The organism is Planktothrix prolifica NIVA-CYA 540 (assembly GCF_963864145.1).
GTDB lineage: Bacteria > Cyanobacteriota > Cyanobacteriia > Cyanobacteriales > Microcoleaceae > Planktothrix > Planktothrix agardhii.
This window is the reverse complement of the sequence record NZ_CAWLTW010000001.1, coordinates 3,563,445-3,621,115: the sequence shown is the minus strand read 5'-3', so window position 1 is coordinate 3,621,115 and position 57,671 is coordinate 3,563,445. Positions and strand designations below refer to the sequence as shown.

Sequence of the window (57,671 nt, the reverse complement as noted above, 5' to 3'; positions counted from 1 at the left end):
TTTTTTCATTAAATTGACGACGAAACCAATTAAATACCATACTTTTTTTTTAATATTAAGGATTGAAAAGTGGAGGAGCAGGGAGGCAGGGGGATCAGAAGCAGTGCCAGCGTCCTCGCTCACTGAATATCACCCAAAACCCATTCGTAATTCATAATTCGTAATTCGTAATTCGTAATTCGTAATTACCCATTACCCATTACCCATTACCCATTACCTGTTCCCTATTCCCTGTTCCCTGTTCCCCAGCTTTTAATTTATCGACAAATCGACGCAGAACGCCGTTAATAAAGCGAAAACTTTCTTCATCACTGTAGCGTTTTGCCAGTTCAATAGCTTCATTAATTGCAACTTGTTCTTGTAAATCTAAATACATTAATTCGGCAACGGCAATGCGGAGAATATCTCGATCAATTCGAGGGAGTCGGTTTAATTGCCAATCGACCAAGACATCTGTTAATAACTGATCGATTTCAGCTTTATGGGTATTAACTTGAATCAGAATATCAAGGGCATAATTACAGACTTCTTGTTGATTGGCTAATTGTACCAATTCCGGTAATTCAATAGCGGTACTTAAACGATTAATTGCTCCTTGAACTAACTCAATGGCTTCATAAACCATTGTTCTAGCACTTTGTAAATCATTTGCCCGAATTTGGCTACCTAAAAGGCGATCGCTACTGCGTTGTAGTTCAGAAACCGCCGTTTCTAAGGACTCCTGACCTTCAGCCGTCAACGTCCGAACTGCGGCAATTAAAACATCATGTAATTCTTGAGTTTCCAGGCGCTCGGAAGTCGCAGGAAGTTGACTAATTCCAAGTAAAGCGAGTTCACGGGCAGTACGACGGGCTTGCATAGGTTATAAGAATTTAAGAATAAAGATTGTCCCTTTAATTTTCGCTGACCCCAATGCCCTCATCTTCTAGGACAATAGCCGGAATTCTGTTTTCGGTTTTGAGCAGAGATTCTAATGGAGGTTCAGTTTTGGGGTTAAGGGCTTTCACCGTTGATGAAGACGTCGTATTAACAATTCCACCGGATACGATAATTTTAAACGCATCTTCTACCGAGATGGTCAGGTTAATGACCTCCTGCTGTGGAACAATAGCATACCATCCACTGGTGGGGTTCGGGGTCGTGGGAATAAACACACTAACCATTTCCTCAGATAATTTGGACTGCATATCACCACCGACTGACCCAGTAACAAAAGCCAGTGACCAAAGACCTCGACGGGGATATTCCACTAAGACTACACGACTGAATTTATCGTTTGAATCTCGTAAAAGGGTTTCTAAAAGTTGTTTCAGGGTTTTGTAAACCGAACCCGCTAAGGGAATAGCTTGTAAGATTTTTTCACCAAAGCCCAAAAGCCATTGTCCCGCAATATTACGGGCCATTAAACCAATAAATAATATTCCTGACAGGGGTACAGCTAACCCAACCAAAACATTCAGTAGGTTAACTAAAATGGGGTGCAAACCATCAAAGGGATTAATTTGCTTAGGAATACGGGTCAGAAACTCAATCACAGAACTGGAGATAGTGATGGTCAACCAGATTGTGGTTGCTAGGGGAATCACGACCAACAGACCTGCAATTAAGTCATTTTTTAAGTCCTGCTTCAAGCGTTGGAACACAGAGCGTCCAGTCTCCTCTTTTTTTTGGTGTTTCTCTTTCCTATTATTAACGATGATTTGTCTTTGCAGCGATCTATTTACCCAGATAGGAAGAAAAAATGAGGACGGGCTTGAGCAGATGCTAGGAATGCCACTACTCTCAAGGTAGCCGAGGTAGTGTTTGAGAAACTAACTGTACAGAGAGTAGACAATTACTCCCCTATTGCTAGAATAGATTGGGTTAGTTCACACCAACCTCGCGACATATAGCAATCCTAAATCAATCGTGGTAGGGGTAATTCATGAATTACCCCTACCGTCGGGGTTAAATTTGAAAAAATATGACAACTCAAATAGGATTGCTATAGTACAGAATTTGACAATCGCAAAGACTTTCTACCCATTTTTCAATCCTCAGCAAAACACTGTGAATCCAAGCATTGAAGACTTAATCCAATCAGCGATCACTGATTTAGATGTGGGAAATCTGCGAGAAGCTGATCAGACAATCTCACGAATTTTAGCACGAGATCCCGATCATGCTCAAACCTATAAAGTTTTAGGGGATTGGTATGAAGTTCAAGGACTATTCCCAGAAGCCATTTCTGCCTATAAACAGGCAATTAAGTTACAACCAGATTTTGTAGAAGCCTATGCCTATTTAGCTCAAGTTTTACGAAATACAGGAGAGTTTGAGCCAGCCTTTTTCTGTTATAAAAAAGCCCTAAATTTGCGTCCAACTTGGACAGAATTATATTTTCAATGGGGTCAGGCTTATTACTGGAGTGGGGATATTCCCAAGGCGATTCGATGCTATCAAAAAACCTTAGAACAAAACCCCAATCATGTTAATTCCTATTTTACCTTAGCAATGGCTTATGGGCAGTTGGGAGATACAAAACGAGCTATTGCACTCTATCAAAGAGTGATTCATCTGCAACCAGATTTTGCTAATGCCTATAATAATTTAGGTTGTTTATTATTTGCAATAAATGATTATGACGGGGCTTTAGAAGCCTGGAATAAATCCCTAATTTATAATGAAACTGAAATAGAAAATTCTTTAATTTATAATAATATTGGTCAAGTTTTTAATGCTCAAGGAAAAATCCAAGATGCGATTAAATCCTATCATCAAGCCCTAAACATTAAAGATGATTTTCCTCTGGCTTATACCAATTTAGGCAAAATTTTCCAGCAACAAAATCAACATAAAAATGCAGTTTCCTACTTTGAAAAAGTTATTGAGTTAGAACCGGAAAATATATTTGCCTATACCGACTGTGGAGCTTCTTTACTCAATTTAGGAAGAATTGATGCGGCTTTCAGTTGTTTTAAAAAAGTTATTGAGCTAGAACCTAAATTTGTAGACGGTTACTGTCAAGGAGTCAATAAATCTTCAGCATCGGATGAATTATCTTTAGCCAGAAAGTCCTGTGCTGATTTTCTCACGGCATTACAACAGGATGATACCCCCCCCAACCCCCCCTTGCCAAAGGGGGGCAGATACTTCCAATTCTGATGAACAAGGGGGTACATCTGTCCCCATCCCAGACCAAGGGGGGGCTAGGGGGGGTAAAACAGTCTATGAACATCTCTATCAAACCTATCTGCATCTGGGAAATACTTTAACGATTTACGGCAAGTTTGATCAAGCAGTGAGCTACTACCAAAAAGCAGCACAAATTCAACCCTATTCAGTAGAAATTTATCTAAAATTAGGCAATTGTTTATTCAAAAATAAACAACTCAATGCCGCTTTAACGGTTTATCAAATTGCTTTAAATTTACTCAAAAATGAGTCTAGTTTTTCCCCTATTCAGTTACTTGAAGTGAATTTGCAATTGGGGAGAATATTGGAAAAACAAGGATATTGGGAATTTGCTGCGGACTACTATAGTAAAGTTTTACAGACTCAGCAGGAAAAGGAGTTTAATTCTTGGGTCAATGATCATCCCTCAATCTTAACTTTATGGCAAGAATGGGCAAATGCTCCCTATATTCAACAGACGGATATTCCTGAAGGAGTGTGTGATTCAACCCTAACCTGGCTGAAAAATAATAATTTACAGGATAGCCATTATTGTAATCTATCAGGATTATGCGGTTCCCAAAACTTGGAGAACTGGAAACAGACACCCTCTAAACCCAATCAATGCGGGGGGTTAGATTGTGAAATCTGTCTGAAAGGTGTGTTCAAATTGTTTCAGTGGCAGAATTTGGGACAGGGAATTCAAAAAGGTTTGACATCCAAAAATAATCCAGTTTCAACGCCTTTGTTTGTGGCGATAATTCCTAATGGACGAGCCTGGATTGTTCCCCAGGAGAATTATTGGCTGGTTTGTAGAGCGATCGCTATTATTACACCTGATAATCAACTATTAGCCGATGTCTCAAGGGAATATCCTGCCCCCCTTCCGGGTTGTCCCAGTTATGACCCACAACAGCATCAAGTTTTTCAACAGTCAGAATTACCGCCCCTAGAGACCATTGAAGGTCGGGTCGTAGTATTATCGGGGCTGTCGGGGAATGTCTATTTTCATTGGATGGTTGATATTTTACCGAGACTGGAACTCCTGCGCCAAAGTGGGATAAATTTTGATCAAATAGATTGGTTTTTAGTCAATAGTTACCAAGCACCCTTTCAACGGGAAACCCTAACTCGCTTAGGAATTCCAGAGTTTAAAATCCTTGAAAGTGATCAATTTCCCCATATTCAGGCACAACAGCTAATTGTTCCCTCCTTTGCTGGACATACAGGATGGTTGCAACCCTGGGCAATTGATACTTTGCGCCGTTGGTTTCTCCCTAAAAGCTCAAATTCGGGTAAGAATTATCCCGAACGAATTTATATTAGTCGGGGAGATGCCAGCTATCGTCGGGTTTTAAATGAAGATGAAGTAATTCAATTCTTACGTCCTTGGGGCTTTGTGACCGTGCAATTAGAAACGCTATCCTTTACGGAACAGGTGGCTTTGTTTGCTCAAGCTAAGGTAATTATGGGGGCCCATGGTAGCGGTTTAACTAATATTTTGTTTTGTCAACCGGGAACCAAAATTATTGAGTGGATGTCCCCCCACTATAATCGTCATTATTATTGGGTAATTAGTCAATATCTGGGATTAGAACATTATTGTTTGACTGGAGATGGGTTTGCTTGCTATCCGCTACGGGGGTTAATGTATCAAAATCCCCTGACCGAAGATATTTGGCTGAATCTGGTTTCTTTGAAAAGGCTATTAGAAATACTATTTGTCCGATCGCCGTGGAAATAAATATCTTAATCCCAAAAATCTGATATGTGAAACCCAAAACCCGATAGAATTGATTGGGGAAGATCCCCATTGAGTGTCAGCAACAGCAAACCAACTATGTTACCTAACGAAATTCGCGCCCGTAGTGTACAGTTTCTCCATCAACAAACAGAAATCTATATTAATCAAGGGCAATTTGAGGATGCGATCAAGGCTTGCAACCAGTTGTTGCAAATTCAGTCTGATTATGCCCCCGGTTATAAACTGATGGCGGATATATTCCAAAGACAGGGGAAATTACAAGACGCCCAAGAATGGTATACCCGGACATTGGAACTTCAACCTAATTGGCCAGAAGTTCATGCTAACTTGGGCAGTCTGTATGCTAAATCACAACAATGGCAACAGGCGATCGCTTGTTATCAAAAAGCTGTCACCCTGAAACCGGATTTCACTGGGGCTTATCGGAATTTAGCCAAAGTTTGGACACAACTGGGCGACTCCCAAAAATCGGCACAGACCCTATATCAAGCTGTTAAATTAGAACCAAATCAAGCCACCGCAGAAGAACATTTTAACCTTGGCCAGCAGTTGGCACAACAGGGAGCCACCACCGAAGCGCAGATCTGTTATCGGAATGCGATTGCACTCGATCCCAATTTAACCCCAGCCCATCAATCTTTGGCCAATCTGCTCAAAGACCAAGGAAAAGCCCAGGAAGCAACCCAGGTCTACCGGAAAGCGATCGAATTTAATACTCCGACCCTGGGAGCTCCAGCCCCTTCCGATACCCTAGCCGCCGCCACAGCCAGGGATTTATCACCCCAAGAAACTTTAGCCGGGGCAACTCGTCAGCAAACGGTGAGTCATAACACAAAAACCCCGATGAATCATCCTGGTAATCCCCAAACCTACTTAAAACAAGCCCAAGCCTATTGTGCCTTGAAAGAATGGGATCAAGCGATCGCTACTTGTCAAAAAGCATTAAAATTACAACCGGATTTAGCAGAAGCCTATAAAATTCAAGGCAATGCTTTACAAATTTTAGGGGAAATGTCGGCGGCGATTCGTTGTTATTCAAAAGCTTTAGAAATTCAACCCCAATATCCAGAAGTTTATGCAAATTTGGGCAGTTTATATGCTCAGGAAGAACGATTAGAAAAAGCTGCCTCTTATTATCAACAAGCGGTCAGTTTAAAACCTGATTTTGCTGGGGTTTATCGCAATTATGCTAAGGTTTTAACCCAAATGGGGCAGTTAGAATCAGCCTCCCAATGTTTGGAAAAAGCCTATAGTTTGGAACCGAAAAAAGCCACGGCAGAGGAACATTTTAATTTAGGTAATACCAGATTTAAACAAGGTCGATTTGATGAGGCGATCGCTTCTTATCAAAAAGCTTTACAACTTAATCCTCAGTTAGCAGGAGTCTATTATCAATTAGGGCAATTATATCAAGCCCAAGGAGAAATTGAATCAGCTATTTCTGCCTATCAAAAAGCCTTAGAATTAGAACCTTCTCGGTTAGAATTTTATTATGGCTTTGCCGATTTATTCGGCCATCAGGAACGTTGGGATGATGCAATCCGAGTTTATAACAAAATTTTAGAATTAGACCCAAATCAAGCCGTTGCTTATTATAAACTCGGAGAAATTTTTAACCGTCAGTGGCGCTTAGAAGAAGCAATTAATATTTATAAAAACTCAATTTCCTTGAATCCCAAATTGGTTTCTTCCTATTATGGATTAGGGAAAGTTTTAGTTAAACAGGAAAGTTGGCAAGAAGCAGTGCAGGTCTTGCGTCAAGCAGTACAAATGAACCCCAGTGGAGATGCGGAATCCTATAAAGGTTTCGGGGATGCACTGGCGAAAGTTGGGGAAACGGAAGCAGCGATTAAAGCCTATCAAAAATCAACCGAACTTGATCATAGTCAAGCCGAAGTTTATCAGAAATTAGGGGATTTACTACGAGATCAAGAACAGTTTGAATCTGCTATTAGTGCTTATCAACGTTCAATTGAACTGAATTTTAGTGTATTCTGGACACAGAATAATTTAGCGGATATTTTCTTTAAACAAGAACGTTGGGAAGCAGCGATTTCTGCCTATCAAAATGCCATTAAATTAGATGCAACCTACTCTTGGTCATATAATAGTTTAGCGGATGCCTTGGTTAATTTAGAACGGTTGGAAGAAGCAATTCCTGCTTATCAAAATGCGATTAAACTTAATCCTGAATTTCCTTGGTCTCATTATAATTTAGGGAAAGTTTTAACGGAATTAGAGAATTGGGAAGAAGCGGTTGTCGCCTATCGAGGTGCAATTAAAGTTCAATCAGATTTACCGAATATTCAAGAAAAACTTGCCGATGCGTTGAGAAATCGAGCTAAATTAGATTTACAGGAATCCTTGGATTATTATTATCAAGTAATTCAAGAACAGCCTGATCATGTTGCGGTTTATCATAAAGCCATTGAGATTAAACCTGATGATCCCCAATTGTATATTCAGTTAGCGAATACGTTGGTTAATCATGATCATTTAGATGGTGCGATCGTATTCTATCAAATGGCATTGCAATTAGAACCGGAGCATTTAGAAGCGAGTGGCAAATTACAACAAATTATAGAAAAAAAAAATCCCTTAAGCCAGCCTGAACCAACTCCATCAGTAATTGCGGCCGTAAAAAAGCAGTATCGTGAGGTTGAAGGATATGACAACTGGTTAAGCAAAAATACCCTTCAACCTCACGATTTACAAGGAAGGATTACCCATTTAAAAACGCTGCGCTATCAGCCCAAAATTAGCGTCCTTTTGTCTTTAAAAGGTACACCCGAATTGTTTGTCAGTGAAGCCATCAAATCTGTTATTGATCAAATTTATCCCCATTGGGAATTGTGTATTATAGGTGAGGTTGGGGATGAACGTCATGTTAACTCATTGATTGAGGAATATAACATTCCAGAACACAAAATCAAAGGCGATTATCATCAAGAAAATAAATCAATTTGTGCAAATTTAAACTCTGGTTTGGAACTAGCAACGGGAGACTTCATTACTTTATTGAAAGCAGAAGATGTATTAACTGTAGAAGCTCTCTATGAAGTTGTAGTGTTCTTAAATCAATATCCAGAAGCGGATATGATTTATTCCGATGAAGATCGATTCAATCCTACAGGAAAACGCACTCAACCTTTCTTTAAACCCGATTGGTGTCCAGATACATTCCTATCTCGAATGTATACAGGTCATTTGGGGGTATATCGACGTCAGTTAGTCAATAAAATAGGAGGATTTCGAGACGGGTATGAAGGAAGCTATGACTATGATTTAGTCTTGAGATTAACAGAAAAAACCAATGCAATTTTTCATATTCCTAAAGTTCTTTATAGCAGCCGAACTGCTTTACCCTTTGCCCATGATGTTGTTGGTAAACGGCAAACAGAATTAGAGAAAGCGAATACAAAAGCCTTAGAAAATGCGTTACAACGTCGTGGAGAGGAGGGAAAAGTTGAATGTGCTGAACATCCTGGGATTTATCGAATTCGCTATCAAATACAAGAGTACAAACCTGTTAGTATTATTATTCCTACTCGAAATTTAGGAACAATTCTCAATCGCTGTCTTGAGTCAATTTTTCAGAAAAGTACCTATCCTAACTATGAAGTGATTGTCATTGATAATGGTAGCAATGAGGCAGAAACCTTATCTTTACTGAAATCTTGGCAACAAAAAGAACCGAATCGATTTAAGTGTTATCGCTTAGATATTCCCTTCAATTTTTCTCAACTGAATAATTATGCCGTAGCCCAAGCCAAAGGAGATTATCTACTCTTTTTAAATAATGATACAGAGGTAATTAATTCCGACTGGATTGAGGCTATGGTAGAGCAAGCACAACGTCCTAGTATTGGGGCGGTAGGAGCTTTACTGCTGTATCCTGATCAAACTATTCAACATTCAGGGGTGATTATCGGACTGCGGAGTGTTGCGGATCACGCTCATCGCCATTTTGCACCGAATGATCCGGGCTATTATGGTCAAATTCAGTCTATTAATAATTATTCATCGGTGACAGCTGCTTGTTTAATGTGTCGGCGTGAGGTTTTTGAAAAAATTGGTGGTTTTGATGAACAATTAGCCGTTGCGTTTAATGATGTGGATTTATGTCTGGAAATGCAACGACGAGGCTATCACAATATTTATCTTCCCCATGTCATGTTATATCACCATGAATCAAAAAGTCGGGGGGTAGAAGATACAGCCGAAAAACAAGGTCGTTTCATGCAGGAATTAACCACCATGCGACAACGATGGGCTAAAGTTATTGATTACGATCCCTGTTATAACCCCAACTTAAATCGGGAACGAGATGACTATAGTTTGCGGATATTGACCGATATAGAAATTATATCAATTACCCGTATTGAAGAAGATGCACACGCTTTTTGGGGAGTGGCTATTGATGCACCTGTACCTGGACTTCACAAAGGGATTAATACAGTTCGGTTTGCAGGTTGGATCATTGGTCAGCCCATTCCCATGATGGGGGTGCAAATTTTGGGGTATGAGGGACAGGTGATTGAAAATATTCCTGCCCGTTTACCTCGCGCTGATGTGGCTGAAATTTACCCGGATACTCCCAATGCGGATAGCAGTGGTTTTTGGGCAGAAATTGAAGTTACTCGCATTCTCAACGAACCCGAACTGTTATTGAGAGGAGTTTTTGAAGATGGCAGTTATGCAGGAATTGCGAAAGTTCAACTTCGCCGTCCCTCCTAAACCATAAACCGTTAGTAGAGACGTTGTATGCAGCGTCTCTACATCGCTATACAAGATTGAATTGAAACCACTTTTCTGAAAGGAAATTGATCATAAGGTACATTGCCACGCCACAAGTAATGACCTGTTGGAGATAGATAATAAGTTTCTACATCTTCTTTCAATTGATTGCTCAAAACTGCATAATCGCTATTAATTTTTTCCAGAGGATAGTCAGGATTTTGTAGTTTTAATTGACAAAGAAGAATGCGTTTTAAATTTTCTTCATGGGCTTCAGTCCCCCAACCTTGAGCAACATGATCAATACAATGAATCGACTTACCTCGAGGACGGAGAAACTTACGAATTCCTTCATAAATAAAGCGATGGGCATCTCCATGAATATGTTCTAAAACTGAAATGGAGAAAATACAATCAACAGAAGCCGGGCTAATTTGTGATAAATTAGGATAGATAGGTTGTAACGATGATTGATTCATGGGTGATTTCTCCAATACTTCTAAACTTTAGAATAACCTGGAAGTTGTTATAATAACCAGATAACCAAAAAACATTAACTTTTTGTTACTAAGGGTTTTAAAATGTTGGCTTCACCTTGAGTAATCTCTTGGTAAAATAATTTTAAAAGTTCACTATTTTTTCTCCAGTTGAGTCGAGTTTGAGCAAAGTGAACAGCACCTTGGCTTAATTGATGATAAAGTTCTGGGTCTTTAGTAATTAATTCTACAGCTTGAATGATATTCAAAGCATCCACAAGAGGCAAAATCCAAGCGTGTTTTTGATGTTCCATTTCTAGGGCAATATTGGTATTTGGTAAAATCACAGGTTTCCCCATAGCGAAGAATTCAGGTAGTTTTGAGGGAAAACGATAGTTATTAAATTTGTCCACCCTTCCCGGTTGAATTAACACATCCGCTAAGGCTAAAATATCAGGCAATAAACTACGATCTACATATCCTAATTCTCGACAATATTGTCTTGCCCAATGATCATCTTCTCCTAAAAATTGACAAAAATCTCGACCTGTTCTAATTAAAATTGCAGGTTTTCCTTCTCGATTTAATAATGCGATCGCTAAATATAAACTCCGCACTTCAGCAATATTAACTGCATGAACATTTCCGGTGTAACAAAACACTAAACTGTCAGGTGGAATATCAAACCGTTGGAGTAATTCTAAATTCTTTTCTCTCGGATAAAAATCCTCAGAATTTACTCCTGGCCATAGAGTTAAACTCGGTGTATTGGTAGGAACAAATTGCTTTAAAGGTTCCATAATTACCGTTACCCCATCCGCAGTCCCCATAAATTGCCGATATTTTAAGGGATGGGATAAATTGTTAGGCAATTCCAGAGTATGAGCTAAAGCTAATAATTCTTGAAAGGATTTATTTAAACAACGTTCTAAAATATATTCTTCATTATCTTCTAGGTGAATAACTAATTTAAAATCGTAATTTTGACGCAGTTCTTCACAATATTGTCGAATCACTTCCCGGGGAGTCCAGACATGAACAATATCCGGTGGTTTTCGATTATCAAAAAAGTAGTTTAATCGGCTAATTTCACTATATTCAGTGACTTTATACAAGGGTTCAAAGTTTTTCCCAACCGCCGATACTGTTTGCTTATTATAAGGAACAGAAACAACACAATCTAATCCCAGTTCAATTAAATTATTAGCAAAATAATGAACGTGAACTGCACTATTAGAGTGAAAGTCCTCATAGAGAACAAATAAAACATTTTGCATAACTTATCCTAAGATAGTGTAATCAAAGTTGTCAGGATTAAAATTACAATTGTAATAAGGATCTCCCGATTCTAAATCAATATGCCATTGATCCAGAAACAGCATTTTATCCGTCGGATCATTTCCTTTCATCGGTTGATGATTAATTAAAACAGCACGGGGGGTAAAAATAATTCTTTGGTGATTTTGTCTCAAGCGAAGGCACAAATCACTATCATAGTTTTGATTAAAAAAGTATTCGTTAAACCCTCCTATTTTTTCAAATATACTGGCTTTTACCATCATACAATCACAACTGACTGCTGCTACTTCCCTCGCACAAATTAGAGAACCCGCATATCCATCAGCATTAGGTTGAAAATCCGGCATAAATGTATGAATTTCCCCTGCTTTTCCTAAGATGAAACCCGCTTGTTCTACAGTACGTTCTGGAGACAAAAGTAAACCCCCTACTGCACCCACATCAGATTGTTCCGCATAATAAAGTAAATGCCGTAACCAATCTTCTGTAATCGCTTCTGTATTAGGATTGAGAAAAACTAAATATTCTCCTTTAGCCTGTTTTGCTCCTAAATTATAGGCTTTAGACCGTTTAAAGGGATCGGAAACTGCTATTTTTTTAACTGGGAATTCTTGCAAATTTTGCTGCAATTCAGGATAAGAGCTTTCCGATTCAACCCAGATCATTTCCCAATTAGGATAGCTGGAATGAGCAACAAAATTATGCAAACTTTTTTCCAGTGAATCCTTAGAAGTTGCAACAATCAGACTAATTAAAGGATAGTCGGTTTTCGGGTGGGGATTAATATTAACTCGATGGCGTCCCAAACCCGCTTCTGCTTGAGCTAGTAATCCTAGCCGATGTAGATGAGAATTAACAGCCGCCTGTTGCAAAGTATCAATTCCGGCTTTAGCATCCACATCTCCAGAAATGCTCCCTCTAACTTTTCGCCAGTGATATAAAATTTTAGGGAGATGACCAATATTTTGAGTTACTTCCGATAACCTGAGTAGGAATTCATAATCTTGAACCCCATCAAATTCGCTCTTGAATCCTCCAACGGCTAACGCTAATTCTCGACGTACAGATAACAAATGTCCTCCATACATAACCCCTCGAAAATATTCAGGTGACCAGTCGGGTTTATGGAAGCGTTCTAAATAGTTTAAGCCGGAAAAATCAATTTTATCTTCATCAGAATAAACAACATCAAAACCTTTTGCAAGTTGATTCAAACTATCTTGTAACGCCGTCGGAATTAAAGTGTCATCATGATCGAGAAAACAGACATAATCTCCGGTTGCCATTTTCAAAGCTCGATTGGTTGCAGAACTAATCCCACCAGACTCTTGAAAAGCAACTTTAATATGGGGATGTTTCTCTGCTAGTCCTTGTAAAATTGCCTTAATTTCTGGCTGTTGAGAACCATCATCCACCAGGCACCATTCCCAATCAAACCGCGATTGCATCAGGACACTTAAAACCGTTTCTAAGAACCAATCTAATGAGGAATTCCAAGTAGGAGTTAAGATACTAATTGTTGGGGAGGTATGGGATAAATAGGGTCGTTGAGTCTCGATAATTGGGTCAATAATTTTCCAGAATTGTTCACAGGTGACTCCAGATAAACCCAATAAATATTCATCTCTAACAGGGTTCAAATGATGAGGAAATTGTTGTTTTAGAGTTTTGAATATTGTCTTGAGATTCCGTTGATATTGGCGTTGCTCAAGTTCCCGTTGCGATCGCTCTAAATCCTGTTGAATTTGCTGATTTTGGAGTAGCGATCGCTCTAAATTCGCTTTAATTGTTTTTAATAAAGATTGAGAATGACTAATTTCTGATGGAATGCTTTCAATTGCCAATAATGAGGAGGCTTGTTGCTGAGGAACAGATATAATATTAGTCTCTTGATCTTCTAACTCTTCATTTTCATAAATAAGAGCTTGGGAACTTTTTCCTTCAAGAATTAATTTTTCTAACTGTTGTGGAGTCAAAAGTGGTTTAGCTCCTAAACCCTGGGAGGATGGTGTTTGATTTAAAGATTGCCCTTCACATGGAGTAGGTGTTTTCTGACTCTTGGGCTGGTTGCTCTCCAATGAAGCCTCAACCTTTTTCTGCAAAATTACTATATCTTGATGATTTCGCATACCCCCAGGAATATAGTCAACAATATCAAATTCTGTAGACCAGCTTTGGCGAATATATGCTTCTGTATGATAGGTATTTTTATACCATTCTGGTAAAGGACTAGAAGTTATAGAATCTGAATCGAAAATCATGCCTTGGCTATCTAATTTATTAACTAATCCTGGTGCAAGTAGTTGAGCAACTTGTTTCCCATGTGTTGTGATTAAAACTAAACTTCCTGGCTTAAGAATTCGATCAAACTCTTTCAGCCAACTTAACTGTGCTGCTTCATCCAAATGGGTAAAAACAGATATTAAATAAATGAAATCGAATTGATTCGATTCATAATTTAACGGAGGAAAAACCTGATCAACATTAAATTGAGCCACCGTAATGTTCTGTTGACACCAAGTAATCACTTCTGGATCGACATCACTTCCAAAAAAATGACTTGAATTATCCTCAGCAATATTCCAGATTAAAGCACGACTACAACCGCAGCCAAAATCTAAGATAGATTCAAATGAACTCCAGTTTCTACCTATTTTTTCTAAGGCAAATCTAATATCTCGGTTAATTTCTAAACCTACTTGTAAAAAACTACTGATATCAGCAGCACCATGAACACGCACTCTCAAATCCTCTGGTGGAATTGGTAACATTTGACCTGTATTGAGAATGAGTTGGGGTTCAATATTATCCTGAATGTAGGTTGGTGCTAATAGTTTCTGTAAGGGTTTACCTTGTTTACTTTCAAATACAGGAATTAAGGTAATTAAGGAGTAGTGATAACCTAGTTTTTCTTGTTGTTCCGAGTTAAGAGGAATAGAAATAGAAAAGCGAGCCTGATCAGCTTTATAAAGCTGTGGATAAGTCGACTTAACGTCAGGACTATCGATACCGACTATTGTTTCAAATTGGCTAAAATTATAGTTAGCAACTGATAGTTTGAAAGAGCTTAAAGTAGCTTCTTCAAAAGACGCTACCCAACCATACAGGTTCAGTCTGTCATTCTCAATTACAGCATGATCAAGACTACTTAGAATCCGAGGCATTTTTATGGATGATATCATATTACTTTTTTAATATCTGAAAAACTCCACTATAGATAGTGTCATCCAGCTGATCAATAATTTAGAAAAAGTTGGTTGACTTTTAATTTTGATCAGCTAATCAAAAACAGTAAGATCTAACTAAAGCACTTCCCTAAATACAGTGAAGGATGAATAATGGCTAGAGGGGTATCACTTACCTGATATAATTCGGCTTGTAGCAAAGGGTAATTCGCTAATTCTTCTTGTTTTATAAATAGAAAGGTATTTTGAGCATACCACCAACCGACTTTGTGATTATTCCAAATTTTGGAGCGTAAACAGTCTACAAGTATATATCCTCTCTTCTGAAAGTGTTGCTTCCAATAGTCGGGCCATTGTTCATTGATATGATTAATTCCTATCTGACAGGGAATGGCAGCCGAGAACAGACAAACTGAACCCAGTTGAGTCAAAGCATCAATATAATTTTCTACACAATCATGGGGTATTCGCTCTGCCAAAGTCAAAGAAATAACTAAATCAAATCTTCGATCAAGGGGTGCTATTTTTTCCAGATCTACAGGCTGAAAGTGAGAGGTTGGAATTTCTAGTAAATCACCTGTGATCCAAGTTCCATCTATTCCCAAAAAATCGGTGATTCCCCTCTCTTGAAAGACAGATAGCCAAGTTCCCGTTCCACATCCAACATCAACGATACTTTTAGGGTGATTCAACCATTTATCAATGAACGGAATAATTTCTTTAGCTGCATCTCGACTAACGGGCTGTATACTCTGATAAAAACTATCTGAATAAGGTTGAATTGTTGTTTTATTTCTCACCGATTCATCCATAGGTTGAATTCCTTTTTCAGAACATTTATGGAGATATAAAGTGGGATGAACAATTGAAAATTGTAGACTATTCTTTTGAAACTCATTTTGCACTAAGGGGTATTGGCTTAAATAAGCCTGTTGAACAAATAACAGGATGTTTTGGTTATACCACCAAGCAACATTAAGGTTATCCCAAACCTTTTTCCTGACACAATCAATAACAACATATCCTCGATCCTGAAACTTTCTAATCCAGTATTCTGGCCATTGTTCATTGAAATGATCCAAGCCTCCTTGGATGGGAATAGCCGCAGAAAACAAACAAACTCGGCTCAGTTTGACCATAGAATCCACAAAATGATCGGCATATTCAGGGGTCAGATGTTCAGCTACTTCTACTGACATAGCTAAATCAAATTCCCGTTCTACAGGCCAAGGTTGACTTAAGTTAGCAGCCGTAAATTTATCTTCTGGGATTTTCAGCAGTTGTCGTTCTACCCAATCTCCATCTAAACCAAAGATATCTTCAACTCCATGTTGTTGAAAAACCGAAAGGAAACTTCCCGTTCCACAGCCAATATCGATCACACTTTTAGGTTGTAATAACCCCATAACTAGAGGAACAATTTCCTGGGCTGATTTCCAGGAATAATCTTGAATAGCTTGGTAAAAACTTTCTGTATAAGAAGACATAGGTTATTGAAATTTAATGAGTTTGTTGAGTTTTAGACTTTGAATTTTGAGCCTTTATCGACAAAATACGAGAACAATCACTAGGAATTGAAGTTAAATAATTAAAGGATCATAAATTGCCTCAGCCGGACTATTGCAGAGGGATTGGTATGATTCTTCAATATACTCTTCTCCTCTGTGCTGGTACTCATTATCCCATGTTTTCCAGCTTATTCCTGTTTCTGCCGAAAGACTGCTCGCCGCTTTGTAAGCTTTGCCTCCATTAATGATTTTACTGCGAATATGTTCTTTTGAGCGAAAAGGGTAGTGCTTTAAGGCAAGACCGATATCTTCACCATTTACACTCGCAGGAATGAGTTGATCATTAAGATAGAGATCGTGGTTTCCTTGGGCAATCGTCATACCTGCTTGCCAACGCACCATAACTTTTGTACCTTGATGGAAGTTACCTTTTAACCTATGGGTTATTCGCTTGATAGGATTAGGTTCTAAGTTTTCATAAAAACTTCGTAGAATATATTGTTGGTAAGGGAAACGGATACAAATATGTTCTTTTCCCAGGGTTTGTAAAACGCTATCTAGGGGCGCACGATAGGAACACAAAAATTCATCAGCATCAAACGGAAAAATCCATTCTGCTCCCCACATACTATTGGCAAACTCCGCCACCGCAGTCATTTTTCGGCTTTGATAATATCCAATTTCTCGATCTTCAATTAAATATACCGAGGCATCAGGATAATTATTAGCAAAGCGTCTAATTTCTCCGGCTGTATTATCAGACGAGCGATTATCGAGTAACACAAATCTTTTAATACCCTGAGTATAGTGCCATAATAAGTTCTGATACACTATATCTTCTTCATCTTTAAACATTGATACACCAGCTATAACTGGATCTTTACAAAGAAGATGTTGCTTCGACAGTTGAGATTGTACCATATCCTTTCTTAACTATTAGGTAATGAGATTTTAATCGGAAAAACATGATGTAGTTTCAGTATGTTTTGTGCATGATTATTATTACTTGAATAGGTTTTATAAAGAATTAATTCATTAAAAATTCAAGTAAAAAGTACATGATTATATCATTGCTGGATCATAGATAGGATTTTGAGCTTCGTTAATCTTAGTTTTGTAGAGTTGATCTACAAAATGCTCACCTTGATGTTTATAATATTGATACCATTGTTTCCAATGAGGAGCAAAGGATTGAGTTAAGTCTGTTGCCATTTCGTAGGCTCGACCCCCATTTATAATTTTTTTGCGGATATGGTCTTTAGAACGGAATTGATAGTGTCTGAGTGTTAATCCTATTTCTTCTCCTTCCCATCTACCAGGTACTTGTTGATTATCAACAAGAACTACATGATTTCCCTGCTCAACGACCATCTCTAAATTCCAACGAGCAATAAACCCACCCAAATTATAGTCTGGATCTTCAAATTTCAGGCGATGGGTCATCCGTTTCAAGGGATTAAGCTCGGTTTCTGAGTATAAATGCTGCAAAACGTGATTACGCCAAGGCAGTTTAATCCATTTACACTCTGAACTCACAGACTCTAATACTGTTTGCAAAGGAGCCCGAAACGAAGATAGAAACTCATCCGCATCAAAGGGAAAAATCCATTCTGTTCCCCACATTTTGTAAGCCAAATTAGCTGCGGCGGTCATTTTTCGACTCTGGTAATACCCGACTTCTCGATCTTCAACAAGATAAACTTGAGCATCTGAATAGTCATTAGCAAAGCGTCTAATTTCTCCGGCTGTGTTGTCTGATGATAGATTATCAAGAATGACAAATCGCTTAATTCCTAATTGATAATGCCATGTCAAATTAGCATAAGCAATGTCTTCCTCATCTTTAAACATTGATACACCAGCAATGATGGTTGTTTCTGGTAGTGGGGCTGCTGGTTGATAGAGATTCTGTGCTGATAACTGTGATAATTCAGACCCTTGGGAATCGTTTTGAGTTAAATTAGATGAGTTTATGAGATCAGAGGTACTTTGCTGATTTTCAGAAGGTAAATTGAGTTGAGATTGAATTTCTTCTGATGGCTGTTGAAAACGATGCAGTTGCATCTGTATTTTTTCTAATTCATCCTGAGTTTGATGCAACTGCAAATGACATTGTTCCAATTCTGCTAAGACTTCATCAAATTGAGACTGATAACGTTCTATATCCTCCTGCTGGTTTTGTACCTGTTGCTGAAGTTGTGCAATCTGGGTTTGATATTCTTCAGGCTGGACTGATGACAGGTCAACTGGGTTAGTGGGCAAATTAGATGGCGATTGGGAGTGTTCCATAAGTTCAGTCTCAGCAGTTATATTTTTGTCAGGGAATAGAGTCAACTGTTAACGTCCTCAAGGGATTCTACTACGAACGGTGGCAGTATTTTGATTGAGTAGACAATCAACACTGATCAGGAAGTCCCCTACGTTAATAGTCTTACTGATGGAATAATGACGGAACGACGTACCAGTTGTTTCCATTCCGGTGAATTCGTTAAAGCATAGGTATCTAGTGATAACCCTTGATGATGAGCATTTTGCATAAATGTTTCCAACCAATTTGTCACGACTGCTGCTTTTGATAAGGCTGTATATTCCAGGGATTGCTTTAGCAGTTGTCCCATTTGTTGCAAATCTCCATTCTGATAAGCACACCAGGCTTCCCAGATTTTAATTTTATATCGCATTTCATCGGTTTGTTCTATATCAGGTTGAGTTACTGATTCATATAACCGTAAACGCTCTATTTCTTGTAAAGCATGATGTAATTGAGTTCGTGTTTGTTCTAGCTCCTGTTCTGTTTGATGGATTTGAGTTTGATCATTTTGTAGTAAAGATTCTGTGACATGAAGTTGAGATTGAGATTTCTGCAATAAAATTTCGGTCTGATGGAGTTGGGTTTGGGACTGTTGCAACAATTCTTCTGTTTGATGGAGTTGAGATTGAGACTGTTGTAATAATTCTTCTGTTTGATGGAGTTGAGATTGAGACTTTTCTAGCTTAGGTTGAATCTGATTAAGTTGAGCCAGTGTACGTTCCCATTTTTTCTGGGTTTGATGCAGTTGTATCTGAGACTCCTGAAGTTGTTTTTCAGTTTGATGGAATTGACTAAGCTCGATTTTAGCTTGTTCTAGTTGAGGTTTAACTTCATGCAATTGCGCTAGGGTTCGTTCCCATTTTTTCTGAGTTTGAGTAAGTTTTTTTTGCAGTTGACTCAAATTGAATTCAGTTTGATAAAATTTATTTTCCCATTGTTTTAACTGACTTTCAACTTGTTGTAAATTGTTGTGCAGTTGATGTCGTTCTAACTCGGATTGTTCTAATTCTTCTTGGGTTTGATGTAACTGAAATTGATATTTTTGGCTATCATACTGAGCTTGATTAAGCTGTTGCTGGGATAAAGTTAGATCGTTTTGGAGTTGATGGATTTGGTGTTGAGATTGATCTAATTTAGATTCTTTGGCTTGAAGTTTTTTATTGAGTTCATTGCACTCTGATTTTTGTGCTTGAAGTTTGTCATTAAGTTGGTTACATTCTAATTCTTTGGCTTTTGCTTCTGTCTGGGAATATTCCCATTCTTCTTTGCTTTGAGAAAAATCTTGATCAAACTTATCTTTCAATAACTGGTTTTCAACTTGTTGTTGACGAAAATTAACCCAATCTTGAAAAACTAAATCTTGACTAGGTTTTGTTTTTATTAAATTTTGCCAAGACCAGTCAGGATTATTATTGGGATGCCAAGAACGTCCTTCTAATTCTTGATAATTTTGGGTAACATCAGGACAATAATAATCTATTAAACCCAGTCGATAACTATTTTGAGAAGTTTCTGTATTTAGCAAGGAGTTATCATAAATTTTAGGCGATAGCGAACCTAATTTTAGATCGAACTTATGATTAATTTCCTGAATATACGGGCTTTGATGATCGACAATTGTTTGAATATTGCTCAATAGGCATCTGTGTTGATATTTATTATAAAATTGAAGTATTTTTTGATTATAATTAATCCAAGACTGAAACACTAAACTAGGTTGTTTTTCAAAAGGAATTTCCTCCGAAGATCGATAAAGAGAATCTACGACTTCCCAAGGCGCACGGTAGATTAATAAAAATTTAGCTTCAGGTAAAATTTTAGCCCAAAATTCTAATAATAATGCCGTGTTAGGATCGTTCCATCCCCAAATTTCAGTATCGGAATATTTCAGTGCTAATTCTTGGGTTTTTTGAACCCATGTATCATTAATATCTGGCTCTTTTTTGGATGTCCATACTTGAGAATCAATCCCTTGGTTTCTCAGAATTTCTGCTTGTAGACTAGAAAAATCAAGTTTTTCAATCTCTTGATTCTGAGAGGACTCTGGTTCTTTAAACTGTTGAAAAGTAACTCCACAAGTTTTTAATATAGATGCGGTTAAAGAAAGTCCAGAACGGTGCATTCCAGTAATAATCAAAGGAGTAGATTGAATCGCCATAAAATCTAATAATTAGGTAAATTAGTTGAAAACACAAATTTAGAACAATAATAATGACTAGGCTCGAACAAGAGATCAGCCTCTAATGCAAAACAAGCCTTAACTATATATATCATGATTCAGTACCAACGATGAATATCCAGTTTTGGCCTGTAAACTACATTAGTAAGTAGTTAAGAAGTTTGGGTTTTGTCCACATGATCTGATGTTGACAGAATGTGCAAAGGGGATCAATTCCTCTACAATCAGGGAAAGACATTGGAAAGGAAAACCACAAATCTTTCAATATGAGTAGTCCCTATTTTGAAATCACTGATCAATTGCTGCGGAATGGCAGCTTGGAAGAAGCAATCGCCAATTACCACAAAGCTATTGAGGATAATCCTAACTCATCTTGGCTTTATCAGAATTTAGCTGAAGCCTTAACGGAACAGGGAGAGCGGTCGCAAGCTATTGTTGCTTATCAGAAGGCAATCGCACTGAATCCTACTTCTCCTTGGTGTTACGATGGCTTAGGCTGTATTCTGCTGCAACAAGGACAGGCGGAAGATGCGATCGCCTATTTGCGAAAAGCAGTAGAACTCTATCCAGGATTCTATGAATTTTATAATAATTTAGGATCGGCATTAACCCAACAAGATCAGTTAGAAGAAGCGATCGCTATTTTTCATCAGGGACTTGAGTTAAAACCCCATGATCCAGAACTCCATCATAACTTAGGGCAAGCCTTGGCTCAAAAACAACAATGGCAAGAAGCTCTGAGCCATTACCATCAAGCCTTACAATTCAACCCTTACCAAGTCGATACCTATTTGGGTTTGGCATCTGTCCAAGAGCAACTAGGCGAAACCGAAGAAGCCTTAGCTAATTATCGTCGAGCTTGTGAACTCGATCCCAATTCTATTGCTTATGAACGCTTAACAGCAACTTTACGAAAATTACAGCGTTGGGATGAGTTAGTGGATCTGTATCATCGTCTGTGTCAGATGAATCCTAACTCTGCCGAACTTTATTATTCTTTAGGACAAGTATTAACAAAACAGCAGCATTGGCAGAAAGCTGTCACCGCTTTCCGTCAAGCTTATGAACTCAATCCCAATTCAGCAGCGATCCTTCATCATCTGGCTAATGCCCTGGCTCAACTGCATCAATGGTCAGAAGCGGTTGAGATTTATCGAAAAACCGTTGAATTGGCTCCTGATTCGGCGGAAGTGTACCATCAATTTGGCCATGCTTTAGCCCAAACTCAACAGTGGGAGGAAGCAATTGTCGCCTACAAACGAGCCTGTGAGATTTATCCATCTTCTGGAATTGTATATTTCCATTTAGGACAAGCACAGGTTTCTTTGTATTTGTGGGAGGATGCGATCGCATCTTATAAACAGGCATTGGAACTTTTGCCAGAACAGTCTGTTGAGATAGAAAAGCAATTAGAATTTGCATTGCAAAAACAGCGTCAGTTGCAGGAGGCAATTTTTTCCTATAGTTTGAGTAATGACTTTCAAGCCGAATCTTCTAAAAGTTATGAGGATTTAGGTCAAGCATTAAGGGAGCAGGGAGAGATAGAAAAAGCGATTTCAGCCCTTCAGAAAGCTTGTCAGTTGAATCCTAACTCGGCGGTAGCTTACCATCGCTTAGGTCACACCTGGTCTGCCCAGGGACGTTGGGAACAAGCGATCGCTTGTTATCGTAGAGCTTGTGAAATTTATCCCAGTTCACCTATTATCTATTGTCATTGGGCTGAAGCTTTGGAAAATCAAGGGCTATTGCAGGATGCTTTGACTTATTATCAAAAAGCGATTAGTTTGCAACCTGATTTTGATCTGGCTTATGAGGGAATTAGCCATGTTGCGGCTAAGAAAAAATCCCATTAGACCGAATTTAGAGAGTGCGTTAACATCCTATAACGCACTCTTAATTTTTTGGGGTACAAACTGAATTTTATTAAATCTTCCTAATGGTTGAAGTATTCGGTCGTTGACTCAGCTTATAATGGGAATCAGAAAACTATCAGGTGTAGTTTTTAGGTGGCAGCTATTGGAGGATACAGTTATGAAAATCCTATCCACAGCAATGTTTGGAACCGCCACAGTGCTTCTACTCGGTTTGGGAGTCACAACTCCAGCCTATTCTCAGAACCCTAATGATCTTAAACAATTATTAGAAACCCGATTCTGTCAAGGGTGTGATTTGAGAGGCGCTAATTTAAGCGGTGCTCATTTGATTGGTGTAGATTTACGAGATGCTAATCTTGCCGGGGCAAACTTAGCTAATATCAATTTAGAAGGTGCAGATTTAAAAGGAGCAAACTTAACATCTGCAAACCTAGAGGGCGCGTTTTTAAATCAAACTGAATTTAATGATGCTAACCTTAGTGGTGCTAACTTAACTAATGCTAATTTAGTTCAAGCTCAACTAGAAGGTGCAAATCTTTTAAATGCCGATTTAACCGGATCGGAATTTGCAATTCCTACTTTACAGACGGCTGAACTGCCAAGAGGTTCCGCCCAGGATTTAGGAATACCAGAAGAACTAACCATTGGACGTGATCCTGATAGTTTAACCTTCCCAATGGGGGGGCCAGAATTAGGTCAACCCTTTGAATATACCAAGGAATATTTGGATGACTTGTTTGAGCCAAATATCGACCCCTTTACAAGCAATAAAACTAATACTTTTCCTCGCATTAACAGTATTCTAAGACCTGATGAAACTGATATCTTTCCTGATCAAATCATGAAATTTGATGATGATATGAGGGGAGATCCTCACGAATGGGGAGGTCAACACCGATCAGGAGTTGGTCTGTTAGAGGTTGGTCTTTAATCTGTGAAAAGTATTAGGTGTTGTTGTTTGACAAAAATTACCCGGACAGGGGAAGAAAGTATAGCAGTTCTTGTGGCTATGTTGACAACGGTAAAGCCTAATTTAACCACAAAGACACAAAGACACAAAGACACAAAGAAGTTGTAAACACTAACCTGCTGATTTAATTTTTCTGTATAATGAACAGAACTGTTTCGTGATGTAGAGTTAGGATAGCCGTGACTTCTCCAGGAAATTCATCTCAACAGCAACCCCAAGCCGAAAACCATCCGGCACTGATTTCTAGCTATTACACCTTATTAGGAGTTCATCCGAGTGCGACCCCAATAGAAATTCGACGCGCCTATCGAGAATTGAGTAAACTGTATCATCCTGATACCACAACCTTATCAAAGGCGATCGCTACGGCAAAATTTCAAAAACTCAATGAAGCTTACGCCACCCTTTGTAACCCAGATCGGCGTCAGTCCTATGATCAAAAAATTGGCTATTCTCGATATCATTTAATTCAGGTTCCAACGGACTTAAATCAACCCTATTCTAAAAATAATCGTCTTAATTCTTCTTCCGCCTATTTAGACCCAACAGATCGGCCTCTTTCCCCTGGGGAAGTTTTTTCATTATTTCTAATGGGATTAACTTTTATTGGATGTATCCTATTAGCAATTTTTATTAGTTTAACTCGTTATTAATATTTATGTATTGGTTAGAATTGATCAAAAATGCTATAATCAATACCCAATATAAATTAGCTCTCCTTCTTCTTATTTATGACTTTGCCGAGTTCAGAGACACCCTTATATAATCATCCCCTACCTGATATTGAAGAATGGTTACGCTCCCATGGGGGTGAACAAGATCAAAAAGAACTCCATTATTGGCGGATTGGAAACCCAAATTGGACAGCAGACTTGTGGTTAGAAATTGACCAAATTACAGTCCGTTATATCGGCGCTGCAACCAACGGTCAGGATATTCAACGTTCTTTTAAATATTCTCTTTCTCGTCAAGATCTTGAATCTGCCATTTTTGGGGGGCCTTAATCAGTTATCAGTTATCAGTTATCAGTCAACTGTTGATTTAATCCGTGAAATCCTTTAATCCGTCCAAATCTGTGATCAGTGATTCAAACTTTGCCGAATCTACGTTCCCGTTTTTGATAGGAAGATAAGGCTAGATGTAATTCCTTCTGATTAAAATCAGGCCAAAGGGTATCAGTTACATAAATTTCTGCATAGGCGAGTTGCCATAATAAAAAATTACTAATTCGCATTTCTCCACTGGTACGAATCAATAAATCGGGGTGACATATTCCCGTAGTATATAGATGCTGTTCAAATAGAGTTTCATCAATATCTTCTGGTTGAATTAACCCTTGTTTTACTTGATTAGCAATCTCTCGACAGGCTTGTAAAATTTCTTGTCGTCCGCCATAATTAGTAGCAATAGTAAATAAAATACCCTTATTTTGCTTCGTTTCCTCCATAGAATAATCTATTTTTTCCTGTAGAGATTGGGGAAGGGCTGCCAAATTTCCTACAAACTGAATTCGCACTTCCTCCGCCATCATTTCTCGTAGTTCTCGCATTAAAACCCGCTCAAATAATGCCATGAGAAAATCGACTTCCTCCAAAGGACGACCCCAATTTTCCGTGGAAAAAGCATAGGCCGTTAGTGCTTCCACACCCCAATCTCGACAACAGCGTAAAGCTTCTTTGAGAGCATCCACTCCCCGACGGTGGCCCATAGTTCGAGGTAAACCCCGACGCTTCGCCCAGCGACCATTGCCATCCATAATTACAGCAATGTGTTGAGGTAAACGGTCTTGGTCTAAATCTGCGGGTAATTCATATACAACCCTTGTCTTAGCACTCATTTTTTCTCCCGAGAAGCTTTGGATCGAGGACGGAATAGGCGAGACACTAAAGCCCATCCTTGGGAACCCATGCGGTTTCCCCAATGGGTAATCGAAATTGCAGGAACAGTTCTATCATCATTGGATGTCCAAGAACGAGCTTCTAATAGCTCTTTCAGTTTACTGCTAGTTAAGGGTCGGTTGAGGATTCCTTTTTCCGCCAGAGAAATCGAACCCGTTTCTTCCGATACCACAATACACATACATTTTGCCACCCGTTCGGTAATTCCCATTGCCGCCCGATGACGAGTTCCCAATTGTCGAGATGCCATCCGTTCCGATAGGGGCAAAATCACCCCGGCGGCTGCAATTCGAGATGCCCGAATTAACACCGCCCCATCATGTAACAGGGTTTTCGGTTGAAAAATTGTTTGTAACAGTTCTCTGGAAACTTCGGCATTTAGTTTTACTCCAGGGACAGAAAAATCCCGTTCATCAATTGGACTTCCGGTTTCAATAATAATTAATGCACCAGTACGATTTTGCGAGAGTTCTTTAACCGCTTCTACAAGTTGATCAATTACCCCATCGGGTTCAGGAATGACACGGCGACCCTGACCAAACAGTTGTGAAATTTCTCCGCGACCCAACTGTTCCAAAAATTCGCGGAATTCTGATTGTAATATGACTGCCATCGCTACGGCAGAACCTGTAACTAAACTATTCAGGGCAATATGCAATAATTTTAAATTTGCCCAGTTACTAATGGCCGTTGCCAACATTAGAATAATAAACCCGCGCACCATCCAAAGGGTACGGCGTTCTCCAATGATGACCAAAACCACATAAGCGACGGCAAAAACTAATCCAATATCAAGACTTTGAATGAACCAGGGAGGAATTCCTTGCTTAGTCATGACTAGACGCCGCATTCATTGAATTTTGATCAAATTAATAGAAGCCTGAGCTAACCCCTTCTTACGGGGGATTTAGAGGGATCAAAGTCCCCCTTTTTCATGGGGATTTAGGGGGATCGGATCTCGGCTATCATCATCAGTTTTTGGCAATTGTTGACACCGATCCTGTACTTCACCCCTGCAACCCCTAAGAATTTATGGTTAGGCGTTCTGGAAGTCGATCTTTACTAATTAAATCTTGGTAAGATTCTCGTTCAATAATGACGTTAGCATCACCATTACTAACTAAAACTGCCGCCGGTTTAGACAGTCGATTATAGTTAGACGCCATACTATAATTGTAGGCTCCCGTTGCCATAACCACGAGAATATCCCCAGATTCAACTTTGGGAAGTTGAGCATCCTTAATTAAAATATCCCCAGATTCACAATGTTTTCCTGCAACCGTAACGGTTTCGGTCATTGGTGCAGACATTTGATTAGCCAAAACCACTCGGTACAAAGACTGATAGGTGATCGGACGGGGGTTATCGGACATCCCGCCATCTACAGCAATATAAGTCCGAATTCCAGGAACTTGTTTTTGAGAACCTACTGTATAAGCTGTAACGCAACTAGAGCCAATCATAGACCGTCCCGGTTCAGATAATAATTTAGGTAGGGGATATTGTTTCTGTTCACAGGCTTTGATCACGGATTCAGTAACAATTTTTACCCAATCTTCTATACTTGGGGGATCGTCTGACTCCGTATAGCAAATCCCTAAACCACCACCAATATTAACTTCTGAGATATTTAAACCATGTTGATTGGCTTTGATTAAAGTATCAATAATTACAGAACCTAAATCGTTATGGGGTTGCAATTCAAAAATTTGGGAGCCAATATGGGCATGAATGCCAACACAGGATAAACCCGGTTGCTGACTAATAAATTTAAAGACTTCATCCAGTTGACCGGGATCAAAACCAAATTTACTATCTAAATGTCCAGTACGGATGTATTCATGGGTATGACATTCAATTCCTGGGGTAAACCGAATCATCATCCGAATTGGATGATCAACGATAGACCCTTGACTGAGTTTAGCGAGGGTGTGTAAATCCAACCAATTATCCGCAACAACGGTACACCCATTTTCAATCGCTAATTGAATTTCTTCTAAGGATTTATTGTTACCATGGAGGTAGGTTTTTTCTGGTGAAACTCCGGCTTGGAGGGCGGTATAGAGTTCTCCCCCTGATACGACATCAATACCTAATCCTTCGGCGGCTACAATAGCACAAATCGCTAAACAATTCCAGGCTTTGGAGGCATACAGGACGAGGGACTCACCGGGATAATAGCGTTTGAAGGCGTCCCGGTATTGTTGACAAGCCGTTCGCAGGGTGGTTTCATCGACAATATAGAGGGGCGTGCCAAATTGTTCAACTAAAGCGGTAACATCACAGCCACCAATTTCTAAGTGATCTTGCGAATTGACTTTCGCCGTCAAAGGAAATAATTGTTGATTAGGCGATCGGGTTTCTAAGGCATCCGTTGATGCAGATAGGTATTGCAGTCCAGAATTTTGCACAGGAAATACTATATTAACACTTCTATTGATCAGATTTTACCGTAAAGTTGCACGGGTGTCGGGTGTTAACTATCCGAATTTAGAAACCCAAAGTTAGTTGGCATTTTAAATAAATCTTTAGAATACTAGATACTGAATAACTTTAATTAGCAACAAACCCGAATAAACTCGATCCTATAATCGTGGGATTTGATTATTCAACACTACCATAACCGCACCCCACAATTTAACCTAAAATTAACCAATACTCGCTAACTCTTTTCCCCGACCCAAGGGTACATTTAAGGCTTCTTCTAAAGGTGCTCGTCCTAACTTTTCCTCTAAAATATCCATCACCGTTCGTCCAAAATCATTGGAGTTTCGCTTCCAGGCTTCTAAACAGATTTCTCCAAAAAATGATCCTAAAGGTTCAGGATTCCAGAGTAACTTTCTCGCCGTCCAAGGCATTAAACTCATAGGATCATACCCGGGTTTTAATATCTGTTTCTTAAAGGCATATTCCTCTAAATGGGTATGGGGTTGTAACCCGATAAAGAAAATCGCAGGTTCCACTTTATCCGCCCCGAAAATAGCCTCTAATTCTCGATGGTAAGCAATTGTTTGACGAATGGTTTCAAAGGTTTCATCAATCACATTAAAAGAATAATTCACTGAAACCAAATCATTAAATCCGGCAGCTTTTAAATCTCGACAATTTTCTAAAACCACCCGCAAATTATACCCCATCCGCATTTTTCTAACTAATTCCTGCGAACCACTGGTAATCCCAATTTCAAAATAATTCATCCCAGTTTTAACCATTAAATCACATAATTCTGGGGTTAAATTATCTGCGCGAATATAAGCCGCCCAGTGAATATCAGTCATCCCAGAATCAAGGATTTTCTGTAATAATTCCACCGCATCACTAATAAACTTACGGGCGGGAATAAATTGAGCATCGGTAAACCAAAAATTTCTAATTCCCCGTTGATAAAGTTGTTGAATTTCTGCCACAACTTCATCGGCGGGATTAATTCTAACTTTTTTCCCTTCAATAACGGTATAGATACAATAACAACAACTATGCGGACAACCCCGTTTGGTTTGGACTCCAATATAAAAGTCTTGATCTTGAAAATAATATTGAAATTCTGGCCAGATGGTTTCAATATAATCGTAATTACAAGCAGTTTTTTCAAAATTCATGGGTTGTTCATGAATTAAGCGATCGCGAGGCGTCGTTTCTCCGACAATATAACAACGTTCATCGGCTAAATCTTCCCCTCTCAATAGCCTTTCTAATAAACTTTCTCCTTCTCCCACCGAAACAATACTTCCTTTGGGCAAACTCTTTCCTAACTGTTCATAAAAAACACTGACCGCTCCGCCTCCAACGACAACCCGCGCCTGGGGATTATAACGTTGAGAACGGGATAATCCCCGTTTAATTAGTCCTAAATTCTGCCAAAGTTCTGTATAGTAGGAAGTGGCTAACCGTAATCCTCCTAAAGCTCCTCGTAATTTAATTAAAGGGTTTTTCGCATAATAAAATTCAAAGGCATTTTGCAGTGGATTACCACCCCGTCCCCCCACAGGCGCATAAATTTGAATATCTCGCCAAGAAAAGACTAATAATGTGGGTTGAAACTCATCCACACAGGCATCCAAGGTGGCGGCGTAGTCCAGAGGAGGAACCGCCCCTAAGTCAAAAATGCGCTGTTGGACGGTGGGAAATAGCTTGTGAACGTGGTCGGACAGGTAAACCACCCCAATCGGGAAAATCGGGTTACAAGGAAGGCGGACGTAAAGAATTTTATCTTCCATGATGCTGTTGTGCGTCGGGCGGGATTTGGGTTGAAATCGGTGAAGTTATATCGACTTTGCTTAAGATTCCTTAACAATATAACAAATTTTCCGCCCTTTAGGGTCACGAATCTGAGAAATTCCTTAAGTTTCAATAATTTCAATAAGTCGATGGGACAAGGGACAACCGATCTCTACCATACCTATCCGAAGGTTTTGAAGGTCTATTTTTGGAAATAATTTCTTCAAAATCAGCTAAAACCAGTGAATTGACTAAAAATTTTGGCTCGATGAGTATAATTAGGGATTGGTAGTCGGGGTTACAACCAACTGGGATCAACAAATGTTAACGTAACGATTAGTCAGTAAAACGTTTAGCTTAAAGCCCCCAGATTCAGATATGGCTCAAATTCTTGATCCCCTACCGTCAAATAGTTCTGGTCGAATTTTGTGCTGCTATGTCAATGCTACCAGCCATATTCAGATCGCTCGGATCACCAATGTCCCCAATTGGTACTTTGAGCGGGTGGTATTCCCAGGACAACGCTTAGTTTTTGAAGCGATTCCACAAGCAACTTTAGAAATCCATACTGGAAGTATGGCGAGCGCAATTATTGCTGATAATATTCCTTGTGATCGGCTCCAGATTGATCAACAGTCTATCAGCTATGAGGATAAACCGTTAACTCCAAATCCTCAATCCAGAAATTTTGCCAATAAGCGTACAGTTAAACAGGAACCTTTAACCACTCCGGCTTTAACTTCTGTTGATTAATTTACAAAAAAACGATAATAAAATCATCTCAAAATTCACCGGAGAGATTCCACTGCGACTTACAAAATCGTGGTGGAATTTCTGAAGGTTAATCAATTTAAAATCTGTTTAAAAATGACTGTTGAAACAGTAGAATCCGTAGCGTTATCTAGTCCAATTGTATTTCGCCTGTCTCCAATTATTAGAATCACGCTGTTAAGTTTATATGCGGTGTTGATGATCCCCTTACCTTTTTTGTCAAAAGCGGTTAATGCTCCCGTTTCTCCGATGTTACTTTGGCTAGGAATTGGGATCGGAGCGATCGCCCTATCAGCACTTTTAACAGAAAGAGTAATAGTAGATAATGAGGGGATTAAGGTGAGTTATGTTCCTTGGTTTACTCTGATATTCCGTCGGGGTTGGTCATTACCGTGGAATCAGATCAAAGCATTGAAACCTAGAACCACCGGACAAGGAGGACTGGTTTATTATTTCGTTAGCCACACAGGAGAAGGCTATTTACTCCCGATGCGAATGGCTGGGTTTGCCAAGTTTGTGGGAATAGTACAAGAAAAAACAGGAATTGATACAACCGATGTCCGTCCGTTGGCTCAACCCTGGATGTATTTTATTTTATTTGGCTGTAGTTTATTATTGGGCTTAGTGGATATTTGGACAATTTCCACCGCCCTCACCCTGAAATAATCCCCAGAGAATAGGGAATAATCAAAGTTAAGGATTAGATTTTGATTATTCCCAGAATCCCGATCAGATCAAGCACTACTCTCTGTTTTCACCCCTCGAATGGGTGGATATTTACCATTGAGTCTAACGGTACGAACCGTTTCGGCTTTCAGAATTTCTAAATTGAGACGATAGCCAATATTCCGAACAGTTTGGATTAAATTCGGTTGGCGAGGGTCAGTTTCTAACTTTTTCCGTAACGAAAGAACATGGGTATCAATCGTGCGAGGATTATCAATAGCATCTGGCCAAGCTCGTCGTAATAGTTCTGAACGAGTCAAGGGTTCTCCACAGGCTTGAGCGAGAACATAGAGCAGACTATATTCCTGGGGAGTCAGTTCAATTAATTGACTCTGTAAGCGTACGCGACGCTGTACCAAGTCAATTTTCAGAGATCCATAATCCAAGGTGGTTGGCGGAACAATGGTGCGACTACGGCGCATTAAGGATTCTGTCCTCGCCAAAAACTCCTGCATTCCAAAAGGTTTTGCTAAATAGTCATCAGCACCCGCCCTCAAGCCCCGGACAATATCGGATTCCGTTGTGCGAGACGATAACATCAGAATTAAAGATTGTCGCTGTTGCTGAAGCCATTGGCAAAATTCTAAACTATTTCCCTCTGGTAATTCAGCGTCCAAAATCACTAAGTTGGGTTGATGGGCATAGAAGATATCCCTTGCACTGTGCAAATCAGCCGCCTGATGAACCAAATAACCGACGTGCTGTAAATGCCAACCCAAGAGCGACCGTAAATGCGGGTTTCCCTCAATAATTGAAATACAAGCAGATCCCACGAATGCGAGCTTCCTTCTTCAATGTTGAGTTTAAGAGTAACAGGGTAATCTTTCTGATTTTGTAGCTACTGTTACCTCCCCATAACCTTAATAGTCAAAAGTATCAAAGCCAACCGGGGTAATTTTGATTTGAAGTTAAGATGGAAAGAGCTAACATAAGGATAGACGAGTCTTATTCTCGGAATCGGGCCCCAACCTCCTAATTCAGTCCAGTAATCACCCATTAAACCCCATTCAAACCATGCTTCAGGACACCTTAACGATTCGCCATTATCAGAAACTTACCGACGCCCTCGTCGAGATGTGGAACCGAGGTTATCGTTATGATGATCTCAGGTTATATTTAGACGGTTACTTAGCCGCCCTCAGACACACGAATGGCTTAGAACCCTATTTAATTAGTCGTTTGGAGGAAGAAGCGACTCGATATATTTACGACCCCTCAAATTTTGAAATGCCGATGCCTCAACGTCAAGTCGATTATTATTAACTTAGAAAGTCACCCAAAGGTTTGGGAATAGGGGAAAACGGGATAGAGGGTTAGGGAGGAATCAACTCCAACCCAAACCCTATACCCAAAACCCCACAACCGTTTTATGAAGCAAGTGCCACTTCTACAAGTTCCTGTAACTTACCTTTTTGATATAGTTCAATCAGCACATCAGAACCGCCAACAAACTTGCCGTTAATATAGACCTGGGGAATCGTCGGCCAGTTGGAATAATCTTTAATCCCTTGGCGAATTTCAGAATCTTCTAAAACATCTAGGGTTTCAAAAGGAACCCCCAAACTATTTAAAATCTGTACAACATTATTAGAAAAACCGCACATTGGCATGAGCTTTGTTCCCTTCATAAAAACAAAGACTTTGTTTTTCGTGATCAGATCTTTAATTTTTTCCTGTGGGTCTGTCGTCATGGTTTATTAATAAAATGAGGTAGGTTTGGATAGGTTAATCGATCGGCAAAACGATCATAGAATCCCAGATTTGAGTCTAACTGATTTCCAAGAATTTGGGCGTTAAGCTAGATCGGAGTTTAGGTACAATTAAGCCCCAGAACTGGCTTTTGCCCACTCTTGGGGGGTGTAGGTCTTTAATGCTAAAGCATGAATAGCTTCGGTAGCCATTGCTTCCTTAACAGCTTTGTAAACCATTTGGTGTTGTTCTACTAAAGTCTTGTCTTCAAATTCAGCAGACACCACAATTGCTTGTAAATGGTCACCTCCGCCCAAATCTTGAACTTGAACCACCGCATTCGGTAATTCTGACTTAATCATTGCTTCAACTTGATTCAGTGTAATCATAAGAAAAGGATGGGAGTGTGGAAACTCAGTGTCTTCAGACCTGAGAGGAAACACGACTCAGGGGAATAAATTCCCATGAGGAGCTTAAAAAGATGTGATAGAATCAAAAAACACAAGTAAGAATAAACATCTGCGTGTTGAACTATCCTAGTATCGGAGAAATCCCGGCTCCCGCGAAACAACGGTTAGATTTAATTCTAATGGCAGTATGACAAGAAAGAGCAAGTAAAGGCAGGATAGGGAGCGTACCGCGATTTGGCTTAGTGATGGATTCTGAAAGTGTCTTGATTTGAGAGTAAAAGTATCGGGAAGATTAGGTTTGTCGCTTGATCAACTCAGTAGACGATATTTGGCAATCGTAGCGAGAATTAGATTAAACTAATTCTGTCCGCAGAATCGAGCGTGTCTTCAGACGGTGAGAGTGTCAATGCTATTCCCAAACCATAGTATTTCAAATATTTTAGAGGAAACAGGATTGAGGAATCAGAAGTTAATAATTTCCCCTGCCTCTCCTGCTTCCCCTGCTCTCTTATTGCGCCGTAGAAGTTGGTTGAGTTGTTGTGTTACCCGCCCGGGGGAAAGGGTCAGTCACAAATCCTAATTCTAATAATTGTTGATAAGCTTTTTTGCCTAAGTCCCGGGTGGGGGCTTGGGAGCGGATAATTTGAATTAATAGAGGGACAGCCAATTCCGGTTGATTTTTAGCTCGGTGGAGTAAGGCTAACTGATAAGTAGCGGTATCGCGCATTTGTGCCGTGTCCCGGGCTGAATTCCTAAAACCATCGGCAATTCGGTTATCGACGCCAGAAAAACTACCCGCTAACTGTTGATAAAAATTAGATAACTGGTTAAAAACTTGACGAGCTTCTTGGAATTTTTTTTCTGCCTCAGCATAATTTTCACGGGCAACGGCGGTATCAGCTTCTTGCATCAGCCGTTTTCCGCCCTCAATACTCAAAAAACTACTATCAAGGGACAAAGGACGAATATCATTAGGATTGAGGGGTGCTAAATCACCCGATGGTGGCGCAACCTCTGTGTCCGTTTCTCCCCCCATCTGTACATTCCCCTGGGCAACAGTTGGAGAAGATTCTTGAGCATTAACCTGAAATGGCGACAAGACACCCCAAGCCACCATTAGGGGGATAGACAGATAAGCTGTAAGTCGAAGGAAGCTAACAGTTCCAGAGGATACCATGACTCAATTGCGCGAACGCGATAAAAAAAAACATTAAACCTCATGGATCTTATCATTAATCTTGAGCAATCCCATACTCTGGCAATAACCTGATCCTGACTCAACCGATACGGGTTATATTTTTTTGGGGGGAGGGGATCATGAATAGATCGATCATCTCCCACACCGTTCAGAATAAATCTATCTGAACTTGATTAAGCGAGATTTAAACCTTTAAGGAGATAAGGATAGATTAAATTATGACATCATCAGTTAACTCATCAAACGTTCCACAACAAAACTATCAGGGCATTGGTGTTCCTGACGAGAGTATTGGCTTTGTTTTGCAACGGGGGGGCGAAGAATTAATCCTGAATAAAGTCCCCGACCGTTTTACCGTCAAACTATCCTCTCCTGACACCCAAATCAAAGACTTACCCCAGCCGCCGATTCCGATGCAACACGCCAGCAGTGTTCCCCCTTCCTTAGAGGAATTACAAGTGGCTTCTGAGCAACTAGACGAAGCAATGGAATTAGCTCGGAATTCTGAGAATATTAAATTTGCTAGTCATGTTTACCAACTCGATAGTGACCCTAGCTCCGTCGTCTATTTAACGAATCAGCTTACAATTCAGTTTAAAGAAGAAGTTGATCCCTCAACACGAGCGTCTATTGTTTCAGAATTTGGATTAAAAGAGTTAAAACCCATAGACAGTTTACCCCATGGTTTTGTTTATGAAATGACACCTAATTCCTCTGAGAATCCCCTAAAAATTACTAATCGTTTAACCCGGAATACTCAAGTTTTACTAGCTGAACCTAATATTGTAATTAGAAGTCAGCCCTGTTATGTTCCTCGGGATTCTCTATACAATAAGCAATGGTATCTCAACCATAATGGGGGCAACCAACTCGCACCAGGTTCCCATATTTCCAGCGAAAAAGCTTGGGATATTACCCGGGGAGTTCGTTCTGTGGTGGTGGCTATTAGTGATGATTCTGTAGACATCAATCACCCAGATTTCCAAGGAGTCGGTAAAATTGTTGCCCCCTTAGACTTAAAAGGCAAAGATAATCTTCCGCTTCCAGAAGCCCCTACGGATAATCATGGAACCGCTTGTGCCGGGGTAGCGGTGGCTGAAGAAAACGGAGTAGGAATTGTCGGGGTAGCTCCGGGTTGTGCCTTGATGCCAATTCGGACAACGGGATTTTTAGATGATGAATCGGTGGAACAGATTTTTAATTGGGCCATTGATAAGGGGGCGGCGGTGATTTCCTGTAGTTGGGGGGCGAGTGCGATTTATTTTCCCCTCTCAGCCCGACAAAAAGCAGCGATTAGTAAAGCCGTAACCAAGGGTCGTAAGGGCAAAGGTTGTGTAGTGGTTTTTGCCGCTGGAAATGCCAATCGTCCGGTGAATGGTATGCTCGATGAATCCGGTTGGCCGAATGATATTATTAGCGGTCGGGTGAAATGGTTGGCTGGATTTGCGGTTCATCCCGATGTGATTACGGTTTCTGCTTCTAATAGTTTGGGTAAAAAATCTGCTTATAGTAACTGGGGAGTTGGGGTTTCAGTCTGTGCTCCGAGTAATAATGCGCCTCCGGGGATGTGGTTACAGGAAACGGGCTATATCGGTACGCCTCCAGTCCTGAAGGGGACGTTGCCCGGTTTGGGGGTCTTTACTACTGACCGCACGGGAGCCGGAGGTTATGATCCATCGGATTTTACGCCCTATTTTGGGGGTACATCAAGTGCAACTCCGGTGGTGGCTGGGGTGGCGGCTTTAGTGTTATCGGTGAATCCGACCTTAACGGCCCAGGAAGTTCGCCGAATTCTTGAACAAAGTGCGGATAAAATTGTGGATTCTGATCCTGATCCTCAGTTGGGAATTCGGATGGGAAATTATGATAAAAATGGCTATTCTCAATGGTTTGGCTATGGCAAAGTCAATGCGTTTAAGGCTGTGGAAATGGCAAAAAATAGACGCATGGTGCAGCAACAAATTTCTCGGAATATTTCTCAAGAAAATAGTCAAAGTGTTGAGATTCCTGATAATAACCCAAATGGGGTTAGTAGTTCAATTGCAATTACAGAAACCAGTCCGATTCAGGATATCCAGGTAACGGTGGAGATTGAACATAGTTTCTTGGGGGATATTGAAGTTTGGTTAGTTGCACCTAATGGAGATCAGGTACTACTCCAAAATCGAACTTTAGGGATTAAAACTCAGTTGAAAACGACCTATAACTTACAAAATACACTGTATTTGAGAGAATTTATCAATATTTCCGCCCAGGGAAATTGGCAGTTAAAAGTTGTCGATGCTATTCCTGAGAATACCGGAACTCTCAAATACTGGAAACTGGATTTAGGATTGTAATTCTACAGAAACCAGGTTTTTCTCAATAAGCCTGGTTTCTCATTTTATCGGAACTAATAATAAACTTCCTTGAAAGTCTTGGGATTGAGTAGGAGAATTAAACCGCCAATATTGTTGATATTGATTTAAAAAACTTTGACCAATAATCCCATCAATTTGTAGTAAATCCAAAACTGGAGATGATAAAATAACAGCTTCTAAATTATTTTGATCATAATCCTGAATTGTGACTTTTTCCAAACGAGAAACTTCTGCATCTTCTAACCCACAAAAACCCTGAACTTGAATCGGTTGCCGATCAGAATGATTGATTTTTATTTGATTAGCTAACTGTTTAGAAATAAAAATAGTATCAGCACCCGTATCTAATAGAAACGTAAACGGCCCTTGATCATTAATTTTAACCGAGGCTAACATCACTCCCAAACGACTTTTTAAGGGGATAGCTTCAGGGACAAATTCAGCAGGTAAAGCCGAAGGATTCAGCAATTGTAATTGACGGGTTTTAGGATTTAATTTCAGATCAAAATTCCTTAAAAAATCTATTCCCAATACTCCCGATAATTCTTCGGGAATTACCGTTGTAGAAAATTCTAAACCCCGCAATTCTTCGACTCGAACTTGATTAATTACTAACGGGGGTAAACGGTGTAAAATAGCATTCATATTCGGACAATCATTCCCCGCTACGGCATAGGCTAACCCCTGATTCGGAATCGGTTCTCCTATTAATCCCAACTCCTGAACAACAGTGTTGGCAATCATGGTTGTGGATGCTCCCGTATCCAATAAAAAGCTACCGGATTTTCCCCCAATATCAAGCTGTAGGGTAAATACTTGACTTCCTTCTAATCGTTGAAGTGGAATTGTCGCCTCACCGATGGTTTTGGGATGGGGTAAATTTAAACCCTCCAGTCTGACGATCGCATTTAAAGAAAAAATACTCAATAATATTGTAGTATTTGATTCCAAATTATTAGGAACTAAGGGAAGTTTTAAACTTCGAGAAAAAGTCAGAGTTGGGCTGGCTAAAGCCTGAATAGATAGGGGCAAAACCGCAACTAAAGTTATGATCAAAGGAGTCAAGCATTTCATTCATTATAAAGAGCTTGATAACAAGCATCAGATAGTTCAAAGTTTGCCGTTACATTCTGCACGTCATCTAAATCATCTAAACCATTCATTAACTTCATTAGCAATCGGGCTTTTTCAATATCATTAATTTCAATGATATTATTAGGAATCCAACGCCATTCCGCCTCAACAACATAAAATTTATGTTCCCTTAAAACTTGGCTTAACTGTTCTAAATTCGTAATTTCTGTATAAACTTCTGCCCCATCGGTATCATTAACAGGCGTTAATTCATAGGATTGGGCTTCTGCTTCTACGAGGGTTTCCAGAAGTTTTTCTTCATCAATTGGCCCGGTTAAGGTAACAACACCTTTCTGGTCAAACATCCAACTTACACATCCGGTTTCCCCCAAATTACCGCCATTTTTACTAAAAGCCACTCGTAAATCCGCCGCCGTCCGGTTGCGGTTATCCGTGAGTCCTTCAATTAAAATCGCCACGCCCCCGACCCCATAGCCTTCATAACGAATAAATTCTAACTCGGAAGCTCCAGCCCCCAGTTTCCCCGCCCCTTTTGCGATCGCTCGTTCAATATTATCATTGGGAATTGCCGCGGCTTTTGCCTTTTCAATCGCAGTTCGCAATTGAAAGTTTCCCGCCGGGTCGCCCCCTTGACGCGCCGCCACAATAATTTCCCTGGAAATTTTTGCGAACACTTTACCTTTTACCGCGTCTACTCTTGCTTTTTGGCGTTTAATATTCGCCCACTTACTATGTCCAGCCATACTTACACAAAATTACAACAACATTTATAAGACGAAGGATAATCAATTTTACATTTTGATCAACTCTCAGCAACGAAAAGGTGCAAAAATTCTTTGATCTCATCGAGAACAGAGTGATTAAAATTCCAGATATCTTTTTTATTTTCCATAATATATTCAAAATTTTTCATGCTACATTTTCTTTCTGCTTGCTTTTTATCGTCACCAAAACAAGTATCAAATCGAAGATAATTACTAATCCAAAATTTATCATAGTCTTTATCCTTAATCAATTTATTATTACTTTCCAAACAGTTTCTCCAACTCTCTAAACAATCTGCATAAGTAGATTCTTTGGTTTTAATAAGTTTTAAGACAGTTTCTAACTCTCCTTGACCTTCGACATGGGTAAAATAACAAGCTATTTCAATAGAATCATAGCCAGGAATATTGACAGTTATGAATTGTGATATATCAGAAAATTCATTATTTAAAGTAAAAACCTGTCGCAAACATTTATTAATAAATTGCAAACGCTCTTGCGTAGAATGGAGATCAATATCGATCACAATTCCAATTTTACTAATTTGTCTTTTTTGAATATCAGCTAACAAGGACTTTAAAGCCTCTACTAGCCTTTTTTCACTTAATCCTTCTAAACATTCATAGTCATCAATAAAAATAGGAGCATCAATCTCAATATCATAATTTAGTTCCTCAATCAGAGCTTAAAGAAAAAATTTATCATTTTTACTTTCCACAATTAAAAGATTACTCACCTCTAACTCCTTTTCCATGTTCTAAAGCATATTTTAAGGTTTCTACATCCCTCTTAATTCCTATAATATCGTTAGTTTTAGGATGTCTTGCTAGTTCAAAATAAGCACTCATTTCTTCATCTGTTTCTAAGCCTACATCTCCAAAAGATTGAATCATTTCTAAACTGTGGGTTGTGGCAAAAATTTGGGTATCTAGTTCTGTTGATAGTCGAAATAAAGTTTTCCAAAATTCTCGTTGATTAGTATAGTGTATGCCATTTTCAATTTCATCAATCAACAAAATTTTATGATTGTTATTGATTAATTTCAAAATAATAGTTGTAGCCCTAATAATAGCATCTCCATACAGTGAAATCGGTAAGCGACGTTTATTGATGCTTCTTAAATATAAAGTAGGTTCACCAATAGAAAAACTATCTACTTCTTGAATTGATGAATCAAGAATTTGTAATAATTTTAAAACTTCACCATCTTTTTCATCTAAACGAGCTTTATCATAAGCTTCAGCTAACTCTTTATTCGACATTCTTAAACCAGAGGGGATAATAGGTATATCAGTTGAGTCTGAACCACTTACTGAAATTATTCCGTTTGAGCTTGCAATTACCGAAGATTCAGATATACTCTCTTGATTTTGAGTAACTTTAATATTAAGTGATGTTACTGATTCATTTTGAGAAATAAATTCAATCAATTTTTTAATATCTTTTTGATCTTCAAAAAAATCAGAGTTAATTGTATCAGAAACATAAATCTCTACGGTTTTCAAATCTTCTGAATACTTGCCAATAATTTTTATTTTCTCTTGATATTTTTGATCTAAAAAAAAATTATCCCAAGTGCGTTCAGGTCTGGATTTTGAAATCTCTGAAGACTCTCTCCTAATTTTCTTAAGTTCAATTATACTTTTAGGGCGAGGAAAGTTGTGCAACAGTAAAGCTTCTAAAAAAGCTGTCTTGCCTGCATTATTTTTACCCCCGATCAAATTCACTCGTTTAAACCCTAAAATTTTAGTATCTTCAAAACATCTAAAATTTTGAATTTCTATATTTTCAAGCATATTAATCAAATTTTGCTGTAAAAATAGCCCTAATCTACTTTAACTTTAGCACATTGAGGTCAGAAGTTGTCTAGCTAGTTTTACTATTTAGCACGACTAGCAGCCAAACGAGCATAATCCAGATTTTTTTGATACTGAATAACCCGTTGTTGTGCTTTACTATAATTAATATCAGAAGTCGAAACAGCTTTCATATTTTCAATCGCTTTTTTCCACTGACTCGCTACAAATTCCCATTCATCTTTGGATTTAGATGTTTGTGCTAAATTAGCAGCATTTGTTGCTGTTGCAATAGCGTCTCGAAAATAATTAATTTCAGTGGGGGTTTCACTATTTTGATTAAGAATAGTTGAAACCTCAGTTTTATTAACCGTTTCAATTTTTTCAGTTCGCCCCCATTCAGGAAGATAAGAAACAACCCAAGAACCTAAATTTTGAATATTTTCTATATTTTTAGAATACAGAGGAATTGATACCGCCGTAATTAAACCGATACACCCCATTAAAATCATATTTTTCTTAATTTGAGGATTTTTACAGATTAGATATTCAATTTGATAGAGATACAAAATGCACAAAATCTGTAATAATCCTGCTAATTTTCCCCATTCCTGATGATCTCCAAAACGGCAATATTGAATTTGAAAGTTTTGCGTTATATAAGAATAACAATCCTGAATCGGATAAAAGGGAATTAAAACCCCTAAAACAATTAGTATAGATAAAAAGAAGACAATTAAGGCATAAATTCCTTCCCATAAACTTTTATAATGGGGTGTCCAAGGAGAAAAATATCGTAATGATCGGTTAAAAATCCAGTGGTGCGCGTAGGAATAAATTACTCCAGAGATTAAAAATGCTATTCCTAATGCTTGTAAAAAAGGTCGAGGATCGGTTTCTATATCTGAAATAATAACCCCTATAAACCCTCCCCAAAATGTAGTTATTTTAATAATAAATATAACCCAGATAATTAGTACAATTGTTCTCAACCACGAATTGGGATAGGGAAACCAAGCTGGCCATTTTAACCAGGTAATAAAATTAAAGCTCGATTTGTTTTTGACGAGCTTAGTTTTTTTACCTAAACTAATACATTCAGTCCAAACAGGTTTTTCCAGTGCTAATTCTTTACCTTGAATTAAAACTGATTTAATATAAGGACAGTTTAATTTTTCCATTACTCTTTGAACAAATTTAACAGATTTTTGTTGGTGAGGAACAGAAGTAGACTCTAAGGTAATTTCAAGATAATCTTGTTTGAGTTCAGCGAAAGCAATAATCTCTTGTTCTTTAATTAAATAAGTGATTAATCTAGCAATTTCTTGGGGATCACCCTGCTTCGCTAGGTCGAATGATGGTTTATTCGTCATAATTTATGTTTGAGGTAGATGGAAAGCAGCAGATAGAGGAGGTGATGTGGAGAATTAAAGAAGGTAGGGATCTTGATTAATAGTTAATAACGAGCGATCACCAAAATTGCTAAATTCCAATTACCTAATTATAGCATAAAGGAGAAAATAACAAAACGTAGGAGAGTTTGGCAACTTAATAAACTGGATTTCTAAAAAGTTAACCCTTCTGCGAGTTGTTTTAAATATTTTTGTCGCCATTGGGTATCAGTTTTACGATTTGTTGGTATTTCTAAGATTCTAATACCTGTTTGGGGGAGAGGATTTAATTTTTGTTGCAGTTGTTCCCAAGATTGGATTTGTTCATACTCAATATTATAGGTTACTGCTAATTGAGCAAAATTAATATTTTGAGGGGTAGTAAAATATTCCTCAAAGGGAGGATCAAATTGAGAAATTGGCAACATTTCAAAAATTCCCCCGCCATTATTATTAATTAAAATAATAGTTAAATGTCCGATAAATTTATTTCTGATTAAAAATCCATTGGTATCATGAAGTAAGGCTAAATCCCCCGTTAATAAAATACTGCTTTGCTGATGATGGGCAATTCCTAAAGCAGTTGATAGGGTTCCATCAATCCCATTTGCCCCTCGATTAAAAAAGGGTTGAATGTTTAAATTATTCGGACACCAAAAAAACTCTACATCCCTCACGGGCATACTATTAGAAATAAAAATTGGTGTATTTTTAGGTAGAATTTGAGAGAGTAACCAAGCGGCTTTGGGTTCTATCAATGATTGAGTTAGATTTAGTTTTTTATCAATATTATTTCTGGATTGAGTTTCTAATTCATACCAATAATTAGCATATAAATTAGATTGATCTAAATGAATTTGTTTAGGATATTTAGCTGGATCAATTTGTTTTGATAGTTGTTCTATTGATATCCTGAGATGGGTAGTTTTTCCATGTAATCCATCTAGGTTTTGATAACTAGGATCTAGGATAAAACAATCTGGTTGTTGTTGTTCTAACCAATTTCTCAGGGTTTTACTGGTGGGTAAATCTCCAACTTGAATCACCACTTCCGGGGCGAGTTTTTCCGCTAAGGTTGAATTTCTCAGAATTAAATCATAAGTTGAAATTAAATAGGGATTGAGGTTATAATAATTCCTGACGGGGGATAATCCCTCGGCTAAAACGGGATAATTTAAGTGCTGAGAAAGATGGGCGATCGCTTGACAATAAACCTCTGGATTTTCAGGTTGAGCTACTCCGGCAACAATAATTCCTTGAGAATAATTATACCATAGTTTCAAATAATTAGATATATCAATATTAGAGAAAATTTGAGTTTTTGATAGATTTATTTTAGCAAAAAAATCATCAGGAAATATGGCTTTTAATGCTTCTGTTTCTGGTTGAAATACCGGGTGTAAAGGATCGCGAAAGGGAATATTCAGATGGACAACGCCGGAAATAGGAAATTGCGATCGCTCCCAAGCATAAATTAAGGTTTGTCGCAAATAACCTAACAATCCTAAATCCAAACTAGGGATGCTTAATTCTGTTTGAAAGTTAGGATAATTATTATATAATCTAACTTGATCAATTGTTTGTCCTGCATGACAATCTCGTAATTCAGGGGGGCGATCTGCGGTTAAAATCAATAGAGGAACTCGACTTTCTTTAGCTTCTATAATAGCAGGATAAAAATTAGCTCCTGCGGTTCCAGAAGTGCAAACTAAAACCGTCGGTAAACCCGATTTTTTGGCAATTCCTAGGGCAAAAAAAGCAGCCGAACGTTCATCTAAAATTGGGATAGTTTCAATGCTATAATGTTGAGCAAAAGCAATAGTTAAAGGGGTAGAACGGGAACCGGGACAAAGAATAGCAGTTTTTAATCCTAATTGGGCCAAAGTTTCTACTAATACAGAAGCCCAAACTGTGTTAATATTACGGAAGTCAATCATTTTATCTGAATTAATTTTAAGTTTAATTTAACTAAGGAACTCAACCATGTCTTTTGTAGGTTTACATATTCATAGTGATTATAGTTTACTGGATGGGGCATCACAATTACCCCAATTAATTGACCGAGCATTAGAGTTAGGAATGTCTGCGATCGCTATCACCGATCACGGCGTTATGTATGGGGCGATTGAGTTAATTAAAACCTGCCGAAATAAAGGAATAAAACCCATTATTGGCAATGAGATGTATGTGATTAATGGTGATGTTAAAGTTCAGGATGAGAAGAATAAGAAACGAAGAAAATATCATCAAGTGGTCTTAGCTAAAAATAGCCAAGGCTATAAAAACTTAGTTAAATTAACCACTATTTCACACCTGGAAGGGTTTCAAGGAAAAGGCATTTTTGCACGTCCCTGTATCAATAAAGAACTATTAGAACAATATCACGAAGGGTTAATTGTTACCAGTGCTTGTTTAGGGGGAGAAATTCCCCAAGCAATTTTACAAGGGCGTTATGATGTCGCGCGGGAAGTCGCTCAATGGTATCAAAGGGTATTTGGAGAAGATTTTTATTTAGAAATTCAAGATCATGGTTCTCCAGAAGATCGGATGGTAAACGTTGAAATTGTTAAAATTAGTCAAGAATTAAACATTAAAATTGTCGCTACAAATGACTCCCATTTTATCTCCTGTAATGATGTGGAAGCCCATGATGCGTTACTTTGTATTAATACCCAAAAATTAATTAGTGAAGAAAAAAGGATGCGCTATAGCGGTACAGAATATTTAAAATCTGCCGAAGAAATGGGGCAATTGTTTCAAGATCACCTACCTAATGATATCATTCAAGAAGCGATTAATAATACCGTAGAAGTTGCTAATAAAGTTGAACCCTATAAGGGCATTTTGGGAGAACCTCGTATCCCTGACTATCCAATTCCACCCGATCATACGGCGGATACTTACTTAGAAGAAGTTACCTGGAAAGGGTTACTACAAAGAATGAATGCTAAAACCAGAAGCGAGATTAAACCTGTTTATAAAGAGCGCTTAGAATATGAGCTTAAAATGATGCAACAGATGGGTTTTTCGACTTACTTTTTGGTGGTTTGGGATTATATTAAATTTGCCAGAGATAACAATATTGCCGTCGGGCCAGGACGAGGTTCGGCTGCGGGATCATTAGTAGCTTATGCTTTAAAAATCACTAATATTGATCCGGTTTATCATGGTTTATTATTTGAAAGATTTTTAAATCCTGAACGGAAATCTATGCCTGATATTGATACGGATTTCTGTATTGAAAGACGAGATGAAATGATTAAATATGTTACTGATAAATATGGAGACGATAAGGTAGCCCAAATTATTACTTTTAACCGCATGACTTCTAAAGCTGTGTTAAAAGATGTCGCCCGGGTATTAGGAATTTCCTATAAAAATTCGGATAAAATGGCGAAATTAATTCCGGTTTCACGGGGAAAACCAGCCCGTTTGAAAGTGATGATTTCTGATCAAAGTCCCGCGCCAGAATTCAAAGAGGCTTATGATAATGAAGATGTGGCAATTCATAATGATGCCGGGGATGAAGTGGGAACAATTAAAGTTAAACAATGGTTAGATATGGCAATTCGGATTGAAGGAACTAATAAAACCTTCGGAGTTCATGCGGCAGGGGTGGTGATTTCTAAACAGTCTTTAGATGAAATTGTTCCGTTACAACGCAATAATGATGGGGCGGTAATTACTCAATATTATATGGAGGATTTAGAAGCCGTTGGGCTATTAAAAATGGATTTTTTAGGGTTAAGAAATTTAACCATGATTCAAAAAGCCGTTAATTATATTGAAGAAATATATGGCTATAAAATTGATCCCGAAAAACTGCCTTCTGATATCGAAAGAAAAGCCCAAGATGCCTATAAAACCCATAAAAAGTTACCTGAAGATGTGCTAAAAACCTATAAATTACTAGAAAAAGGAGATTTAGATGGCATCTTTCAGTTAGAATCTTCTGGGATGATAGATATTGTTAAAAAACTCAAACCGTCCTGTTTAGATGATATTTCTTCTATTTTAGCGCTGTATCGTCCTGGGCCGTTAGATGCGGGTTTAATTCCCCAATTTATTGATCGTAAACATGGACGGGATGAAATTAGCTATGATCATCCACTGTTAGAGCCAATTTTAAAAGAAACCTATGGAATTTTATGTTTTCAAGAACAAATTATGAGATTAGCTCAAGATTTAGCGGGCTATTCTTTAGGTCAAGCGGATATTCTTCGCCGATGTTTGAGTGGATCTACGCAAATTTTAGATGCTGCTACCGGAAACTTAGTTTCCTTAAAAGAAATTGCACAATCTCCTGAATATTGGTTAGGTAGAAAAGTCTTTTCTCTTAATCTTAATACTCAAAAAATTACTCAAAAACCAATCACGGAAATTCATCCGAATGGAGTTCGGGATATTTGGCAAATTACCACGAAAACGAATCACCAAATTAAAGCCACTGACGATCATCTTTTCTATACAGTCTTAGGATGGCAACCATTAAAGTCCTTTGAAATTGGCGATCGCGTGGGTTTAGCCAAAACTATCCCGATTACGAATCAAAGTAATATATCAGATGCTCAAAATCAATCAAAACATACAATTCCACCGGAAGTTATTACATTAATTGCTCAGGCAAAAAAAGCAACTAGGATGACATGGGATAAAATTGATCAGACTGTGGGAGTGGCAAGGGGTACTATGTCTTCTGGTTTAAATTTCCAGAAAACACCCTCTCGTAGTCTATCTCGTCATCGTGTAGAAAATTTTGCGATTGCATTTCAAAATGACCAATTAAAAGCGATCGCGGAATCGGATGTTTTTTGGGATGAAATTGTTGGAATTGAGTATATAGGCAAAGAAGAAGTGTTTGATTTAAGCATTCCTGAAACTCATAATTTTATTGCTAATAATTTTATTGCCCACAACTGTATGGGTAAAAAGAAAGCAGAAGAAATGCAGAAGCAAAGGGAACTCTTTATTGACGGTGCAACCAAAAATGGAGTCGTGCAAAAATTGGCAGAAAAGTTATTTGAGCAAATGGTTCAATTCGCGGAGTATTGTTTAAGTTATGATACAGAAATTTTGACTGTTGAATATGGGTTAATGCCCATCGGTAAAATTGTTAAGGAAAAAATAGAATGTACAGTTTATACTGTTAATAATCAGGGTTATGTCTATACTCAACCGATTGCTCAATGGCATCATCGAGGTGAACAAGAAGTTTTTGAATATTACCTAGAAGATGGTTCAGTTATTCGAGCGACAAAAGATCATAAATTTATGACTGTTCAGGGTCAAATGTTACCTATTGATGAAATTTTTGAAAAAGAGTTAGACTTACAGCAGATTAATTTTAATTAAAATCTATAACTAAGTTCCCAAACAAGTCATAATAGAAGCATGGGGTTTTCCATGGCTTTTGTAACGTGATGCAGTCGCCATATATATAAACAAGTTTAGCATATTTTAGAAAAATCATTACTGCTTTTGATACAAAATTTAATTATTTTGCTATAATTAGATTGATTCAATTTTTTCTATATCCTCAAGGCAAGAAATGAATTTAACTGAAGTGATTGAAATTTTGGGTGAACCTTATTATAAATCAAATAATTGCTTGATTTATAATTTAGATTGCTTAGAAGTCTTAAAAAAGATCCCTTCTGATAGCTTACAATTAACTGTTACAAGTCCTCCTTATAATATCGGCAAAGAATATGAAGAATGTCTACCTCTGAATCATTATTTAAGCTGGTGTATAGAATGGATTCAAGAAATTTATCGAGTAACTAATCCTAACGGGGCATTTTGGTTAAACTTAGGTTATACTTCTATTCCTGGTGTTGCTAAGGCAATTCCGATTCCTTATTTACTATGGGATAAAATACCTTTTTATTTGATTCAAGAAATTATTTGGAATTATGGAGCAGGAGTTGCTGGAAAAAAATTCTTTTCACCTCGAAACGAAAAATTTCTCTGGTATGTCAAAGATCCTAATAATTATATTTTTAATTTAGATGATATTCGAGATCCTAATGTCAAATATCCGAATCAAAAGAAAAATGGTAAAATTAAAGTTAATCCATTAGGAAAAAATCCGACGGATGTTTGGTCATTTCCTAAAGTAACATCCGGTAAAAATCGCGCATCTAAAGAACGAACTTCTCATCCGGCACAATTTCCCATTACCGTTATTGATCGGATTATTAAAGCATCTTCTTATGAGGGAGATTTAATTATAGATCCTTTTTTGGGTTCTGGAACAACTGCGATCGCAGCTTTAAGTTTAAATCGTCAGGTAATTGGTTTTGAAATTAAAACCGAATATTGTGAAATTGCAACTCAAAGAATACAAAATTATTTAGAAGAAATAAATTTCATACAAACTTCATTGTTGCCTCTGATTTATAATTAAGGGATAAATCTGGTAATGTACCATTAATTACATAATCAATACTGATCAGTTTAAACCCACTAAAGCCACTTTTTAAGTTATTATTATTCTTTTAGGTATAGATTAAAGCTATTTTACAATGAGTCTTCAACACAAAATTCCTCGTCAACCCGGAATTTATGGAATTATTAATCAATTGACACAAAAATTTTATATCGGTCAAACAACCAATTTATATAATGCTTATAAAAATCATGCTTGTGCCTTTGAAAATAATGGCAATCCTGGCAATCGATCCCTAGTTAAAGATGTTATTAAGTATGGCAAAGAAAATTTTGTTTTCCAAGTTTTTGAAATTATTCCCTCAGAAGAAATAGTTGATAATCAATATTTGAATGATTTAAAAGATATTTATCTTACTTGCGTTGATTTTGGAGTCTATAACCATAGCCATCGCAAGCGGTTAAAAGCTAAAGGAATTCACTTTACATTCGATCAAGAAACAGGATTATATTCGTGGTCAAGAAATCCTGAGACAGAAAACACTAAAAAAGTAAATCCTGATCAAATTCCTTCACAATTAGAAAAACAAGAAAAATTACAACTTCCTATTACTCCAGAAGCCAGAGAAAAATTAGTTAATTCTTTGCAAACTTCTAAAGGAGGATGGACAAGAAAAGACCTAGAAATAATAGGTGTAGATTGGCCTCCTCCGAGTGGATGGAAAGCTGCTTTTATCAAGTATGGTGAAAATTGAAAAAACTTCTTATAAATTTTTTATGGGAAGTTTATGAAAGAAATTAATCCTAATTGATTTACAGATGTTACCGAATACGTTGGGACGATTTTTCCCTCGTTTCTAGGTTCTACCTAGAAATGATATTAAGGAGGCTCTGCCTCCTGTTATAATTTGAGGCAGAGCCTCAAAATTAGCATTCCAATGCAGAGCATTGGAACGAGGAAAAATTAAGGTGTTTGTACTAAAATCTGATTGCGATTTGAATCACCAATACCCGGACGACGACCATCAATATGTGGTTGAATTAATTCCGGTAAGCTATCAGGAGAAGCCCATTTACTCACTAATTGCTGTAACAATAAATCCTGATCTGCTCTTAACCCATCTAAATTTGTGCCTCGATTAATAATAGCAAACCAAACTAAACCTCGGTCACGGGTTGGTAGAACTCCTGCTAAGGCACTGACATCTGATAATGTTCCGGTTTTAACAGGAGTATAAACCGGAATTTTTCGATCTTCTAATGTACCTTGGGTGTCGATTCCGGCAATCGGAAATAAGTCAGCAATGGTAAGATTTGTATCTTGTAAATATCGAGCTAAAGCCATAAACATTCCGACAACTGCCCTCGGAGAAATTTGATTTTCCGGTTCTAAACCCGAACCATTAATTAACCGAATTTCATCTATGGGAACTCCCGCCGCTTGTGATGCTAATTGTCTAACATTCGCAGCCCCGCCCACATTAGCTGCTAAAATTTCAGCCATGAGATTATTACTATAAATATTCATTTGTTTAATAATTTCAACTAAAGCTAAAGACTGATGACGAATAATTGGGGTTGAATTCACAGCCCCAGTTTGAGCAATAATATTTCCTGAAATCACAACTTGAGGTTTAGCGGTTCCCGGTGTCATCCGAGAATGCTGACCAATAATTTCTTCTTTCCAAGATTGGGAATTAAATGCCTCTTTTAATAATTGACCCACTTTCATCGGATCAACTTCATAATTCATATAAAAACGATCCGTAATAATTAAATTACCCGCGACCCCGCGAATTCCCATTTGATTTAAACTATTTCCCAAAGCGATCGCTTCTTCCCAAATAAAAAACGGATCACCATTCCCCGTAACTACTAAATCTCCCTGTACCACCCCGCCAACAATCGGCCCAGTCACCCCTAGAATCGTCTCAAACCGATGTTCAGGGGGCCAAACCTGGAGGGATGCCAAGGAAGTCGCTATCTTCGTTAGAGAAGCGGCTGGCAGGGGTGTAGTCCCCGAATTTTTCGCCAAAGGAACCCAACTTGACTGTACCCAAACCCCCTGGACATCCTGGGAAAGTCCCTTAGCCGATAACCGATTCAAATATTGCTGTACCACCTCTTCCGCAACGGGATCAGGCTGTTGGGGAAACACCACCTGAGATAACTCCGTTTCCAAGTTCTCCAATACAGAATTATTGAGTTCCGCCCGATCCATCCCCGCCATTTGCAACCAAACACTAACTAATCCCGAACTCAGAATATCAATCATATTCAAACGCTAAACACTATCAAACAAACCAGTATTGCATGGAACAGGACTTACGCAGATGCGCCATCCGTAGCGCAGCTCTGTATAGAAAATTGTTAATATCTCCTAAATTGTCTAAATACCTCAGCTAAGAGCTTAAATTAAATAGGAGTGTAATTTTTTCACCCCAGGATCAACCTATGGCTGATACGATTTTTAACAAAATAATCCGTCGGGAGATTCCGGCTGATATTGTTTATGAGGATGATTTGTGTCTGGCTTTTCGGGACATTGCCCCCCAAGCCCCGGTTCACATCCTGGTTATTCCTAAAAAAACTATTCCGCAACTGGCTGATGCTACACCGGAAGACCATGCACTGATGGGACATCTACTGTTGAAGGTGAAACAGGTTGCTCATGACGCGGGACTAGACGGTGGCTATCGAGTTGTGATTAATACTGGCGAAGATGGCGGACAAACTGTAGATCATCTTCATTTTCATATTCTTGGTGGTCGTCAACTGCAATGGCCTCCTGGTTAAACTCTTTGGGCGAGGCAATCTCGCCCCACCCCGATATAGCAGAAATCAAAATATAAGATTTCCTGATTACATAGATTGGGAAAAATTTTATTAAAACCTCTTTACAAAACGCAATCATCTGTGTCATATTAGTAATCAAGGTAGAAAAACAACTACCGACGAACCTCGACAAATACATAGCAATACATACCTAACATGACAACCACGATTCAGCAGCGCGAAAGCGCCTCCATCTGGGAAAGGTTCTGTAACTGGGTGACATCCACCAACAACCGGATTTATATCGGTTGGTTCGGAGTCCTGATGATCCCCACCTTATTAACCGCCACCATCTGCTACATCGTCGCCTTCGTCGCGGCTCCCCCCGTAGACATCGATGGTATCCGTGAACCCGTAGCTGGTTCGCTGTTATACGGAAACAACATCATCTCCGGTGCAGTTGTTCCTTCCTCTAACGCCATCGGTTTACACTTCTACCCCATTTGGGAAGCAGCCAGCTTAGATGAGTGGCTGTACAACGGAGGCCCTTACCAGTTAGTGATTTTCCACTTCCTGATTGGGATTCTGTGCTACATGGGACGGGAATGGGAATTGTCCTACCGTTTAGGTATGCGTCCTTGGATCTGCGTCGCCTACTCTGCACCAGTTGCAGCAGCAGCCGCCGTGTTCCTGATCTACCCCATCGGTCAAGGTTCATTCTCTGATGGTATGCCTTTAGGTATCTCTGGAACCTTCAACTTCATGTTAGTGTTCCAAGCCGAACACAACATCTTAATGCACCCCTTCCATATGTTAGGAGTTGCTGGAGTTTTTGGTGGTAGTTTATTCTCCGCCATGCACGGTTCTTTAGTTACCTCTTCCTTAGTGCGTGAAACCACCGAAACCGAGTCACAAAACTACGGTTACAAATTCGGTCAAGAAGAAGAAACCTACAACATCGTTGCAGCCCACGGTTACTTTGGTCGTTTAATCTTCCAATATGCCAGCTTCAACAACAGCCGTAGCTTACACTTCCTGTTAGGCGCATGGCCTGTCATCGGAATTTGGTTCACCGCTTTAGGTGTGTCCACCATGGCATTCAACCTGAACGGTTTCAACTTCAACCAGTCAATCATCGACTCTACCGGTCGCGTGATCAATACCTGGGCTGATGTGTTAAACCGCGCTAACCTGGGTATGGAAGTAATGCACGAGCGCAACGCTCACAACTTCCCCTTAGACTTAGCTTCTGGTGAATCTGCTCCTGTGGCTTTGATTGCTCCTCAAATCAATGGTTAATTTTTAACCTAAATAATACAAAAGACGCTCTCCGAAAGGGGGGCGTTTTTTGGTGTTTATCACTATAATCCTATATTTCTCACTCGCAGCTAATACTAAGAGTAATCTGCCAAGTATACTCGATTTTTTCTAATTTGAGTTCTGGAATAGTTTGGAGTATATCTATCAATTTAATATCGGGAAAAATATTACACCTGACTTCTCTGAGATACTGACCATAATTGCTGTAGAACATTTTGTTTAGTTCATCAATTTTGATATAATTTCCTGGGTTATTTGACAGTAAATATTTAACTATTTCTACCAAATAAAATTTAAAATCATCCTGAGATTTAATTTTTTTATTAGTAGGATTAAATTTTTTAAATATTGGCTTTGAACTCTGAATTTTTGGGGCAACTTTAGCACATTTTTCAGAATATCCTTCATCCTGCAAATCTTTAATCATACATCGCTCAACTTTCCAGGGACGCTTTACTGTATAAAACATTGATTGATTGCTGCCTGAAGAATGTTCATAGCCAGGAACGGTTTTTCGGAGTAAAGCAATATAAAACTTGTGAGGAATTGGTGTTTCGTAAATAGCAAAAATATGGCTTTTTCTCAGAAATGTTTTCAGGTCAAAATAGCCATAATCTTTTAATATATTTTCCAGGGTAGATCCATATTTTTGATTAAACAACTGCTCTAAAAGTGTTCGAGTCATCCAAGGATGGTCTGAACTTTCTGTTTCTTCTTCTAGCAAGTTTTCTAATTCTTGGATTAGGTGTTGCAGTCGGATTTCCATTGGCTTCAATTCAACCTACATAGAAGTTTTATACCTCTATCTACAAAGGTGATATTGAGTATTTCGGATTCTGAGCGAGTTAATCTTGTATGAGAGTCTCCTATTCACTTCAATTCCGATGATTATTAATATGTCGAATTCTTGCCCCAGCCCATTGTAATTTTTCTCTTAGTGTTTGATAAAACGAATAATTTTCCCGCAGAATAATAAACTTTGCCTCACAATTTGCCATGGAAACATCCACCCGTTGACCCGGCCAAATAGAGGTTGCTAATACCCCATCCATCCAGAGTTTTGTATCATGTTCCGTGTCAGCCAATGGCCAAACACTAACAACAGAACCCGCAGGTAAAACAATCGGGCGACTGGATAAACTTAAAGGACAAATGGGGGTAACACTAATTGCCGCCATTCCGGGGTGTAAAATCGGCCCTCCGGCGGAGGTATTATAACAGGTGGAACCACTGGGAGTTCCCACAATTAAACCGTCTCCTTGATATTGATCAACGACTTCTCCATCCACTTCCATCTCTAAAAATGATGTGGGCATTCGATAGGCGGAAGCGGGTTTGATACACATTTCATTTAAGGCTAAAAAGCGATCGCTCACGGGTTCTAAATTAGTTCGACTTCCTTCATAAACCATCGCTTGTAACATCACCCGACTTTGCAACGCATAGCGATCTTCAAATAGTCGATCAATGACAAGTTCACTATTTTCAACATCTTCAAAAGATTCGGTTAAAAATCCTAAATGTCCCCCCACATTTGCCGCTAAAATGGGAATACCTTCCGGGGCTAAATGTCGGGCTGCGGCTAAAGCTGTGCCATCTCCACCCAAGACAATTGCTAAATCAATTGAAACATTACGAGAAGCGAGAAAAACCGGATAGGGGTTATCTTTGGCACCACTGGGCCCCATTAAAACATGACATCCGCGCTTTTCTAAATGTTGAGCATATTGTTCCGCCCAGCGTTTGCTTAACGGGTCTCTAGCTTTATGGGCGATAATTACCTGTTTAATTTCCATGATACTATCCCATTATTTCTGACAGTCTTGTTATTATTATCCCTGATCTGTCGCCAAAATTAGATAAATTGATTACAATAGATTGATAGAGCTAAAATAAAGTTATGGTTCAACTACAACCTCTGCTATCTTCTGATATTATTTACCCAGAAAGTGACGGTAAACCAATGGCTGATAATACAAAACAATTCCGTTGGATTGTTATTATTAAACAGAATTTAGATCAACTTTATACCAATGATCCGAATGTATTTGTCGCCGGAGATTTGTTTTGGTATCCCGTTGAAGGACGCAATACAATTGTGCAAGCACCGGATGTGATGATTGCTCTGGGTAGACCTAAAGGCGATCGCCCATCCTATAAACAATGGCAAGAAGATGGAGTTTCTCCCCAAGTTGTATTTGAAATTCTTTCTCCTTGTAATTCTCAAACAGATATGGAGAAAAAGCTATTATTTTATGATCGTTATGGAGTAGAAGAATATTACATCTATGACCCGGACAGGAATCAATTTAAAGGGTGGTTACGTCGGGAAATGGGTTTAGATGTGATTGAAGAAATTAACGGTTGGGTGAGTCCCCGTTTAGGTATTCGCTTTGATTTATCGGGGGAAGAATTAGAAATTTATCGTCCCGATGGTATCCCATTTCTATCCTATCAGGAAGTTAGCGAACAATTAGCACAGGAACGCCAACGATCTGAACAAGAATATCAACGGGCTGAAAATGCTCAACAAAGATTAGCAGAAATGGAAACAGTATTGCAACAATACCGCGATCGCTTTGGTGATTTACCCTCTGAATAATTCCTGGGAGAAAACAGGGTTTTTTAATACAATAAACCCTGTTTATTTTATCTAACACTAGGCCAAGGAATAGTCGGGTTAGTAGCAATTTCCCTCGCGACTAAACTGGCTCCATAGCGGTTTAAATGACTAGGATCAACAAAATATTGATATTGCCTTAATACTTTTTCGGATAAGTTGATAAAAATAAAGCTATATTCCTGAGATAACTGTTTCATTTGTCGATTAAATTCGACTTCATAAGACCAACGAACAGAATCTAAATAATCATCTGTGATCGGTAAATTGACAAAGACTAATTGAATGTTATTAGAACTCGCAAATGCAACAACCGAATCAAACGCTCTAGCCTGTTCTCCTCCTAAATTAAACGCTCGATAATCCCCATCATAGGTTCCTGAAACATAGGGTTTTTGTTGATAATAGGTATTTGGATTAAACCGAATAGATAGGGGTAAAAATCCATTGGCTTCAATGGCATCTAAAGAAACAAGAGTAGTAGAAAAATTAAATTCTGAAGCACGATAGAATAAATTCTGATAGTTATATGGGGCATTATCAGAAGCATTGTGAGCTAAATTATAATCATTTTTTTTAACAAAATTAGAAGTTTTAAACTGAAATTTAGAGTTATCTTTATGTTTACAAGAGTTGGGTAATTGATAACATTTTTTTTGAGAATTTGGTTCAGCTTTAGCTAATTGGGGGCGAATGCCCGCAGCTATTTTTTGATGGGCTTGGGAAGCCATAATTGCCTCAAAGGTTCGATCAATTCGACCGCTATTAAACGCCCGAACTCCATCGGCCCAAATTATCAATTTAGGCAATTGTTCTGGGGTTAAAACTTCTCTTAAAATATAATCGACAACTTGCGCGGTTGCACCATTTACCCCAAAGTTAAAAATTCTTAGATTTTGATATCCTTTTTTAGCTAAAACTTGCTGCATTTGTGCGGGGTCAACTCCTTGTAATGCGCGAGAACTTCCCACAATTAAAATATCAGGTTTGCCCACGGTACTCAAATAAGATAAATATAATTTTAATTGTTGATCTAAAGGTTCACTATCAAAACTAGGAAACTGGGAAACCGAACCCGAACGCGCGGCTTGCTGTTGAGAATAGGTTAAATTTCTCATATATTCAACCACTTTCTTTTCAGCAAAAGTGCGTCTAGGACTATTAACAGGAACTGCTTGCATCCATGCCACCGCTTGTAACCATAGGCGGGCAACTTCATCCCAATCGGATTGAGATTGAGCAGTTTGGGCTAAATTAGAGGCTTGTAGGGCAAATTTAACCGATTCATCAAAGGGATTTTCTTCGATACAAGTTTGAGATTTGGCAGAATTTTGAGAGATTAAATTTTCTGGTTTTCCTGATATTTTATTCTGATTCAACTGCTTAGTATTAGGGGTGACAGAAGCGGCGATCGCAGTTTGGGAACCAACAGAAGGTTGAGAGGATTCTTTTGATGAACACCCAATCGTTAATATTATCAGAGGAACTATCGCCATCACCCCGCTATTTATACGGGTTGATCTCATGAATAGGCTTAATATAGATAATAGACTCATAGCAATTGTTAGCTGGAATTAGATGATTTCGGTTAATCGGGATTTCTCTTGTCCGATTATAAATCAAAATGTTCCTGTTAACGAATGAAAAAATAATAACTTGATCAATTATTATTAGTTTTGATACTAAATGGAACTATTGAGCCGTACCTTAACTCACTAATTAATTTATTTCCGGTGAAGGGGATGACATCGGGGGGGAGGAAATCAAGGTTAATGGGGAAGTTACTGGATGTTATGGCGTAGTTCATAGTCAAGCTAATGGGTTTGATGTCAACCTACTTTACGAATTGTAATCAAAACCTTGGCTTTGGTCTACTATGAGTTCTCTTAGATAATAAAAGCTATCATTGCGCCAATCATCTGCTCTGTTTCGTCCTAAATACCCGGCTAGAGGGGAAGATAGTTCGATCAGAATTTCATGGAGTTGCTTTTGTGATAAGGGTTGAGGGGGATTAAAATAATAAGTTCCATGAATTCCTGAAACTGTTGCTTCTGTCATTTGAGCGTTATTTAGATAGTTTTTAACCACTTGAATAATATGCGATCGCAATTGTAAACGATTAAACACGATTTTAATATATTTATCTATGTTATCATCCATTTGACCCCATTCCTCGTTATCATCCATTTGACCCCATTCCTCTTGATCCCCTTTCTTTTTTTTAAAATAGTCTTTGAGTTCAATTAAGTCAACTGAACCCGGATATTGAGCTTGGAGTTTAACGAGTTTTTCTAATGTTTCAGGATTAATAATTGTCATCTTATGTACTTTTGCTGCCTCGTTCATTTGTTGAGTAGGTTCACTAGGGCCTATAATTAATTTAATGGCGTCTTTGAACAGTTTTTCATCCTTTAAACGCAGTGTTCCTAAATTTAAGAGTTGAACTGCGGTATCATTGGGGGTTTTTTTGCCTGCTTTACATTCGCCGACAATCGGATAAGGTTTTGAACAAAATAAGTCTAATCCACCTGCACCTCCTTTATGAGCATAGTCTATAGTAAAACCTAAAAATTCCAAACTTTGTTTGACAATATTCTCAAAGTCTGTTCCGGCTTGATAGTTGCTTTTGCCTTCGTCTAGTTCTTTACTTCGGTTTCCTAATGCCGCTATTTTATTGATCCATTCTAAGTCTAACTGGTTTGATTTTAAACTAGATGCTGTTTTCCAACCCAAAAAATCATGGATATTTGCTTTTAATTGTTGTAAACCGATTTGTCCTTTTTGGGATAGATTAT

General features: G+C 38.5%; 45 protein-coding genes and 1 pseudogene (2 of these 46 cut by a window edge). 17 read left to right on the top strand and 29 right to left on the bottom strand.

Going from position 1 to position 57,671, the window contains the following annotated elements:
* The 3 genes and pseudogenes from ftsY to AC559H_RS16170 form a co-directional block, all read right to left on the bottom strand.
* A pseudogene (gene ftsY, locus AC559H_RS16180) lies at positions 1–40 on the bottom strand (signal recognition particle-docking protein FtsY); it reaches 1,516 nt to the left of the window's first position.
* 159 nt (positions 41–199) lie between these two features.
* Complete coding sequence (nusB, locus tag AC559H_RS16175; RefSeq protein ID WP_026785283.1) at positions 200–859, bottom strand: transcription antitermination factor NusB; 660 nt, start codon at positions 857–859, stop codon at positions 200–202.
* 34 nt (positions 860–893) lie between these two features.
* Positions 894–1,643 (bottom strand): DUF502 domain-containing protein, encoded by a 750-nt coding sequence (locus tag AC559H_RS16170; RefSeq protein ID WP_026785284.1) that lies wholly within the window; start codon positions 1,641–1,643, stop codon positions 894–896.
* 406 nt (positions 1,644–2,049) lie between these two features.
* On the opposite strand from AC559H_RS16170, the gene AC559H_RS16165 reads away from it, so the two are divergent.
* The 3 genes from AC559H_RS16165 (at position 2,050) to AC559H_RS16155 (ending at position 9,655) form a co-directional block, all read left to right on the top strand.
* A complete protein-coding gene (locus AC559H_RS16165) occupies positions 2,050–3,144 on the top strand; it encodes a tetratricopeptide repeat protein (protein WP_052349611.1) in 1,095 nt (364 codons plus the stop codon).
* On the top strand, positions 3,089–4,897 hold the full coding sequence (locus tag AC559H_RS16160) for a glycosyltransferase family 61 protein (RefSeq protein WP_052349609.1): 1,809 nt from the start codon (positions 3,089–3,091) through the stop codon (positions 4,895–4,897). The genes AC559H_RS16165 and AC559H_RS16160 overlap by 56 nt, the downstream gene beginning before the upstream one ends.
* Positions 4,898–4,993: 96 nt before the next feature.
* Positions 4,994–9,655, top strand: a complete 4,662-nt coding sequence (locus AC559H_RS16155) for a tetratricopeptide repeat protein (RefSeq protein ID WP_036831418.1) — start codon at positions 4,994–4,996, stop codon at positions 9,653–9,655.
* A gap of 38 nt (positions 9,656–9,693) precedes the next feature.
* Here AC559H_RS16155 and AC559H_RS16150 read toward each other — a convergent pair whose 3' ends face one another.
* The 7 genes from AC559H_RS16150 to AC559H_RS16120 all read right to left on the bottom strand — a co-directional run bounded on the left by AC559H_RS16150 (position 9,694) and on the right by AC559H_RS16120 (position 20,592).
* Entirely contained in the window at positions 9,694–10,134 is a 441-nt protein-coding gene (locus AC559H_RS16150) for a class I SAM-dependent methyltransferase (RefSeq protein WP_026796005.1), read from the bottom strand.
* A 74-nt stretch (positions 10,135–10,208) separates the two neighbouring features.
* Entirely contained in the window at positions 10,209–11,408 is a 1,200-nt protein-coding gene (locus tag AC559H_RS16145) for a glycosyltransferase family 4 protein (RefSeq protein ID WP_026796004.1), read from the bottom strand.
* Between the two features lie 3 nt (positions 11,409–11,411).
* Positions 11,412–14,594: a glycosyltransferase gene (locus AC559H_RS16140; RefSeq protein WP_026796003.1), complete on the bottom strand. Its 3,183-nt coding sequence runs from the start codon at positions 14,592–14,594 to the stop codon at positions 11,412–11,414.
* Positions 14,595–14,728: 134 nt separating this feature from the next.
* A complete protein-coding gene (locus AC559H_RS16135) occupies positions 14,729–16,102 on the bottom strand; it encodes a methyltransferase domain-containing protein (RefSeq protein WP_071782701.1) in 1,374 nt (457 codons plus the stop codon).
* Positions 16,103–16,195: 93 nt separating this feature from the next.
* The gene (locus AC559H_RS16130) at positions 16,196–17,044 is read right to left on the bottom strand and encodes a glycosyltransferase family 2 protein (protein ID WP_081694761.1); all 849 of its coding nucleotides are present in this window, start codon (positions 17,042–17,044) and stop codon (positions 16,196–16,198) included.
* A 141-nt stretch (positions 17,045–17,185) separates the two neighbouring features.
* Positions 17,186–18,412, bottom strand: a complete 1,227-nt coding sequence (locus AC559H_RS16125) for a glycosyltransferase family 2 protein (RefSeq protein ID WP_026796001.1) — start codon at positions 18,410–18,412, stop codon at positions 17,186–17,188.
* Positions 18,413–18,540: 128 nt separating this feature from the next.
* Complete coding sequence (locus AC559H_RS16120; protein ID WP_051319485.1) at positions 18,541–20,592, bottom strand: sulfotransferase family protein; 2,052 nt, start codon at positions 20,590–20,592, stop codon at positions 18,541–18,543.
* A 287-nt stretch (positions 20,593–20,879) separates the two neighbouring features.
* On the opposite strand from AC559H_RS16120, the gene AC559H_RS16115 reads away from it, so the two are divergent.
* The 4 genes from AC559H_RS16115 to AC559H_RS16100 all read left to right on the top strand — a co-directional run bounded on the left by AC559H_RS16115 (position 20,880) and on the right by AC559H_RS16100 (position 24,461).
* The gene (locus AC559H_RS16115) at positions 20,880–22,466 is read left to right on the top strand and encodes a tetratricopeptide repeat protein (protein WP_026795999.1); all 1,587 of its coding nucleotides are present in this window, start codon (positions 20,880–20,882) and stop codon (positions 22,464–22,466) included.
* A gap of 178 nt (positions 22,467–22,644) precedes the next feature.
* Positions 22,645–23,418, top strand: coding sequence for a pentapeptide repeat-containing protein (locus tag AC559H_RS16110; RefSeq protein WP_071782639.1), 774 nt, complete (start codon positions 22,645–22,647; stop codon positions 23,416–23,418).
* A gap of 218 nt (positions 23,419–23,636) precedes the next feature.
* Positions 23,637–24,110, top strand: a complete 474-nt coding sequence (locus AC559H_RS16105; RefSeq protein ID WP_167331306.1) for a J domain-containing protein — start codon at positions 23,637–23,639, stop codon at positions 24,108–24,110.
* Positions 24,111–24,188: 78 nt separating this feature from the next.
* A complete protein-coding gene (locus AC559H_RS16100; RefSeq protein ID WP_026785287.1) occupies positions 24,189–24,461 on the top strand; it encodes a DUF3143 domain-containing protein in 273 nt (90 codons plus the stop codon).
* An 83-nt stretch (positions 24,462–24,544) separates the two neighbouring features.
* On the opposite strand, the gene uppS is transcribed toward AC559H_RS16100, so the two are convergent.
* The 4 genes from uppS to AC559H_RS16080 form a co-directional block, all read right to left on the bottom strand.
* Entirely contained in the window at positions 24,545–25,294 is a 750-nt protein-coding gene (gene uppS, locus AC559H_RS16095; protein ID WP_026795998.1) for a polyprenyl diphosphate synthase, read from the bottom strand.
* Entirely contained in the window at positions 25,291–26,190 is a 900-nt protein-coding gene (gene cdaA / locus AC559H_RS16090) for a diadenylate cyclase CdaA (protein ID WP_026795997.1), read from the bottom strand. Before cdaA ends, uppS begins: the two co-directional genes overlap by 4 nt.
* Before the next feature lie 187 nt (positions 26,191–26,377).
* Complete coding sequence (gene lysA / locus AC559H_RS16085; RefSeq protein WP_026795996.1) at positions 26,378–27,766, bottom strand: diaminopimelate decarboxylase; 1,389 nt, start codon at positions 27,764–27,766, stop codon at positions 26,378–26,380.
* 237 nt (positions 27,767–28,003) lie between these two features.
* Positions 28,004–29,572: a photosystem II high light acclimation radical SAM protein gene (locus AC559H_RS16080; RefSeq protein ID WP_026785291.1), complete on the bottom strand. Its 1,569-nt coding sequence runs from the start codon at positions 29,570–29,572 to the stop codon at positions 28,004–28,006.
* 379 nt (positions 29,573–29,951) lie between these two features.
* On the opposite strand from AC559H_RS16080, the gene AC559H_RS16075 reads away from it, so the two are divergent.
* Together AC559H_RS16075 and AC559H_RS16070 are read left to right on the top strand one after the other, a co-directional pair.
* Positions 29,952–30,326 carry a DUF1830 domain-containing protein gene (locus AC559H_RS16075; RefSeq protein ID WP_026785292.1) on the top strand — a complete coding sequence of 125 codons (375 nt, stop codon included), beginning with the start codon at positions 29,952–29,954 and terminating at the stop codon, positions 30,324–30,326.
* A 114-nt stretch (positions 30,327–30,440) separates the two neighbouring features.
* Positions 30,441–31,010 carry a hypothetical protein gene (locus tag AC559H_RS16070; RefSeq protein ID WP_026795995.1) on the top strand — a complete coding sequence of 190 codons (570 nt, stop codon included), beginning with the start codon at positions 30,441–30,443 and terminating at the stop codon, positions 31,008–31,010.
* 68 nt (positions 31,011–31,078) lie between these two features.
* On the opposite strand, the gene AC559H_RS16065 is transcribed toward AC559H_RS16070, so the two are convergent.
* Complete coding sequence (locus AC559H_RS16065; RefSeq protein WP_026795994.1) at positions 31,079–31,843, bottom strand: response regulator transcription factor; 765 nt, start codon at positions 31,841–31,843, stop codon at positions 31,079–31,081.
* A 241-nt stretch (positions 31,844–32,084) separates the two neighbouring features.
* Here AC559H_RS16065 and AC559H_RS16060 point away from each other — a divergent pair, with 241 nt between their 5' ends.
* Complete coding sequence (locus AC559H_RS16060) at positions 32,085–32,333, top strand: DUF6761 family protein (protein WP_026785295.1); 249 nt, start codon at positions 32,085–32,087, stop codon at positions 32,331–32,333.
* Positions 32,334–32,437: 104 nt separating this feature from the next.
* Here AC559H_RS16060 and grxD read toward each other — a convergent pair whose 3' ends face one another.
* From grxD to AC559H_RS16045, 3 genes are all read right to left on the bottom strand, one after another.
* The gene (grxD, locus tag AC559H_RS16055) at positions 32,438–32,761 is read right to left on the bottom strand and encodes a Grx4 family monothiol glutaredoxin (protein ID WP_026795993.1); all 324 of its coding nucleotides are present in this window, start codon (positions 32,759–32,761) and stop codon (positions 32,438–32,440) included.
* 129 nt (positions 32,762–32,890) lie between these two features.
* A complete protein-coding gene (locus AC559H_RS16050; RefSeq protein WP_026795992.1) occupies positions 32,891–33,148 on the bottom strand; it encodes a BolA family protein in 258 nt (85 codons plus the stop codon).
* A gap of 529 nt (positions 33,149–33,677) precedes the next feature.
* The gene (locus AC559H_RS16045) at positions 33,678–34,346 is read right to left on the bottom strand and encodes a hypothetical protein (RefSeq protein WP_026795991.1); all 669 of its coding nucleotides are present in this window, start codon (positions 34,344–34,346) and stop codon (positions 33,678–33,680) included.
* Between the two features lie 239 nt (positions 34,347–34,585).
* Here AC559H_RS16045 and AC559H_RS16040 point away from each other — a divergent pair, with 239 nt between their 5' ends.
* On the top strand, positions 34,586–36,706 hold the full coding sequence (locus AC559H_RS16040; RefSeq protein ID WP_026795990.1) for a S8 family serine peptidase: 2,121 nt from the start codon (positions 34,586–34,588) through the stop codon (positions 36,704–36,706).
* Between the two features lie 39 nt (positions 36,707–36,745).
* On the opposite strand, the gene AC559H_RS16035 is transcribed toward AC559H_RS16040, so the two are convergent.
* The 6 genes from AC559H_RS16035 to menD form a co-directional block, all read right to left on the bottom strand.
* Positions 36,746–37,801 (bottom strand): retropepsin-like aspartic protease, encoded by a 1,056-nt coding sequence (locus tag AC559H_RS16035; RefSeq protein ID WP_036831414.1) that lies wholly within the window; start codon positions 37,799–37,801, stop codon positions 36,746–36,748.
* Positions 37,798–38,565 carry a YebC/PmpR family DNA-binding transcriptional regulator gene (locus tag AC559H_RS16030; RefSeq protein ID WP_026795989.1) on the bottom strand — a complete coding sequence of 256 codons (768 nt, stop codon included), beginning with the start codon at positions 38,563–38,565 and terminating at the stop codon, positions 37,798–37,800. The genes AC559H_RS16035 and AC559H_RS16030 overlap by 4 nt, the downstream gene beginning before the upstream one ends.
* Before the next feature lie 59 nt (positions 38,566–38,624).
* On the bottom strand, positions 38,625–39,266 hold the full coding sequence (locus AC559H_RS16025) for a DUF3226 domain-containing protein (RefSeq protein WP_330949120.1): 642 nt from the start codon (positions 39,264–39,266) through the stop codon (positions 38,625–38,627).
* 49 nt (positions 39,267–39,315) lie between these two features.
* Positions 39,316–40,383, bottom strand: a complete 1,068-nt coding sequence (locus AC559H_RS16020) for an AAA family ATPase (RefSeq protein WP_026785302.1) — start codon at positions 40,381–40,383, stop codon at positions 39,316–39,318.
* Between the two features lie 83 nt (positions 40,384–40,466).
* Positions 40,467–41,756: a hypothetical protein gene (locus AC559H_RS16015; RefSeq protein ID WP_026785303.1), complete on the bottom strand. Its 1,290-nt coding sequence runs from the start codon at positions 41,754–41,756 to the stop codon at positions 40,467–40,469.
* A gap of 191 nt (positions 41,757–41,947) precedes the next feature.
* Complete coding sequence (gene menD, locus AC559H_RS16010; RefSeq protein WP_026785304.1) at positions 41,948–43,711, bottom strand: 2-succinyl-5-enolpyruvyl-6-hydroxy-3-cyclohexene-1-carboxylic-acid synthase; 1,764 nt, start codon at positions 43,709–43,711, stop codon at positions 41,948–41,950.
* Positions 43,712–43,757: 46 nt separating this feature from the next.
* Between menD and dnaE the strand changes: the two genes are divergently transcribed.
* The 3 genes from dnaE (at position 43,758) to AC559H_RS15995 (ending at position 48,916) form a co-directional block, all read left to right on the top strand.
* Complete coding sequence (gene dnaE / locus AC559H_RS16005; protein ID WP_071782640.1) at positions 43,758–47,126, top strand: DNA polymerase III subunit alpha; 3,369 nt, start codon at positions 43,758–43,760, stop codon at positions 47,124–47,126.
* 196 nt (positions 47,127–47,322) lie between these two features.
* Positions 47,323–48,180 (top strand): DNA-methyltransferase, encoded by an 858-nt coding sequence (locus tag AC559H_RS16000; protein WP_036843938.1) that lies wholly within the window; start codon positions 47,323–47,325, stop codon positions 48,178–48,180.
* Between the two features lie 118 nt (positions 48,181–48,298).
* The gene (locus AC559H_RS15995) at positions 48,299–48,916 is read left to right on the top strand and encodes a GIY-YIG nuclease family protein (RefSeq protein WP_026798543.1); all 618 of its coding nucleotides are present in this window, start codon (positions 48,299–48,301) and stop codon (positions 48,914–48,916) included.
* A gap of 209 nt (positions 48,917–49,125) precedes the next feature.
* On the opposite strand, the gene AC559H_RS15990 is transcribed toward AC559H_RS15995, so the two are convergent.
* On the bottom strand, positions 49,126–50,436 hold the full coding sequence (locus AC559H_RS15990; RefSeq protein ID WP_026795985.1) for a D-alanyl-D-alanine carboxypeptidase: 1,311 nt from the start codon (positions 50,434–50,436) through the stop codon (positions 49,126–49,128).
* Positions 50,437–50,615: 179 nt separating this feature from the next.
* Here AC559H_RS15990 and AC559H_RS15985 point away from each other — a divergent pair, with 179 nt between their 5' ends.
* Positions 50,616–50,957, top strand: coding sequence for a histidine triad nucleotide-binding protein (locus AC559H_RS15985; protein WP_026785307.1), 342 nt, complete (start codon positions 50,616–50,618; stop codon positions 50,955–50,957).
* 195 nt (positions 50,958–51,152) lie between these two features.
* Entirely contained in the window at positions 51,153–52,235 is a 1,083-nt protein-coding gene (gene psbA / locus AC559H_RS15980; protein WP_026787323.1) for a photosystem II q(b) protein, read from the top strand.
* 79 nt (positions 52,236–52,314) lie between these two features.
* On the opposite strand, the gene AC559H_RS15975 is transcribed toward psbA, so the two are convergent.
* Together AC559H_RS15975 and AC559H_RS15970 are read right to left on the bottom strand one after the other, a co-directional pair.
* Positions 52,315–53,022 carry an OST-HTH/LOTUS domain-containing protein gene (locus AC559H_RS15975; protein WP_026795984.1) on the bottom strand — a complete coding sequence of 236 codons (708 nt, stop codon included), beginning with the start codon at positions 53,020–53,022 and terminating at the stop codon, positions 52,315–52,317.
* Between the two features lie 109 nt (positions 53,023–53,131).
* Complete coding sequence (locus tag AC559H_RS15970) at positions 53,132–54,052, bottom strand: NAD(+) kinase (RefSeq protein ID WP_026785308.1); 921 nt, start codon at positions 54,050–54,052, stop codon at positions 53,132–53,134.
* Between the two features lie 104 nt (positions 54,053–54,156).
* Here AC559H_RS15970 and AC559H_RS15965 point away from each other — a divergent pair, with 104 nt between their 5' ends.
* Complete coding sequence (locus tag AC559H_RS15965) at positions 54,157–54,858, top strand: Uma2 family endonuclease (protein ID WP_026785309.1); 702 nt, start codon at positions 54,157–54,159, stop codon at positions 54,856–54,858.
* 47 nt (positions 54,859–54,905) lie between these two features.
* On the opposite strand, the gene AC559H_RS15960 is transcribed toward AC559H_RS15965, so the two are convergent.
* Positions 54,906–56,402, bottom strand: coding sequence for a DUF1574 family protein (locus AC559H_RS15960; RefSeq protein WP_026795983.1), 1,497 nt, complete (start codon positions 56,400–56,402; stop codon positions 54,906–54,908).
* A gap of 313 nt (positions 56,403–56,715) precedes the next feature.
* Positions 56,716–57,671: the 3' portion of a DUF1802 family protein gene (locus tag AC559H_RS15955; protein WP_026795982.1), read on the bottom strand. 592 nt of this gene lie beyond the right edge of the window; the window shows 956 of its 1,548 coding nt (coding positions 593–1,548); the start codon falls outside the window, past its right edge; its stop codon occupies positions 56,716–56,718.

Coding starts and splice junctions, on each gene's coding strand:
- cdaA (WP_026795997.1), bottom strand. CDS start 26,190: ATGACTAAGCAAGGAATTCCTCCCTGGTTCATTCAAAGTCTTGATATT.
- AC559H_RS16155 (WP_036831418.1), top strand. CDS start 4,994: ATGTTACCTAACGAAATTCGCGCCCGTAGTGTACAGTTTCTCCATCAA.
- AC559H_RS16110 (WP_071782639.1), top strand. CDS start 22,645: ATGAAAATCCTATCCACAGCAATGTTTGGAACCGCCACAGTGCTTCTA.
- AC559H_RS16045 (WP_026795991.1), bottom strand. CDS start 34,346: ATGGTATCCTCTGGAACTGTTAGCTTCCTTCGACTTACAGCTTATCTG.
- grxD (WP_026795993.1), bottom strand. CDS start 32,761: ATGACGACAGACCCACAGGAAAAAATTAAAGATCTGATCACGAAAAAC.
- nusB (WP_026785283.1), bottom strand. CDS start 859: ATGCAAGCCCGTCGTACTGCCCGTGAACTCGCTTTACTTGGAATTAGT.
- AC559H_RS15960 (WP_026795983.1), bottom strand. CDS start 56,402: ATGAGATCAACCCGTATAAATAGCGGGGTGATGGCGATAGTTCCTCTG.
- AC559H_RS16060 (WP_026785295.1), top strand. CDS start 32,085: ATGCTTCAGGACACCTTAACGATTCGCCATTATCAGAAACTTACCGAC.
- AC559H_RS15970 (WP_026785308.1), bottom strand. CDS start 54,052: ATGGAAATTAAACAGGTAATTATCGCCCATAAAGCTAGAGACCCGTTA.
- AC559H_RS15965 (WP_026785309.1), top strand. CDS start 54,157: ATGGTTCAACTACAACCTCTGCTATCTTCTGATATTATTTACCCAGAA.
- AC559H_RS16080 (WP_026785291.1), bottom strand. CDS start 29,572: ATGGAAGATAAAATTCTTTACGTCCGCCTTCCTTGTAACCCGATTTTC.
- uppS (WP_026795998.1), bottom strand. CDS start 25,294: ATGAGTGCTAAGACAAGGGTTGTATATGAATTACCCGCAGATTTAGAC.
- AC559H_RS16035 (WP_036831414.1), bottom strand. CDS start 37,801: ATGAAATGCTTGACTCCTTTGATCATAACTTTAGTTGCGGTTTTGCCC.
- AC559H_RS16150 (WP_026796005.1), bottom strand. CDS start 10,134: ATGAATCAATCATCGTTACAACCTATCTATCCTAATTTATCACAAATT.
- AC559H_RS16075 (WP_026785292.1), top strand. CDS start 29,952: ATGGCTCAAATTCTTGATCCCCTACCGTCAAATAGTTCTGGTCGAATT.
- AC559H_RS15995 (WP_026798543.1), top strand. CDS start 48,299: ATGAGTCTTCAACACAAAATTCCTCGTCAACCCGGAATTTATGGAATT.
- AC559H_RS16145 (WP_026796004.1), bottom strand. CDS start 11,408: ATGCAAAATGTTTTATTTGTTCTCTATGAGGACTTTCACTCTAATAGT.
- AC559H_RS15990 (WP_026795985.1), bottom strand. CDS start 50,436: ATGATTGATATTCTGAGTTCGGGATTAGTTAGTGTTTGGTTGCAAATG.
- AC559H_RS16140 (WP_026796003.1), bottom strand. CDS start 14,594: ATGCCTCGGATTCTAAGTAGTCTTGATCATGCTGTAATTGAGAATGAC.
- menD (WP_026785304.1), bottom strand. CDS start 43,711: ATGATTGACTTCCGTAATATTAACACAGTTTGGGCTTCTGTATTAGTA.
- AC559H_RS16115 (WP_026795999.1), top strand. CDS start 20,880: ATGAGTAGTCCCTATTTTGAAATCACTGATCAATTGCTGCGGAATGGC.
- AC559H_RS16135 (WP_071782701.1), bottom strand. CDS start 16,102: ATGTCTTCTTATACAGAAAGTTTTTACCAAGCTATTCAAGATTATTCC.
- AC559H_RS16030 (WP_026795989.1), bottom strand. CDS start 38,565: ATGGCTGGACATAGTAAGTGGGCGAATATTAAACGCCAAAAAGCAAGA.
- AC559H_RS16015 (WP_026785303.1), bottom strand. CDS start 41,756: ATGACGAATAAACCATCATTCGACCTAGCGAAGCAGGGTGATCCCCAA.
- AC559H_RS16050 (WP_026795992.1), bottom strand. CDS start 33,148: ATGATTACACTGAATCAAGTTGAAGCAATGATTAAGTCAGAATTACCG.
- AC559H_RS16125 (WP_026796001.1), bottom strand. CDS start 18,412: ATGGAACACTCCCAATCGCCATCTAATTTGCCCACTAACCCAGTTGAC.
- AC559H_RS15985 (WP_026785307.1), top strand. CDS start 50,616: ATGGCTGATACGATTTTTAACAAAATAATCCGTCGGGAGATTCCGGCT.
- AC559H_RS16070 (WP_026795995.1), top strand. CDS start 30,441: ATGACTGTTGAAACAGTAGAATCCGTAGCGTTATCTAGTCCAATTGTA.
- AC559H_RS16130 (WP_081694761.1), bottom strand. CDS start 17,044: ATGGTACAATCTCAACTGTCGAAGCAACATCTTCTTTGTAAAGATCCA.
- AC559H_RS16120 (WP_051319485.1), bottom strand. CDS start 20,592: ATGGCGATTCAATCTACTCCTTTGATTATTACTGGAATGCACCGTTCT.
- psbA (WP_026787323.1), top strand. CDS start 51,153: ATGACAACCACGATTCAGCAGCGCGAAAGCGCCTCCATCTGGGAAAGG.
- dnaE (WP_071782640.1), top strand. CDS start 43,758: ATGTCTTTTGTAGGTTTACATATTCATAGTGATTATAGTTTACTGGAT.
- AC559H_RS16000 (WP_036843938.1), top strand. CDS start 47,323: ATGAATTTAACTGAAGTGATTGAAATTTTGGGTGAACCTTATTATAAA.
- AC559H_RS16020 (WP_026785302.1), bottom strand. CDS start 40,383: ATGCTTGAAAATATAGAAATTCAAAATTTTAGATGTTTTGAAGATACT.
- AC559H_RS15975 (WP_026795984.1), bottom strand. CDS start 53,022: ATGGAAATCCGACTGCAACACCTAATCCAAGAATTAGAAAACTTGCTA.
- AC559H_RS16040 (WP_026795990.1), top strand. CDS start 34,586: ATGACATCATCAGTTAACTCATCAAACGTTCCACAACAAAACTATCAG.
- AC559H_RS16100 (WP_026785287.1), top strand. CDS start 24,189: ATGACTTTGCCGAGTTCAGAGACACCCTTATATAATCATCCCCTACCT.
- AC559H_RS16160 (WP_052349609.1), top strand. CDS start 3,089: ATGATACCCCCCCCAACCCCCCCTTGCCAAAGGGGGGCAGATACTTCC.